The 57,671-nt window shown below is 71.3% G+C and carries 50 protein-coding genes, 1 pseudogene and 1 riboswitch (2 of these 52 only partly in view); of the genes and pseudogenes, 38 read left to right on the top strand and 13 right to left on the bottom strand.

Going from position 1 to position 57,671, the window contains the following annotated elements; all coding sequences use genetic code 11:
- Positions 1–70 carry the 5' portion of a MerR family transcriptional regulator gene (locus ACZ7MG_RS22770; protein WP_471390856.1) on the bottom strand. Its footprint begins 629 nt before the window's first position, so 70 of the gene's 699 nt are visible here — the first part of the coding sequence; it begins with the start codon at positions 68–70; the stop codon falls past the left edge of the window.
- A gap of 81 nt (positions 71–151) precedes the next feature.
- Between ACZ7MG_RS22770 and ACZ7MG_RS22765 the strand changes: the two genes are divergently transcribed.
- The 5 genes from ACZ7MG_RS22765 (at position 152) to ACZ7MG_RS22745 (ending at position 6,639) form a co-directional block, all read left to right on the top strand.
- The gene (locus ACZ7MG_RS22765) at positions 152–631 is read left to right on the top strand and encodes a macro domain-containing protein (protein WP_471390859.1); all 480 of its coding nucleotides are present in this window, start codon (positions 152–154) and stop codon (positions 629–631) included.
- Positions 632–682: 51 nt separating this feature from the next.
- Positions 683–1,159, top strand: coding sequence for a F0F1 ATP synthase subunit B family protein (locus ACZ7MG_RS22760; protein WP_471390861.1), 477 nt, complete (start codon positions 683–685; stop codon positions 1,157–1,159).
- Between the two features lie 432 nt (positions 1,160–1,591).
- Positions 1,592–3,556, top strand: coding sequence for a Xaa-Pro dipeptidyl-peptidase (locus tag ACZ7MG_RS22755; protein ID WP_471390864.1), 1,965 nt, complete (start codon positions 1,592–1,594; stop codon positions 3,554–3,556).
- Positions 3,553–4,830, top strand: a complete 1,278-nt coding sequence (locus ACZ7MG_RS22750) for a M14 family metallopeptidase (RefSeq protein ID WP_471390866.1) — start codon at positions 3,553–3,555, stop codon at positions 4,828–4,830. Before ACZ7MG_RS22755 ends, ACZ7MG_RS22750 begins: the two co-directional genes overlap by 4 nt.
- 84 nt (positions 4,831–4,914) lie before the next feature.
- Positions 4,915–6,639 (top strand): BCCT family transporter, encoded by a 1,725-nt coding sequence (locus ACZ7MG_RS22745; RefSeq protein ID WP_471390867.1) that lies wholly within the window; start codon positions 4,915–4,917, stop codon positions 6,637–6,639.
- A gap of 91 nt (positions 6,640–6,730) precedes the next feature.
- Here the strand turns inward: ACZ7MG_RS22745 and ACZ7MG_RS22740 are convergent, their stop codons facing one another.
- A complete protein-coding gene (locus ACZ7MG_RS22740) occupies positions 6,731–7,666 on the bottom strand; it encodes an FAD-dependent oxidoreductase (protein WP_471391334.1) in 936 nt (311 codons plus the stop codon).
- Between the two features lie 90 nt (positions 7,667–7,756).
- On the opposite strand from ACZ7MG_RS22740, the gene ACZ7MG_RS22735 reads away from it, so the two are divergent.
- Entirely contained in the window at positions 7,757–8,785 is a 1,029-nt protein-coding gene (locus ACZ7MG_RS22735; RefSeq protein WP_471390870.1) for an oxidoreductase, read from the top strand.
- 287 nt (positions 8,786–9,072) lie between these two features.
- Entirely contained in the window at positions 9,073–10,713 is a 1,641-nt protein-coding gene (locus tag ACZ7MG_RS22730) for an ABC-F family ATP-binding cassette domain-containing protein (protein ID WP_471390873.1), read from the top strand.
- A 199-nt stretch (positions 10,714–10,912) separates the two neighbouring features.
- Here ACZ7MG_RS22730 and ACZ7MG_RS22725 read toward each other — a convergent pair whose 3' ends face one another.
- The 3 genes from ACZ7MG_RS22725 to ACZ7MG_RS22715 all read right to left on the bottom strand — a co-directional run bounded on the left by ACZ7MG_RS22725 (position 10,913) and on the right by ACZ7MG_RS22715 (position 14,576).
- Positions 10,913–13,291: a Tex family protein gene (locus ACZ7MG_RS22725; protein WP_471390876.1), complete on the bottom strand. Its 2,379-nt coding sequence runs from the start codon at positions 13,289–13,291 to the stop codon at positions 10,913–10,915.
- 155 nt (positions 13,292–13,446) lie between these two features.
- Positions 13,447–13,590, bottom strand: coding sequence for an LPFR motif small protein (locus ACZ7MG_RS22720; protein ID WP_471390879.1), 144 nt, complete (start codon positions 13,588–13,590; stop codon positions 13,447–13,449).
- A gap of 119 nt (positions 13,591–13,709) precedes the next feature.
- Entirely contained in the window at positions 13,710–14,576 is an 867-nt protein-coding gene (locus ACZ7MG_RS22715; RefSeq protein ID WP_471390882.1) for an SCO6745 family protein, read from the bottom strand.
- Between the two features lie 112 nt (positions 14,577–14,688).
- Between ACZ7MG_RS22715 and ACZ7MG_RS22710 the strand changes: the two genes are divergently transcribed.
- Together ACZ7MG_RS22710 and ACZ7MG_RS22705 are read left to right on the top strand one after the other, a co-directional pair.
- Entirely contained in the window at positions 14,689–15,642 is a 954-nt protein-coding gene (locus ACZ7MG_RS22710; protein WP_471390885.1) for a GlxA family transcriptional regulator, read from the top strand.
- 348 nt (positions 15,643–15,990) lie between these two features.
- Positions 15,991–16,626, top strand: a complete 636-nt coding sequence (locus ACZ7MG_RS22705) for a DJ-1/PfpI family protein (RefSeq protein WP_471390888.1) — start codon at positions 15,991–15,993, stop codon at positions 16,624–16,626.
- A gap of 15 nt (positions 16,627–16,641) precedes the next feature.
- On the opposite strand, the gene ACZ7MG_RS22700 is transcribed toward ACZ7MG_RS22705, so the two are convergent.
- Positions 16,642–17,385, bottom strand: coding sequence for an enoyl-CoA hydratase/isomerase family protein (locus tag ACZ7MG_RS22700; protein ID WP_471390890.1), 744 nt, complete (start codon positions 17,383–17,385; stop codon positions 16,642–16,644).
- A 70-nt stretch (positions 17,386–17,455) separates the two neighbouring features.
- Here ACZ7MG_RS22700 and ACZ7MG_RS22695 point away from each other — a divergent pair, with 70 nt between their 5' ends.
- Positions 17,456–18,166, top strand: coding sequence for an HdeD family acid-resistance protein (locus tag ACZ7MG_RS22695; RefSeq protein ID WP_471390892.1), 711 nt, complete (start codon positions 17,456–17,458; stop codon positions 18,164–18,166).
- Positions 18,167–18,339: 173 nt separating this feature from the next.
- Positions 18,340–18,855: an ATP-binding protein gene (locus tag ACZ7MG_RS22690; protein ID WP_471391336.1), complete on the top strand. Its 516-nt coding sequence runs from the start codon at positions 18,340–18,342 to the stop codon at positions 18,853–18,855.
- Between the two features lie 69 nt (positions 18,856–18,924).
- Here ACZ7MG_RS22690 and idi read toward each other — a convergent pair whose 3' ends face one another.
- The 4 genes from idi to galE all read right to left on the bottom strand — a co-directional run bounded on the left by idi (position 18,925) and on the right by galE (position 22,204).
- On the bottom strand, positions 18,925–19,518 hold the full coding sequence (idi, locus tag ACZ7MG_RS22685) for an isopentenyl-diphosphate Delta-isomerase (protein WP_471390893.1): 594 nt from the start codon (positions 19,516–19,518) through the stop codon (positions 18,925–18,927).
- 125 nt (positions 19,519–19,643) lie between these two features.
- The gene (locus ACZ7MG_RS22680) at positions 19,644–20,162 is read right to left on the bottom strand and encodes a GNAT family N-acetyltransferase (protein ID WP_471390895.1); all 519 of its coding nucleotides are present in this window, start codon (positions 20,160–20,162) and stop codon (positions 19,644–19,646) included.
- Positions 20,153–21,091 (bottom strand): cation diffusion facilitator family transporter, encoded by a 939-nt coding sequence (locus ACZ7MG_RS22675; protein ID WP_471390897.1) that lies wholly within the window; start codon positions 21,089–21,091, stop codon positions 20,153–20,155. The genes ACZ7MG_RS22680 and ACZ7MG_RS22675 overlap by 10 nt, the downstream gene beginning before the upstream one ends.
- A gap of 141 nt (positions 21,092–21,232) precedes the next feature.
- The gene (gene galE, locus ACZ7MG_RS22670) at positions 21,233–22,204 is read right to left on the bottom strand and encodes a UDP-glucose 4-epimerase GalE (RefSeq protein WP_471390900.1); all 972 of its coding nucleotides are present in this window, start codon (positions 22,202–22,204) and stop codon (positions 21,233–21,235) included.
- Between the two features lie 384 nt (positions 22,205–22,588).
- On the opposite strand from galE, the gene ACZ7MG_RS22665 reads away from it, so the two are divergent.
- From ACZ7MG_RS22665 to ACZ7MG_RS22570, 20 genes are all read left to right on the top strand, one after another.
- On the top strand, positions 22,589–24,406 hold the full coding sequence (locus ACZ7MG_RS22665; RefSeq protein WP_471391339.1) for a DUF5941 domain-containing protein: 1,818 nt from the start codon (positions 22,589–22,591) through the stop codon (positions 24,404–24,406).
- Positions 24,403–25,155, top strand: a complete 753-nt coding sequence (locus ACZ7MG_RS22660) for a phosphocholine cytidylyltransferase family protein (RefSeq protein ID WP_046913553.1) — start codon at positions 24,403–24,405, stop codon at positions 25,153–25,155. Before ACZ7MG_RS22665 ends, ACZ7MG_RS22660 begins: the two co-directional genes overlap by 4 nt.
- Positions 25,143–26,207, top strand: coding sequence for an iron-containing alcohol dehydrogenase family protein (locus ACZ7MG_RS22655; RefSeq protein ID WP_471390903.1), 1,065 nt, complete (start codon positions 25,143–25,145; stop codon positions 26,205–26,207). Before ACZ7MG_RS22660 ends, ACZ7MG_RS22655 begins: the two co-directional genes overlap by 13 nt.
- 28 nt (positions 26,208–26,235) lie before the next feature.
- Positions 26,236–26,964 carry a CDP-alcohol phosphatidyltransferase family protein gene (locus tag ACZ7MG_RS22650; RefSeq protein WP_471390906.1) on the top strand — a complete coding sequence of 243 codons (729 nt, stop codon included), beginning with the start codon at positions 26,236–26,238 and terminating at the stop codon, positions 26,962–26,964.
- An 8-nt stretch (positions 26,965–26,972) separates the two neighbouring features.
- Complete coding sequence (locus ACZ7MG_RS22645; protein WP_471391342.1) at positions 26,973–27,845, top strand: glycosyltransferase family 2 protein; 873 nt, start codon at positions 26,973–26,975, stop codon at positions 27,843–27,845.
- 95 nt (positions 27,846–27,940) lie between these two features.
- A complete protein-coding gene (locus tag ACZ7MG_RS22640; RefSeq protein ID WP_471390909.1) occupies positions 27,941–28,870 on the top strand; it encodes an ABC transporter permease in 930 nt (309 codons plus the stop codon).
- Positions 28,863–29,630 carry an ABC transporter ATP-binding protein gene (locus ACZ7MG_RS22635; protein WP_471390912.1) on the top strand — a complete coding sequence of 256 codons (768 nt, stop codon included), beginning with the start codon at positions 28,863–28,865 and terminating at the stop codon, positions 29,628–29,630. The genes ACZ7MG_RS22640 and ACZ7MG_RS22635 overlap by 8 nt, the downstream gene beginning before the upstream one ends.
- A 431-nt stretch (positions 29,631–30,061) precedes the next feature.
- A complete protein-coding gene (gene hpnC, locus ACZ7MG_RS22630) occupies positions 30,062–30,964 on the top strand; it encodes a squalene synthase HpnC (RefSeq protein WP_471390915.1) in 903 nt (300 codons plus the stop codon).
- Positions 30,961–31,911, top strand: a complete 951-nt coding sequence (hpnD, locus tag ACZ7MG_RS22625; RefSeq protein WP_471390918.1) for a presqualene diphosphate synthase HpnD — start codon at positions 30,961–30,963, stop codon at positions 31,909–31,911. The genes hpnC and hpnD overlap by 4 nt, the downstream gene beginning before the upstream one ends.
- Positions 31,911–32,051, top strand: a complete 141-nt coding sequence (locus tag ACZ7MG_RS22620; protein WP_471390921.1) for a DUF6380 family protein — start codon at positions 31,911–31,913, stop codon at positions 32,049–32,051. Before hpnD ends, ACZ7MG_RS22620 begins: the two co-directional genes overlap by 1 nt.
- Positions 32,048–33,475, top strand: coding sequence for a hydroxysqualene dehydroxylase HpnE (hpnE, locus tag ACZ7MG_RS22615; RefSeq protein WP_471390924.1), 1,428 nt, complete (start codon positions 32,048–32,050; stop codon positions 33,473–33,475). The genes ACZ7MG_RS22620 and hpnE overlap by 4 nt, the downstream gene beginning before the upstream one ends.
- A gap of 89 nt (positions 33,476–33,564) precedes the next feature.
- Positions 33,565–34,617: a polyprenyl synthetase family protein gene (locus tag ACZ7MG_RS22610; protein WP_471391345.1), complete on the top strand. Its 1,053-nt coding sequence runs from the start codon at positions 33,565–33,567 to the stop codon at positions 34,615–34,617.
- A gap of 137 nt (positions 34,618–34,754) precedes the next feature.
- Complete coding sequence (shc, locus tag ACZ7MG_RS22605; RefSeq protein WP_471390927.1) at positions 34,755–36,746, top strand: squalene--hopene cyclase; 1,992 nt, start codon at positions 34,755–34,757, stop codon at positions 36,744–36,746.
- Positions 36,746–37,390 carry a 5'-methylthioadenosine/S-adenosylhomocysteine nucleosidase family protein gene (locus tag ACZ7MG_RS22600; protein WP_471390928.1) on the top strand — a complete coding sequence of 215 codons (645 nt, stop codon included), beginning with the start codon at positions 36,746–36,748 and terminating at the stop codon, positions 37,388–37,390. The genes shc and ACZ7MG_RS22600 overlap by 1 nt, the downstream gene beginning before the upstream one ends.
- A 5-nt stretch (positions 37,391–37,395) precedes the next feature.
- On the top strand, positions 37,396–38,454 hold the full coding sequence (gene hpnH, locus ACZ7MG_RS22595) for an adenosyl-hopene transferase HpnH (protein WP_471390931.1): 1,059 nt from the start codon (positions 37,396–37,398) through the stop codon (positions 38,452–38,454).
- A 5-nt stretch (positions 38,455–38,459) separates the two neighbouring features.
- Positions 38,460–39,617, top strand: a complete 1,158-nt coding sequence (ispG, locus tag ACZ7MG_RS22590) for a flavodoxin-dependent (E)-4-hydroxy-3-methylbut-2-enyl-diphosphate synthase (protein ID WP_471390934.1) — start codon at positions 38,460–38,462, stop codon at positions 39,615–39,617.
- Between the two features lie 40 nt (positions 39,618–39,657).
- Positions 39,658–41,634, top strand: coding sequence for a 1-deoxy-D-xylulose-5-phosphate synthase (dxs, locus tag ACZ7MG_RS22585; protein ID WP_471390937.1), 1,977 nt, complete (start codon positions 39,658–39,660; stop codon positions 41,632–41,634).
- A complete protein-coding gene (locus ACZ7MG_RS22580) occupies positions 41,635–43,053 on the top strand; it encodes an aspartate aminotransferase family protein (protein ID WP_471390940.1) in 1,419 nt (472 codons plus the stop codon).
- 99 nt (positions 43,054–43,152) lie between these two features.
- Positions 43,153–43,851: a helix-turn-helix domain-containing protein gene (locus ACZ7MG_RS22575; RefSeq protein ID WP_471390943.1), complete on the top strand. Its 699-nt coding sequence runs from the start codon at positions 43,153–43,155 to the stop codon at positions 43,849–43,851.
- A complete protein-coding gene (locus ACZ7MG_RS22570; RefSeq protein ID WP_086753480.1) occupies positions 43,848–43,970 on the top strand; it encodes a DUF6126 family protein in 123 nt (40 codons plus the stop codon). Before ACZ7MG_RS22575 ends, ACZ7MG_RS22570 begins: the two co-directional genes overlap by 4 nt.
- 32 nt (positions 43,971–44,002) lie before the next feature.
- On the opposite strand, the gene ACZ7MG_RS22565 is transcribed toward ACZ7MG_RS22570, so the two are convergent.
- Positions 44,003–44,800, bottom strand: coding sequence for a tyrosine-protein phosphatase (locus ACZ7MG_RS22565; RefSeq protein WP_471390946.1), 798 nt, complete (start codon positions 44,798–44,800; stop codon positions 44,003–44,005).
- Positions 44,801–45,056: 256 nt separating this feature from the next.
- Here ACZ7MG_RS22565 and ACZ7MG_RS22560 point away from each other — a divergent pair, with 256 nt between their 5' ends.
- The 4 genes from ACZ7MG_RS22560 to ACZ7MG_RS22545 all read left to right on the top strand — a co-directional run bounded on the left by ACZ7MG_RS22560 (position 45,057) and on the right by ACZ7MG_RS22545 (position 50,450).
- Positions 45,057–47,132, top strand: coding sequence for an alpha-galactosidase (locus tag ACZ7MG_RS22560; protein WP_471390948.1), 2,076 nt, complete (start codon positions 45,057–45,059; stop codon positions 47,130–47,132).
- Between the two features lie 302 nt (positions 47,133–47,434).
- Positions 47,435–47,593, top strand: a riboswitch (cyclic di-AMP (ydaO/yuaA leader).
- Between the two features lie 4 nt (positions 47,594–47,597).
- Positions 47,598–48,611 carry a M23 family metallopeptidase gene (locus tag ACZ7MG_RS22555; RefSeq protein ID WP_471390950.1) on the top strand — a complete coding sequence of 338 codons (1,014 nt, stop codon included), beginning with the start codon at positions 47,598–47,600 and terminating at the stop codon, positions 48,609–48,611.
- A 194-nt stretch (positions 48,612–48,805) separates the two neighbouring features.
- Positions 48,806–49,522: a DUF6250 domain-containing protein gene (locus ACZ7MG_RS22550; protein WP_471390953.1), complete on the top strand. Its 717-nt coding sequence runs from the start codon at positions 48,806–48,808 to the stop codon at positions 49,520–49,522.
- 142 nt (positions 49,523–49,664) lie between these two features.
- Positions 49,665–50,450 carry an SGNH/GDSL hydrolase family protein gene (locus ACZ7MG_RS22545; protein WP_471390956.1) on the top strand — a complete coding sequence of 262 codons (786 nt, stop codon included), beginning with the start codon at positions 49,665–49,667 and terminating at the stop codon, positions 50,448–50,450.
- A 125-nt stretch (positions 50,451–50,575) separates the two neighbouring features.
- Here the strand turns inward: ACZ7MG_RS22545 and ACZ7MG_RS22540 are convergent, their stop codons facing one another.
- Together ACZ7MG_RS22540 and ACZ7MG_RS22535 are read right to left on the bottom strand one after the other, a co-directional pair.
- Complete coding sequence (locus ACZ7MG_RS22540) at positions 50,576–51,196, bottom strand: TetR/AcrR family transcriptional regulator (protein ID WP_471390959.1); 621 nt, start codon at positions 51,194–51,196, stop codon at positions 50,576–50,578.
- Between the two features lie 93 nt (positions 51,197–51,289).
- Positions 51,290–52,471 (bottom strand): Glu/Leu/Phe/Val dehydrogenase dimerization domain-containing protein, encoded by a 1,182-nt coding sequence (locus tag ACZ7MG_RS22535; protein ID WP_471390961.1) that lies wholly within the window; start codon positions 52,469–52,471, stop codon positions 51,290–51,292.
- Between the two features lie 214 nt (positions 52,472–52,685).
- Between ACZ7MG_RS22535 and ACZ7MG_RS22530 the strand changes: the two genes are divergently transcribed.
- From ACZ7MG_RS22530 to ACZ7MG_RS22520, 3 genes and pseudogenes are all read left to right on the top strand, one after another.
- Positions 52,686–53,903: an MBL fold metallo-hydrolase gene (locus ACZ7MG_RS22530; RefSeq protein WP_471390963.1), complete on the top strand. Its 1,218-nt coding sequence runs from the start codon at positions 52,686–52,688 to the stop codon at positions 53,901–53,903.
- Positions 53,904–54,259: 356 nt separating this feature from the next.
- A pseudogene (locus tag ACZ7MG_RS22525) lies at positions 54,260–56,080 on the top strand (sensor histidine kinase); the annotation flags it as partial.
- Between the two features lie 1,196 nt (positions 56,081–57,276).
- Positions 57,277–57,671, top strand: partial view of a roadblock/LC7 domain-containing protein gene (locus ACZ7MG_RS22520; protein WP_471390965.1) — the 5' portion only. It continues 37 nt past the right edge of the window; 395 of the gene's 432 nt are visible here — the first part of the coding sequence; it begins with the start codon at positions 57,277–57,279; the stop codon falls past the right edge of the window.

Raw genomic sequence — 57,671 nt, 5'->3', positions numbered from 1 at the left:
CGGTGACCCCCGCCCGCGCGGCCAACTCGTCGACGGTGAGCACGATCTCGCCGGTCTCGGTCGTCGTCATGCCCAGCAGTATCGCTGTCACACCAGCGCTGTGACACCTCGGGCACCACCGATTGTCAGTGCCGCCCCGTACGGTGGCGTCATGTCGGGGATCACGTACGTCCGGGGGGACGCCACCGTGCCGCTGGGCAAGGGCGTCAAGGTCATCGCCCATGTCTGCAACGACCTGGGCGGCTGGGGCAAGGGCTTCGTCCTCGCCCTGTCCCGCCGCTGGCCGGAGCCGGAGGCGGCCTACCGAGCCTGGCACCGAGGCCGCGCGCACAACGACTTCGGACTCGGCGCCGCCCAGTTCGTCCAGGTCGGCCCCTACCTCTGGGTCGCCAACCTGATAGGCCAGCGCGGCACCCGCACGGGCAGCAAGGGAGTACCCGTCCGCTACGAGGCCATCGACACCGCCCTCGGCCTGCTCGCCGACAAGGCCCTGGAGCTGGACGCCTCGGTCCACATGCCGCGCATCGGCTGCGGCCTGGCCGGTGGGAAGTGGTCCCGGGTGGAGCCACTGATCACCGGCCGACTGGTACGGCGCGGGATCGCGGTGACGGTGTACGACTACGGGGACTGATCCCGCACCGGAACGCGGTACCGCGCACGGGTGAGCGGGTAGGGCACCGGTATGGATCTTCTCCCGATGGACATCGGCCCGTTGAACCCGGTGGTCGAGGAACTCGCGGTCGCGGCGGTGCTGTTCGCCCTGGTGTTCCTGTTCTTCGTCCGGCTGGTCCCCCGGATCCAGCGCGTCCTGGACGAACGGGAGGCCGCGACCAAGGGAACCGAGGCGCAGGCCGAAGCCCTGCGGGAGCAGATCCAGATCAAGCGGACCGAGGTGGCGCAGGCCCTCGCCGACGCCCGCCACGAGGCCGCCCGCATCCGCCAGCACGCCTTCGAGGAGGGCACCGCCCTGATCACCGAAGCCCGCGCCGACGCCCTCCGCGAGTACACCACCCTCCTCACCGAGGGCCACGCCCACCTGGCCACCGATCGCGCCGCGGCCGAGGCCGAACTCCGCGCCCACGCGGCAGAACTGGCCTCGGCCCTGGCGAGCAAGATCCTCGGAGAACCGATCGAGGCAAGAGCCCACCCACACCGGTGAAAGGGGGCGCAGCCCACCTTTCAGGGGCGCGGGGAACTGCGCGACAAGCCACGACGATCCCGCACCCGACAACCGAACCGATCCCCCCGAGCCCTTAGGGGTCGCCGATTCCCGGCGGCGCGCCGGGCGCGTAGTCGGCCGCCGAGGCCGGGATCGCCAGCAGCAGGGAGGCCAGGAAAGCACCCGGGGCGATGAGTCTGCGGTGCACGAATCACTCCAAGTCGTGGGGGGAGCTCTTGCGTGTGACTGTCCGGACCTTATTCAGTCCCTGTGGGCCCGGCCGTGTCCATGGCCGCCGCTGTCACACGATCGCCATTCGGCCGACATGACCGACCCGGCCCGACGCTCCTTTCCGGCCACACCGTGGCCGAAGCCCCGCGAGCCCCAAAAGGGCCTCTTTTGCACGGGAGTTGACCGCAGTACCGTCCGCGCATGCCGATACCAGTGCGACGCACACGCTTCACGATCTGGAGATCGCTCGCGACGGCGGCCACGGCCGCCGCCCTCACGGCCACGTTCCTCACCCCCGCGGTCGCCGGCACCCCGGCCCCCAGGAAGAGCGAACCGGTCTACTCGTACGACAACGCCATCCGCGAGGCCGTCTGGGTGGACACCGGCCTCGACGGCGACCGCGACGGCCGGTCCGGCCGGGTCGCCGTCGACATCGTCCGCCCGAGTGAACCGGCTCAGCGGGGCCGCAAGATCCCCGTGATCATGGACGCCAGCCCGTACTACTCCTGCTGTGGACGAGGCAACGAGAGTCAGCGCAAGACGTACGACGCGAACGGGAACGTCGTCCAGATGCCGCTGTTCTACGACAACTACTTCGTGCCCCGCGGCTACGCCTTCGTCGCCGTCGACCTCGCCGGGACCAACCGTTCCGACGGCTGTGTGGACGTCGGCGGCCGCTCCGACATCCAGTCCGCCAAGGCGGTCGTCGACTGGCTCAACGGCCGGGGCAGGGCGTACACCACCCGCACGGGCACCACGCGGGCCAAGGCCGGCTGGAGCAACGGCAGGACCGGCATGATCGGCAAGAGCTACGACGGCACGATCGCCAACGGCGTGGCCGCCACCGGTGTCGAGGGCCTGGAGACGATCGTCCCGATCGGCGCGATCTCCTCCTGGTACGACTACTACTTCGCCGAGGGCGCCCCCCTCTACAACTCCGGCCCCGAATGGCTGTCGGACTACGTCGAGAGCCCCGACGCCCGCGCGAAGTGCGGAGCCGTCCAGCGGGAACTCGTCGACGGGGCACCCCGCACCGGCGACTGGACCCCCCTCTGGACCGAACGCGACTACGTCAAGGACGCCCGGAAGATCGACGCCAGCGTCTTCGTGATCCACGGACAGCAGGACCTGAACGTCCGCGCCAAGCACTTCGGCCAGTGGTGGGACGCCCTCGCGAAGCACGGCGTGGAGCGCAAGATCTGGCTCTCCCAGGTCGGCCATGTGGACCCCTTCGACTTCCGCCGCGCCGAGTGGGTCGACACCCTGCACCGCTGGTTCGACCATGAACTCCTCGGCTACGACAACGGCATCGACGACGAGCCGATGGCCGACATCGAACGCCACCCGGACCAGTGGGAGACCGCCAAGGTCTGGCCGCCGCGCACCACGAAGGCCACGACCCTCCGCCCGGCCCGGGGCGGCGAGCCAGGCGTCGGCACCCTCGGCCTGCGCAAGCGGCCCGGCACCGAGACCTTCACCGACAACCCCGCGCTGAACGAGACCGACTGGGCCGCCCACATCGACCGGTCCACCCCCGAGAAGGCGGGCTTCGTCACCCCGCCGCTCACCAGGGACCTGCGGCTGTCCGGCTCCTCCCAGGTGACCGTCACCGCCACGCCCACCACCTCCACCGCCCACCTCTCGGCGGTCCTCGTGGACCTCGGCCCGGACACCATCCGCGACTACTCCGGCGCGGGCGAGGGCATCACCACCCTCACCGAACGCAGCTGCTGGGGCCCGAGCACCACCGGCGACAGCTCCTGCTTCCGGGAAACCACCGCCAGGAACGCCGACGTCGAGTACACGATCTTCAGCCGCGGCTGGGCCGACCTCGGCAACCACTCCTCCACCACCGGAGCCCCGCTCACCCCCGGCACCCCGTACACGATCACCCTCGACCTGCACGCCAGCGACCACGTCGTACCGGCGGGCCACCGGCTCGCGCTGATCGTCGCGGGCACCGACGAGGACCTGATCGACCCGCCGTCGAGCACCCCCACCCTGACCCTCGACCTCGGGCGCACATCCGCCAAGGTCCCGCTGGTCGGCGGCGCCCCGGCCTTCGCGAAGGCCACCTCGGGCAGCACCGCCCGCCCGGAGTCCTCCGTCCTCGACGGCGTACGCGACCCGAACCGCGCCGCCCGCGTCCCGGGCGGTGGCGCATGAGGGCCCGGATCGCGACCCTGATCGCCACCGCGCTCGCCGCGCCCCTCCTCGCGACGCCCGCGCAGGCGACCACGGCCGACAGCACCCCGCCGCGCACCGGCTTCGAACAGTCGGACGGCGCACGGTGGACCAGCCAGCCGGAGGAGCAGGAGTTCCTGGCCGCCGTCGACCGGCGCAGCGACCGGGTGTCGATCACCCGCATCGGCACGACGAAGCAGGACCGGCCGCTGCGACTCGTCCGTATCGGCACCCGCCCCACCTCACGCACGGTCCTCCTCATCTGCAGCCAGCACGGCGACGAGCCCTCCGGCCGCGACGCCTGCCTGACCACGATCCGCGACCTCGCCTTCGCCAGGGACGCGCGGACCGAGCGGCTGCTGCGCTCCACCACCGTCCTCGTCGTGCCCACCGCCAACCCCGACGGCCGGGCCGCGAACACCCGGGGCAACAGCGACGGCGTCGACATCAACCGCGACCACCTCGCGCTCCAGACCGCCGAGGCACGGGCCCTCGCCGCCGTCATCCGCGACCGCAGACCCGACATCGTCTACGACCTGCACGAATACGGCGCCACACCGCAGTACTACGACAAGGACCTCTTCGACCTCTGGCCGCGCAACCTGAACACCGACCCGGCCGTCCACACCGAGGCCCGCACGCTCTCCCTCGGCCACGTCCGCTCGGCCGCCGGGACCGCCGGTTACTCGACCGGCACCTACGGCATCTGGACCGACCCGGTCACCGGTGACCCGATCCGCCAGGTCGCGGGCGACGGCCAGGAACGCATCCTGCGGAACATGTCCGGAATCAAGCACTCTGTCGGCCTGCTGATCGAGAGCCGGGTGGAACCGCCGACGGCCGACACCCCGGAACCCGTCAACAACCGGCGCCGGGTGCACTCCCAACTCGCCGCTCTCAAGGGCCTGTTCGGCTTCGCGGCGGAACGCGGCCGACAGGTCGACCGGGTCACCGGCGCGGCCCGGCTCGTGGGCCTCCGCGACACCGGCCCGGTCTACGTCGGCGGCGCCGACAACGACCCCGCCGAACCCTCCGAGGTGATCCAGGACCCGCCCTGCGGCTACCGGCTCACCGCACAGCAGTACGCGGAGTTCGCGGACGAGCTGGCCCTCCACGGAGTCCGCGTACGCCCAGGTGAGGACGGTGCCGGCGTCCTCGTACCGCTCCGCCAGCAGCTGCGCGCGCTGGTCCCGCTGCTGCTGGACGCGCGGGCGCCGTATCGCCTGACGGAGGGGGCTCCCGACACCACCTGTTGAACAAGTAGGGGTCGGCGTCACATGTGGTAGGGGTTCCTGGGCAGGAGAAGGTCAGTTCCAGCCACTCGCCGAAAGGTTCCACCTGTGACGCACGATCATCGCACCACCCACCACGGGGGAGGCGCGCTTCCGGGTTCGGAGGCGGGCCTCTCCGGCGGCGGGCGGCCCCGGACGGACCGTGTCGTGTTCGGAGTGACGGCGGCACTCACCCTGGCCTTCGTGCTCTGGGGCGCCATCTGGACCGACTCGCTCGAAACCGCCTCCGGCAAGCTGCTGAACGGCCTGATCCACAACGGTGGCTGGGCGTTCATGCTGGCCGCCTCCTGTTTCGTCGTCTTCGCCCTGTGGCTCGCGGTCAGCCGCTACGGCCGCATCCACCTCGGCGTCGAGGGCGAGAAACCCGAGTTCCGCACGGTCTCCTGGGTCGCCATGATGTTCAGCGCCGGCATGGGCATCGGCCTGATGTTCTACGGCGTCAGCGAGCCCCTCGCCCACTACACCTCGCCCCCGCCGGGCACGAACCCCGGCGGTTCCGGCGAACGCATGGAAACGGCGATGGCGACCACGCTGTTCCACTGGACGCTGCACCCCTGGGCGATCTACGCCGTCGTCGGCCTCGCCATCGCCTACAGCACCTTCCGCAAGCAGCGCCGCCAGACCATCAGCGCCGTCTTCACCCCGCTGATCGGCGAGAAGAACGCCAACGGCACCGCCGGCCGGGTCATCGACATCCTCGCGATCGTCGCCACGATCTTCGGCTCGGCGGCCTCCCTGGGCCTCGGCGCCCTCCAGATCGGCTCCGGCTTCACGGAGCTGAACTGGATGAACAAGGTCAGCACCGGCCTGCTCGTCGGCATCATCGCGGTCCTCACCCTGGCCTTCGTCGCCTCCGCCGTGTCCGGTGTGGAGAAGGGCATCCAGTGGCTGTCCAACACCAACATGGTGCTGGCCCTGGTGCTCGCGGTCTTCGTCTTCGTCGCCGGCCCGACCATCCTGATCCTCGACCTGCTGCCCACCTCGGTCTTCGCCTACCTCGGTGACCTGCCCCAGCTCGCCGGCCGCACCGAGGCCTCCGGTGGCGAGGGCGTCGCCGACTGGCTCGGCAGCTGGACCGTCTTCTACTGGGCGTGGTGGATCTCCTGGACGCCCTTCGTCGGCATGTTCATCGCCCGCATCAGCCGGGGCCGCACGATCCGCCAGTTCGTCGGCGGTGTCATCCTCGTCCCCAGCTCCGTCAGCCTCGTCTGGTTCGCGGTCTTCGGCGGTACGGCGATGAAGCTCCAGGAGCAGGGCCGGATCGGTGAGGAGGCCACCCCCGAGGGCCAACTCTTCGCCGTCCTCCACGAGTTCCCCATCGCCACGGTCTCCAGCCTGCTCGTGATGATCCTCGTCGGCATCTTCTTCGTCTCCGGCGCCGACGCCGCCTCCATCGTCATGGGCACGCTCTCCCAGCGCGGTGCGCTCGAACCCGGCCGCTTCGTCGTCGTCTTCTGGGGCGTCGTCACCGGAGCCGTCGCCGCGATCATGCTCCTCGTCGGCAGCGGCCAGGGCGACGCGCTCACGGGCCTCCAGAACCTCACGATCCTCGCCGCCGCGCCGTTCGTCCTGGTGATGATCGGCATGTGCGTGGCCCTCATGCGCGACCTGCGCCGCGACCATGTGATCGTCCGCGAGGAGATGGCCTCCGAAGCGGTCGAACTCGCCGTCATCGAGGGCCACAAGCGTTACGACGGCGACTTCGAGATCAGGGTCGGCCCCGGCCAGGGAACGGAGGTCGAGGGCGACCCGATCGGCACCCGCGAGGAGTGAGGCCGTTGCGGGGAGCGCCGTTGGGGCGCGGGAAGGGGGCGGCTGCGGGTCCGTCGTGGCTGGTCGCGCAGTTCCCCGCGCCCCTGGGGGGTCATCCGGTGGCTATATGAGCCGCCTCCCTTGCACAGCCCCACGCCACCGTCACCCCGGCCCCGCCGTGCCCGTAGTTGTGCACCAACACCCGCCCGCCCGGCAGGAGTTCACGCTCCAGACGCACCGCCGGGCGGGACGGCCGCAATCCCACCCGGTGCTCGATGATCCGCGCCCCCGAGATCTCGGGCCGCAGCACCGCACACCGCGCCACGATCTCCTCCGCGATCACCGGATCCGGCGTCAGCGACCAGGCGTCCTCCTCCGCCGTACCGCCGAGGATCAACCCACCCGGCTGCGGAATGAAGTACGTGCTCTTGGACGCGGAGTGATCCACCGACGTGAGCCAGGTCGTGACCCCCGGGTTCTCCACGACGACCAACTGCCCCCGCACCGGCCGTACGGAGGGATCCGGGACCAGCTCCCGCGCACCGATCCCCGTGCAGTTGACGACGACGGCCGCCTCCACCGCCGCGAGGTCGGTCACCGTCCGCTCCTCCACCACCCCGCCCGCCGCGACGAACCGCGCGCGCAGCCACCGCAGATGGACCGGCATGTCGATCAGCGGCAGCCGCGCCCACAGCCCGACCCCCGGGTACTCCCCGGCCGTCGCCACGCGCAGTCCCGCCACCCGCGAGGCCCACTCGCCGAGCCCGTCCAGCGCGGTCTCGCCGTGTACGCCCTCGACCATACGTACGCCCGTCTCGTCCGGGCGGGCCGCCAACTCCTCGTACACGGACAGGGTGTCGAGTGCCCACGCGCCGACGAGTTCCTCCGGTTCGATCCGGTAGGGCCACCACAGTCCGCCCGCGACGGCGGACGTCGTGCGCTCTTCGGGCTCCCGTGCCCAGATCTGAACCCGTCTGCCGCGCTCCGCCAGCACGACGGCCGTCGTCAGACCGACGACCCCGCCACCGACCACGATCACGTCGCTCATATCGCTGTTCGATTCATTGGCCACGCGGGGACGTTAACGGAATATGTCCTGCCGTGCTCACAAGTCTGCCTTTGTGGGGATACTCACACCATGTCCGCCGAATACGCGACCTTCGGCCTGGCACCGGCGATGCGAGCGGGTGGCGTCCTCGCCAACGGTGACTACCAGGCGCACCGGGACTTCGTGGACTTCATGGTCGACGGACGCCCGCTGCTGTTCCAGCTCTCCGACCTCGACGCCGTCTCCCCCCTCGCCTCCGACATCCCGCCCTCGATCTTCACGGCCCAGGTGCGCAGCCTGCTCCTGGAGGCCGAAGCACCCCTCACCCGCGGCCGTTACGTCATCTACGGCTGCCCCGAATGCGCCGACCTCGCCTGCGGAGCCGTGACCGCGGTGATAGAGCGCGACGGCGACGACTTCGTGTGGCGGGACTTCGCCTGGCAGACGGAGGAGGAGGCCGACCTCAAGCTCAACGGCTACACGGGCATCGGTCCCTTCCGGTTCCACGGCCCCGAGTACCGGAGCGCGCTGCAGTCTCTGTTGCGCGAGTCCGCCGCCGAGCCGTCGGGCCGGCGCCGGGTCCTCCTCATCGGTGCCCGGGTCGCCGTCCTCGCCAAACTCGCCGCGGCCCTGCGCGCGATCGGGATCGGCGCGGACATAGCGCACGACACGACCGGAGTGACCCCCGACGAACTGCGGACCTACGGTGTCGTGGCCTTCGGCGGGGCCGTCGGCGCGGCCGACCGCGACGCGGTACGGCTGGCCTTCGACCGGGCGGGAGTCCGGGTCGCGTACGTCGAGGGGCTCGCCCCGATCATTCCGCTCCTCGTCGCCCAGATCGAACACGCCCTCGACCGCAGCCCCACGGAACAGCGCCGCCTCACCCGCCTCGTCGCCGCCGGCGGCCAGGCCGGCATCGAGATCACCTCCACCTGCCGCGTAGAACTCACCGCCTACCGCCTGGACCGCCTCTACCGCCCCCACACCTACCGCTTCTTCGACGGCATCCTCCCCGCAGGCCAACACCGCATCGGCCTGCACCCCAGGGCAACGAAGGGAGACTCCTTCATCGTGGCCCGCACCTCAGGCACGGTCCTGGTGGAACCGATGACGTCATAAGGGCCCCGGGGTGCGCTGTCGTCCGCGGGCCCGGTGGGGGCTGGTCGCGCAGTTCCCCGCGCCCCTGAAAAGCAGGGGCTGCGCCCCGTGCTTTTCGCCCCTGAGTGGCCGTAGGCCCTCAAGGGGCGCGGGGAACTGCGCGAGAAGCCCCACCGGGCGGACGCTTGGGGGTCGAAGGGGCGCAGCCCCTTGAGGATGGGACGGGCAGGGGCGGCGGGGGCGAGAAAGAAGACGGAGCCCCCACCGCCGCTGGGAGCACCCACCCCCTGTCGTTAAAATCGCCCCTCGTGACCGCCACCCTCGTCGTCAAGAACCTCACCGCCGCCCACGGCGACCGCCCCCTCTTCTCCGCCCTCGACCTCGTCATCGCCCCCGGAGACGTCATCGGCCTGGTCGGCGCCAACGGCGCGGGCAAATCCACCCTCCTCCGCCTCCTCGCCGGCCTCCTCCCCCCGGAGGAGGGCGAGCTACGCCTCTCCCCACCGACGGCGACCATCGGCCACCTCCCGCAGGAGCCGGAGCGCCGCGAGGGCGAGACCGTACGCGAGTTCCTCGCCCGCCGCACCGGCGTGGCCGAGGCCCAGCGGGTGATGGACGAGGCCACCCAGGCGCTGGTGGACGGCGCGCCGGGCGCCGATGACGCGTACTCGGTGAGCCTGGAGCGCTGGCTAGACCTGGGCGGCGCCGACCTCGACGAGCGCGCGGCGGAGGTCGCCGACACCCTCGGCCTCGGCGTCGACCTGGACCAGCCGATGACCGGCCTTTCCGGCGGCGAGGCCGCCCGCGCCGGCCTCGCCTCCCTCCTCCTCTCCCGCTACGACGTCTTCCTCCTCGACGAGCCCACCAACGACCTCGACCTGGACGGCCTGGAACGCCTCGAACGCTTCGTCTCCGGTCTGCGCGCCGGCACGGTCGTCGTCAGCCACGACCGCGAGTTCCTCACCCGCACCGTCACCAAGGTCCTCGAACTCGACCTCGCCCAGAACCAGATCAACCTCTACGGCGGCGGCTACGAGGCCTACCTGGAGGAGCGCGAGACGGCCCGCCGGCACGCCCGGGACGACTTCGAGGAGTACGCCGACAAGAGGGCCGCCCTCCAGGACCGCGCCCAGATGCAGCGCTCCTGGATGGACAAGGGCGTCAAGAACGCGCGGCGCAAGGCGAACAACGACAACGACAAGATCGGCCGCAAGTTCCGCAGCGAGGCCAGCGAGAAGCAGGCCGCGAAGGCTCGGCAGACCCAGCGCATGATCGAACGGTTGGACGTCGTCGAGGAGCCGCGCAAGGAGTGGGAGCTGCGGATGGAGATCGCGTCGGCCCCGCGCTCCGGTGCCGTGGTCGCCACGATGCGCGACGCGGAGGTACGGCGGGGTGACTTCGCCTTCGGACCGGTGTCCCTGCAGATCGACTGGGCCGACCGGATCGCCATCACCGGCGCGAACGGCGCGGGCAAGTCGACGCTCCTGGGCGCGCTGCTCGGCCGCGTCCCCCTGGACTCGGGCCACGCCGCGCTCGGCTCGGGCGTCCTCGTCGGCGAGGTCGACCAGGCCCGGGGGCTCTTCCACGGCCCCGAGTCCCTGCTCGACGCGTTCTGCGCGGCGGTCCCCGACACGGAGCCCGCCGAGGTCCGCACCCTCCTGGCCAAGTTCGGCCTGAAGGCCCACCACGTCCTACGCCCCGCCGTCACCCTCTCCCCGGGCGAGCGCACCCGCGCGGCCCTCGCGCTCCTCCAGGGCCGAGGCGTCAACCTGCTCATCCTCGACGAGCCCACGAACCACCTCGACCTCCCGGCCATCGAGCAACTCGAATCCGCGCTCGACACGTACGAGGGCACGTTGCTTCTGGTGACCCATGACCGCCGGATGCTGGACGCGGTAAGGGTCACTCGGCGCTTCGTGGTGGCGGCGGGGAAGGTGACGGAGAGCTGAGGCCTTCGTCGTCGGCTGCGGGTGAGTGGGGGCTGGCCGCGCAGTTCCCCGCGCCCCTGAAAAGCAGGGGCTGCGCCCCGTGCTTTTCAGACCCGCCCCCGGTCGTCTTTCAGGGCCGCGGGGGCCTGGATCTTCAGGGGCGCGGGGAACTGCGCAAGAAGCCCCACCGGACCCGCACTCACCCACCCACCTAAAACGCTCACCCCCGCTTCTTGTCCACCAACCCCGCCCGCCGCAACGCATCAGCCATCGCACTGTTCGCCGGCGGCGCAGCCGCAGCCGCACCCCCCTGCCGCGACCCCCCACGCCCCTGCTGCCGAGGCGGCTGCCCGCCACGGGCCCCGCGCTGGGGCCGAGACCCACCAGACTGCCCGGCGGCTCCCTTCGGCGCCGCCTCGTCGTCCAACCGCAGCGTCAACGAGATCCGCTTCCGCGGAATGTCGACCTCGAGCACCTTCACCTTCACGATGTCCCCGGGTTTGACCACATCCCGCGGATCCTTCACGAAGGTCTTCGACAACGCCGAGACATGCGCGAGCCCGTCCTGGTGGACACCGACGTCGATGAACGCCCCGAACGCCGCCACGTTCGTCACGACACCCTCCAGCACCATCCCGGACACCAGGTCGGAGATCTTCTCGACGCCCTCCTTGAAGGTGGCCGTCTTGAACGCGGGCCGAGGATCCCGCCCCGGCTTCTCCAGCTCCTTGAGGATGTCCGACACGGTCGGCAGACCGAACGTCTCGTCCACGAAGTCCCCGGCCCTGAGCGACCGCAGCACCCCCGTGTTCCCGATGAGCGCCGCCACCTCCTGCCCGGAGGTCTTCACCATCCGCCGCACGACGGGGTACGCCTCCGGATGCACACTGGACGCGTCCAGCGGGTCGGAACCGCCCCGGATCCGCAGGAAGCCCGCGCACTGCTCGTACGCCTTGGGACCGAGCCTCGCCACACCCTTCAGCTCGGAACGCGAGGTGAAGGGGCCGTTGGCGTCACGGTGGGCCACGATGTTCTCCGCGAGCCCGGAGGAGATACCGGAGACCCGGGCCAGCAGCGGCGCGGAGGCGGTGTTCACGTCCACACCCACGCCGTTCACACAGTCCTCCACCACCGCGTCCAGCGAACGCGACAGCTTCACCTCGGACAGGTCGTGCTGGTACTGCCCGACACCGATCGACTTCGGGTCGATCTTCACCAGCTCGGCCAGCGGGTCCTGGAGGCGGCGCGCGATGGACACCGCGCCCCGCAGCGAGACGTCCATCCCGGGCAGCTCCTGCGAGGCGAACGCCGACGCCGAGTACACGGACGCGCCCGCCTCGGACACCATCACCTTGGTGAGCTTCAACTCCGGGTGCCTGGTGATCAGTTCACCGGCGAGCTTGTCGGTCTCGCGGGAGGCCGTGCCGTTGCCGATCGCGATCAGGTCGACCGCGTGCTCCTTGGCGAGCCGCGCCAGCTTGGCGAGGGCCTCGTCCCACTTGTTGGCCGGGACGTGCGGGTAGACGACGTCGGTGGCGACGACCTTGCCGGTGGCGTCCACCACGGCGACCTTCACGCCCGTACGGAAACCGGGGTCGAGGCCCAGCGTCGCGCGGGTGCCGGCGGGGGCGGCGAGCAGCAGATCGCGCAGGTTCGCCGCGAACACGTTCACCGCCTCGTCCTCGGCGGCCGTCCGCAGCCGCAGCCGCAGATCGATGCCGAGGTGGACGAGGATCCGGGTCCGCCAGGCCCAACGGACCGTGTCCTTCAGCCACTTGTCGGCGGGCCGACCGCGGTCGGTGATGTCGAAGCGATGGGCGACGATGCCCTCGTACGACGAAGGGCCGGGCTGCTCGGAGGGCTCCTCCGGCTCCAGGACGAGATCGAGGACGTCCTCCTTCTCGCCGCGCAGCATCGCCAGGATGCGGTGGGAGGGCAGTTCGGTGAAGGGCTCGGCGAAGTCGAAGTAGTCGGCGAACTTGGCGCCCGCCTCCTCCTTGCCGTCCTTGACCTTGGCGGCCAGCCGGCCCCGTACCCACATGCGCTCGCGCAGCTCGCCGATCAGGTCGGCGTCCTCCGAGAACCGCTCGGTGAGGATGGCCCGCGCGCCGTCCAGCGCGGCCTGCGGATCGGCGACGCCCTTCTCGGCGTCCACGAACGCCGCGGCGGCGGCCAGGGGATCCACGGTCGGGTCGCCGAGCAGGCCCTCGGCCAGCGGTTCGAGACCGGCCTCCCGGGCGATCTGCGCCTTCGTGCGGCGCTTCGGCTTGAACGGGAGGTAGATGTCCTCCAGCCGCGCCTTGGTCTCGGCGCCGCGGATCTGCGCCTCGATCTCGGGCGTCAACTTGCCCTGCTCGCGCACCGACTCCAGGATCGCCGTCCGCCGCTCCTCCAGCTCCCGCAGATAGCGCAGCCGCTCCTCCAGCGTGCGCAGCTGCGCGTCGTCGAGCATCTCGGTCGCTTCCTTGCGGTAGCGGGCGATGAAGGGCACGGTCGAACCGCCGTCGAGCAGCTCCACCGCGGCCCTGACCTGCCGCTCCCGTACGCCGAGCTCCTCGGCGATCCTGCCTTCGATGGACCCTACGAGGGGTGTCGTCACGTTGCCGTACCGCCTTCTCCACTGAGGTTGCGCGGCAATTGTGGCAGGTGGCACCGACAGCGGGGGATCAGGGAGCGAAACGCGCGCGTCCGGGACAGAGGAGGAGCCGGACACGTGGCCGTGTCCGGCTCCTCAGGTCTGCGGCCCTGCCGTCCTCAGGCCCGCCGGGCCCGCCCGCCGCGGCGCGTCGAACTCGACGCGCCCCCGAAGAGCCGGGCCAGCGCCCGGAACGGCAGCGTGACCACCGTGGCGATGGCCCCACCGATCTGCCGCAACACGTCTGCGATCGCACGGAACACGTACTTCCCCTTTCGTCTCCCGGCTGGCTGGGCCAGGAACGATCGGGTACCGCGCCCCGTCCGGTTCATGCCTGGACCGGCCCGCTCCGGTCTGCTCCGGTTTGCTCAGTGCCTGCCGCTCAGCGCTTGCCGATCATTCCCGCCGGGAAGGCCCCCGCGCCGAGCATCGTCGTCACCAGCCCCTGCATCAGCTCGGTGAGCCGCTCCACCCCGGCCGCGCCCAGATGCTCGTACGGCGCCAGGTCGAGGCGGTCCGTCGCGTTCTCGATCTCCCCGCGCAGTGCGACCCCCGCCTCCGTCAGCTCGCCCTCGGAGTCGAGCAGCCCGCGCTCGCGGAGCCGGGCGGTCGCGGCGTCCCACTCGTCCCTGGTCCAGCCACGCGTGCCCAGGACCCACTTCGGGGACATGCCCTTCCCGGTCGCGCTGTGGCTGGCCAGGGCCTCCACCGGGTCGAGCCCCGCGTCGAGGAGCACCGCGAGATGCCCGTCGCCCCGGTGTTCCCGCAGCAGCGTGGTCGCGTGCCAGAGCGCGAGATGCGGGCGCTCGGGTACGGGCAGATCGGCGTGCGCGGCGTACAGAGGGCGCGCGGTCCTCGTGCACGCCTCGGTGGCGCGCAGGGCCAGTTCCGCGGCCTCGGCGACCTCCGCGGAAGCGATCAGTTCCTCGCCGAGGAGCCGCCGCAGCGTCACGTCGGCGGTGCGCTCACGGGCCGCCAGCACCACGGCCGGCGACGCCGTCTCCCATACGGCCGGGACGTGCTCCGCCACCAGCTCGTGCCGGAAGTTGAAGAACGTGGCCGTCACCGCGCCCGCGCCGACGCGGCCCATGGGCGCCGCCCGGACCGCGAAGTACGCCGCCCGCGGGTCCTCCACCCCGACGGCGGCCAGTTCTCGCCCCAGGTCCGGCGAGAAGTAGTGCGCGGAGTGGAACGGGTTGAGGAGGCTGTGGCAGCGCCGCCCGGCGCGCTCCGGCAGAGAGGAAGTCATGACCGGAAGGTTACCGACCGGTTGGTTCGTGGCCCACCCGAGGGGAAGCATGGCAGGAAAGGTGGGGTGCTCGTCATTGCGGACATGGACCGCCCGCCCAAGAATCGAAGGCATGCGAACCGTCCTGGTCGTCCTCTTCGACGACGTGCAGAGCCTCGACGTCACCGGTCCGCTGGAGGTCTTCGCCGGCGCCGAACAGCACACCCCCGGGACCTACCGCATCGCCACGGCCTCGCTGGACGGCGCGCCCGTCCGTACCTCCAGCGGTCTCACCCTCGTCCCGGACCACGCCCTGGCCGACGCGCCCGCCCCGCACACCCTGGTCGTCCCGGGCGGCCGGGGCACCCGGAATCCCGCCCCCGAGGTCGTCGCCTGGCTGCGGGCGCACGGCCCGCGCGCGGAGCGCCTGGTCTCGGTCTGCACCGGCGCGATCCTGCTCGCCGAGGCGGGCTTCCTGGACGGCCGCAGGGCCACCACGCATTGGGCGTACTGCGACACCCTGGCCCGCAGGCACCCGGCGATCGAGGTAGACCCGGACCCCATCTTCATCCGCGACGGACGGATCGCCACCTCCGCCGGTGTCACCTCCGGCATCGACCTCGCCCTCGCCCTCGTCGAGGAGGACATCGGCCGCGAAGCCGCCCTCGCCCTTGCCCGCCATCTGGTCGTCTTCCTCCGCAGACCGGGCAACCAGGCCCAGTTCAGCGCCCAGCTCGCCGCCCAGACCGCCCGGCGGGAACCGCTGCGCGAGGTCCAGCAGTGGATCACCGAGCACCCGGGCGACGATCTGGGCGTCGAGCGGCTGGCCGCCCGCGCCCGGCTCTCGCCCCGCCACTTCGCCCGCGCCTTTCAGGCAGAGACCGGGATGACCCCGGGTCGGTACGTCGACCGCGTCCGCCTCGAACACGCCCGCCGCCTCCTGGAGGACACCTCCGACGGCGTCGAGGAGATCTCCCGCACCTGCGGCTACGGCACCTCCGAGGCCATGCGCCGCGCCTTCGTGAAGACCCTCGCCACACCCCCGGCGGAATACCGCCGCCGCTTCCGCCCGGCCCCGGCCGACTGAGCGATTGCGGCCGACTGAGCCGCCGCGGACCGGCAGCCGCGGACCGGCAGCCCCGGACGGGCAGCCGCAGACCGGCAGAAGCGGACCAGTCAATTCCGGCCGAGCCGCCCCGCACCGAACCACCCTGCACCCAGCCGCCCCGCACCCGGCCGACTCTCACCGACCCGACCCGACCCGACCCGCACCGACCCGCGCCCGGCCGATTCTCACCGACCCGACCCGACCCGACCTGACCTGACCCGACCCGACCCGCGCCGCCCCGCACCCGGCTGAGTCTCACCGACCCGCCCCTCACCGCCCCGCACCGACCCGCCCCTCACCGCCCCGACCGCCACCGAAAGGCCCCCGATGCAGATCGCCATCGTCCTCTTCGACCGCTTCACCGCCCTCGACGCGGTGGGCCCCTACGAGATGCTCGTGCGGCTCCCCGACGCCGACCTCGTCTTCGTCGCCGAGGAGGCCGGCCCCGTCCGCTCCGACACCGGCTCACTCGCGATCACGGCCGACAGGACGCTCGCGGAGGTCCCGGCCCCGGACATCGTCGTCGTCCCGGGCGGTCCCGGCCAGCTCGACCAGATGGAGAACGAGACCCTCCTCGACTGGCTGCGCACGGCCGACCGTACGAGCGCCTGGACGACCTCCGTGTGCACCGGCTCGCTGCTGCTGGCCGCGGCGGGGCTCCTCGAAGGCCGACGGGCCACCACGCACTGGCTCGGACTGGACTACCTCAAGCGGTTCGGCGCCGAGCCGACGGGGGAGCGGGTCGTGATCGACGGCAAGTACGTCACCGCGGCCGGGGTGTCCTCCGGCATCGACATGGGCCTGACCCTGGTCGGCCGGGTCGCGGGCGACGAACACGCCCAGGCCGTACAGCTGTTGACCGAGTACGACCCGCAGCCGCCGTACGACGCGGGCGCCCCGCACAAGGCGCCCGCCCACCTCGTGGAGGAGTTCCGCACCAAGAACCGCTTCGCCCCGAAGTGAGGCGCCGGGGCCGCCTCACACCGTCCAGGTGAACCGGGGCGGCCTGCGCTCCAGGAACGCGGTGACGCCCTCCGCGGTGTCGCCGCTGCCACGCGCCTGCCCGGCCCAGTGGTCGTCGCGGTCGGTCCGGCCGTTCGCGAACTCCTTGGCCGCCGCCTGCGTCAGCTGGGAGCGTGAGACCAGCACCCGGGTGAACTCCGCGACGCGCACGCCCAGTTCACCGGTCGGCAGCACCTCGTCCACCAGCCCCGTGCGCAGCGCCCGCTCCGCGTCGATCAACTCGCCGGAGAACAGCAGGTACTTGGCGGTGCCCGGCCCGACCAGCGACACCAGCCGCCGGGTGGAGGAGGACGCGTAGACGATCCCCAGCTTCGCGGGCGTGATCCCGAACAGCGCCCCCTCCTCCGCGAACCGCAGATCGCAGGCCGCCGCCAACTGGGCGCCGCCGCCCACACAGTGCCCGCGGATCGCCGCCAGGGTCGGCTTGGGGAAGGCGGCGAGCGCCTCCTCGGCGAGGCACGCCAACCCCTGGGCCTCGCCCGGGGACTCCCGTAGCGTGGAGATGTCGGCCCCCGCACAGAACGTCCCGCCCTCCCCGGTGAGCACCAGGACCCGTACGCCGGGGTCGGCGGCCAGCCGGTCGAGCAGCGGCGGCAGCGCCCGCCACATCCCGGCCGTCATGGCGTTGCGCTTGGCCGGGTGGTGGACGACGACGGTCGCGGCCCCGTCGGCGACGGTGTCCAGCAGCTGAGGCTCCATGCACCGGATGCTAGCCACCCCTCCCGCCCATACGATCAAGAAGGGGCCCGGAACCGCGAGGAGGCCCCCCATGCTCGGATCCAGGAAGGCCAAGGCGAAGCCCACCGCGAAGGACCCCACGTCCGCGCCGGCCGGGACGGGTGTGTACACCGCCGAGGACGTGGACGCCGAGACCGCCCGGCTCAGCCGGGGCTTCGGCCGGCTCGCCGTGCTCGGTGTGGTCCTGGTGATCGCGGGGATCGTCGGACTCTGCTACGTGGGCTTCGCCACCCTGACCACGATGATTCTCTTCGGCTGGCTGCTGCTGGTCGGCGGCGCGATCGGACTGCTGCACGCGGTCGAGGCGCGCGGCACCCACTTCTTCTGGCTCGGCGTCGTGGTCGCCGCGCTGAACATCGCGGCCGGTGTGGTCGTCATCAAGAGCCCGGAGGTCGCGGCCGAGGCGCTCACCATGTTCGCCGCGCTGCTCTTCCTGACCGGCGGGGTGTTCCGGCTGGTCGGCAGCCTCGTGGTGCGCGGCCCCCAGTTCGGCTGGACCCTCGTGCAGGGCGCCTTCGGACTCCTCCTGGGCATCCTGGTCCTCGCCTCCTGGCCGAGCAGCAGCAAGTACGTCATCGGTACCTTCTTCTCGCTCGCCCTGCTCTTCGACGGCCTCGGTCTGATCGCCACCGGCTACGGCGGCCGGCGCGTCGTCGGCCTGGTCTCCGAGCGGCTCACGGAGAGTGAGCGGCCGCGGGAGGAGGCGAACGGGTCCGGCGCCAAACCCGTACAACCCGAATAGTTCCGAATGCGGCACACCTCGAACAGGAGCGGTCATGCGCCTGGCTGACTCGCTCGCGAGTGGTCCGAAAGTCGTCGATACGCGCTGACTTCTGTTCAGTTCTCCGTGCGCGGCGCTGGGTTACCAACACTCGACATGTGGTGACAATCGAGCGCAAGGGTGGCGACCGGACAATGGACGACCAAGGGCGCGGGAGCGACCCACGCCCTGACGGCGGCGGGCACGGCCCCGACGCCCCTCGGCCGCCGGAGCCACTGCCCTACGAAGGGGTCTGGCGGTTCACCGCTGCCGCCGTCGACGCCTCGGTGCCGCAGGCGCGGCGCGCCGTCCGGGACCTGCTCGCCCGACAGGGCGTACCGATCTCGGACGACCTCGTCCAAGGACTTCTGCTGATCGTCTCCGAGCTGGTGACGAACGCCGTGAAACACGCGGCGCTCCTGTCGCCCACCCTCGCCGTCGAGGTCGCCGTCGGAGCGGAGTGGGTGCGTGTCTCGGTGGAGGACAACCACCCCTACCGCCCGACCGCCCTGGAGACCGACCACGGCCGGCTCGGCGGCCGTGGTCTGCTCCTGGTGCGTGAGATCACGCTGGAGGCGGGCGGGGTCTGCGACGTCGAGCACACCGCGAGCGGCGGCAAGGTGATCTGGGTCGCCCTGCCGCTCGAACCCGCACGCCTGATCCAGGGGTGACCATCCAGGGGTGGTCGTAGGAGTGGTGGGATCACCGGCCCCGGACCGGGACCGGTGACCCCGGCGCCGTCACCAGCCCGCGGCCGGTCCCGTCAGCTCCCTGATCGCCGGCCGGGCCATGTCCAGGACCGTCATGAACCAGGCCGAGAAGGTGTCCTTGGCATGCCGCTCCGCCAGCTCGGCGGGGGTGACGAACGCGGTGTCCCCGACCTCCTCCGGATCCGGCCGGAGCGGGGTCTGCAGCAGCCCGACGAACAGATGGTTGAACTCCTGCTCCACCAGGCCCGAGGCCGGGTCCGGGTGGTTGTAGCGGACCGTGCCCGCCTCGCCGAGCAGCGCCGGGGAGACCCCCAGCTCCTCGTACGTCCGCCGCGCCGCCGCCGCGAAGGGGGACTCGCCCGGGTAGGGGTGGCCGCAGCAGGTGTTCGACCAGACGCCGGGGGAGTGGTACTTGCCGAGGGCCCGCTGCTGGAGCAGCAGCCGCCCGCGCTCGTCGAAGAGGAAGACGGAGAAGGCCCGGTGCAACTGTCCGGGCGGTTGATGAGCGGACAGCTTCTCCGCGGTGCCGATCGTGGTGCCGTCCTCGTCGACCAGCTCCAGCAGGATCGCTTCCGTGGTGCCGCTCGGGGGACTGTGCATCGCGGTGGCAGGTGTGATCGGCATGCCCATCCTTCGCCTCGTTCTTCGAGCCTCAAGTTTGCCGCACGAAAACCGGCACACCCGGCACTTCGCGCCAACCTGCATGTCCTACCCGCGCACCCCGCCCGAAGACACATGCGGAACGCGCGTCAGACCCCGAAGGCGGCCGGATACCTGATGGTGCCGGGTGCCACGGAAGCGGAACCGTCCAGTACCAGCGCCATCATCGCCGCGTCCGGCACATCGAAATCAGGCCGGATGCCGTACTCGGAAGCACGTACGAATCCAAAGCACGGGTAGTACTCCGGGTGCCCCAGGACGAGGACGAGCCGCTCCCCGCGCGCGCGTGCCGCCTCCAGCGCCGCCCGTACGACGGCCGCTCCCGCCCCCTGCCGCTGACGGTCCGGCAGCACCGCGACGGGGGCCAGCGCCAGCGCGGGCGTCTCGTCCACATGACAGCGCGTGATCAGCGCGTACGCCGCGATCGTGCCGTCCGGCGCCTCGGCCACGAACGACAGCTCCGGCAGCCAGGCCCCCGGGTCCTCGCGCAGCGCGTCGACCAGCCTCGCCTCCGCGTCGGTCTCGAAGGCGGCGGCGTTGACGCCGAACACCTCCTCCCGGTCGGCGGGCGTCTCCGGCCGCGTGGTCCAGACGGTCGTCAGTGGCACAGCTTCGCCTCGTGTTCCGCGTGGCCGCTCGGCTCCAGCTGGAAGGTGCAGTGCTCGACGTCGAAGTGGTCGCCGATGCAGCCCTGGAGCTCGTGCAGCATCTTCTCGTGGCCGATGGAGTCCAGCGTGTCGGAGCCGACCACCACATGGGCGGAGAGCACCGGCATCCCGGAGGTGATCGTCCAGGCGTGCAGATCGTGGACGTCCGCCACACCCGGCAGCGCCAGTATGTGGGCCCGGACCTCGGCCATGTCGACGTTCTTCGGTGCCGCCTCCAGCAGGACGTCGAGGGTCTCGCGCAGCAGCTTCACCGTGCGCGGGACGATCATCAGACCGATGACCAGCGAGGCGATCGGGTCGGCGGCCTGCCAGCCGGTGAGCAGGATGACCGCCGCCGAGATGATCACCGCCAGCGAGCCGAGCGCATCCGCGGCCACCTCCAGGAAGGCGCCCCGGACGTTCAGACTGTCCTTCTGGCCGCGCATCAGCAGCGTCAGCGAGATCATGTTGGCGACCAGACCGATCGCGCCGAACACGACGGTCAGCCCGCCCTGGGTCCCCACCGGTGTGATGAACCGCTGGATCGCCTCGTACAGCACATAGCCGCCGACGCCGAGCAGCAGCAGACAGTTGGCGAGCGCCGCGAGTATCTCGGCGCGGGCGTAGCCGAAGGTGCGGTTGCCGCTGGGCGGGCGGTTCGCGAAGTGGATCGCGAGGAGGGCCATGCCGAGGCCCACCGCGTCCGTCGCCATGTGGGCCGCGTCCGCGATGAGCGCCAGCGAATCGGCGAGCACACCGCCGACGATCTCGACCACCATGACGGTGAGCGTGATCGCCAGCGCGATCCGCAGCCGCCCGCGGTACGCCGCTGCCGCCGTACCGGTGGTCGGCGCGTGATGCGCGTGCCCGTGGTCGTGACCGGCCCCCATGGGAATCCGCCTCTCGAATGCGTCCGTGATACGTCCGTGTGTTCGGCTCCGGATCACAGTGAACTACGGGCGGGGGGTATCCGGCAACGCGGCACTGAACACCGTTGTCATGTGCTCTGACCTGCGGAAACGATATGCAGGTCAGAGGCCGCGGTGCAGTCGCCAGCCTGCCCAGGCCGACTCGACCATCTCGGGTACCCCGCGCCGGGCCGTCCAGCCGAGTTCCCGTGCGGCCAGCGCGGCCGAGGCGACCGCGCGCGGGGCGTCGCCGGGGCGGCGGGGCCCGACCAGCGCGGGACGCCGGTCGCCGGTCACCTCCCCGATGAGATCGACGAGTTCGCGGACCGAAACGCCTTCGCCGCGGCCGATGTTCACGGTCAGATCGCCCGAGGCGTCTCCGCCGGTCAGGCGCCGGGCCGCCGCGAGATGGGCGTCGGCGAGATCGGCGACATGGATGTAGTCCCGGACGCAGGTGCCGTCCGGGGTCGGGTAGTCGTCGCCGAAGATCCGCGGGGCCTCGTCGCGGGTGAGGCGGTCGAAGACCATCGGGATGACGTTGAACACGCCGGTGTCCGCGAGGGCCGGGTCGGCGGCGCCCGCCACGTTGAAGTAGCGCAGGCACACGGTCGCGATGCCGTGCGCCCGCCCGGCGGCCCGGACCAGCCACTCACCGGCGAGCTTGGTCTCGCCGTACGGGCTCATCGGGGCGCACGGGGTGTCCTCCGTGATGAGGTCCGCGTCCGGGTTGCCGTAGACGGCGGCGGAGGAGGAGAAGAGGAAACGCTCGACCCCGGCACCGGCCACGGCCTCCAGGAGGGTGGCGAGACCGCCGACGTTCTCCTGGTAGTAGCGGGTGGGCTGGGCCACGGACTCGCCCACCTGCTTACGGGCGGCGAGGTGGACCACGCCGGTCACGGCGTGCTCGGCGAGGACGCGCTTGAGGAGGTCGCCGTCGAGGGCGGAGCCGTGGATGAGGGGGATGTCCTCGGGGAGGCGACCGCGTACGCCCGCGGAGAGGTCGTCCAGTGCGACGACCCTCTCGCCCGCCCCGGTCATGACCTTCGCCACGTGTGCGCCGATGTAGCCCGCCCCGCCTGTGATCAGCCATGTCATGCGGTCAACCTTATGCGGGGTGGCTGTTGTGCCCATTCGCCGTGGGGGGTGTGGAGGGATGGCGGGTGCGGCCTTCGTCGAGGCTGGCCGCGCAGTTCCCCGCGCCCCTTGGCGGGGGCGAGGCTGGGCCACCGCTTTGAGTTGTTACCAACCGATATCCGCACCGGAGTTTGTGGCGCAACCCCCACATCCCCGATGATGATCGCGGCGGAGGGCCGACGAGCTGAGCAGGCGTAACTGATCGGGCCGTGAACGGGCGGTGAACGTCCGCTTCCCTTCATCCGATAACCTCTGCCGACACGCCGCCGGGCCCCAGGCCCTGTGCGCCTCCACCACGTTCACATGTCCGGCGCGGTCGCGTCGGCACCCAGGGAGTGAGTTCGTCTGTCGACCGCCATCCTCACCGGTCAGCCGGTGCCCGGGTCGTCGCTGGAGGGCGATCTGCGGTCGCTCGGCTTCGACGTGCGGGTCGCCTCCGACGCCGGTGACGCCCGGACGCTCCTGGCGACGGTCCCCGCCGGCCAGCGGGTCGCGATCGTCGACGCCCGCTTCGTGGGCCATGTGCACGCATTGCGCCTGGGACTCACCGACCCCCGCTTCGATGCCGCCGCCCTCCCGGGCGCGGTGACGGCGCGGCCCGCCGCCCGCCAGGCGCTCACCCGGGCCCTGGCCCGCGAGAACTCCGCGGCGAGCGGCGGCACGGCCGTCGCCCTCTCCGACAAGCTCGACAGCGTCGCCGACCGGGTCGTCGCCGCCCTCGACACCGACGGCGTCCCCCTGTACCGGCCCGAACTCGGCACCCTGGTCGCCGCCGTCCCCGCCGACCCGCAGGCCCGCAACGAGGCCCGCCAGGCGGTCGCCGCCGTCGACGACGAGGCCGTACGGCTGCGTACGGCGGTGAAGTCCCGCGACGGCTTCTTCACCACCCACTTCATCAGCCCGTACTCCCGCTACGTCGCCCGCTGGTGCGCCCGCCGGGGCCTGACCCCGAACCAGGTCACCACGGCCTCGCTGATCACCGCGCTGATCGCGGCCGGCTGCGCGGCCACCGGCACCCGCGGCGGCTTCGTCGCCGCCGGCGCGCTGCTGCTCCTCTCCTTCGTCCTCGACTGCGCCGACGGGCAGCTGGCCCGCTACTCGCTGCAGTACTCGACGCTCGGCGCCTGGCTCGACGCCACCTTCGACCGGGCCAAGGAGTACGCCTACTACGCGGGCCTCGCCCTCGGCGCGGCCCGGGGCGGCGACGACGTCTGGGCGCTCGCCCTCGGCGCGATGGTCCTGCAGACCTGCCGCCACGTCGTCGACTTCTCCTTCAACGAGGCGAACCACGACGCCACAGCCAACACCAGCCCCACCGCCGCCCTCTCCGGCAAACTCGACAGCGTCGGCTGGACGGTGTGGCTGCGCCGCATGATCGTCCTGCCGATCGGCGAGCGCTGGGCCATGATCGCCGTCCTCACGGCCGTCACCACGCCCCGCATCACCTTCTACGCGCTGCTCGTCGGCTGCGCCTTCGCCGCGACCTACACCACGGCGGGCCGTGTCCTGCGCTCGCTGACGCGCAAGGCGCGGCGGACCGACCGGGCCGCCCGGGCGCTGGCGGACCTCGCGGACACCGGCCCGCTCGCCGAGGCGCTGGCGCGGTTCCTGCCGGGCCCGCCGCGCAACACGGCACTCCTCGGCGCGGCCTTCGGAGCCGTGGCCGTGGTCACGGCCGCCTGGGTCTGGGGCGCGTCCTGGCAGGCCGTCCTCGCGGCCGGGCTGTACGTCCTGCTGTCGGCGGAAGCCGTCGAGCGCCCCCTCAAGGGCGCCCTCGACTGGCTGGTCCCCCCGCTCTTCCGCGCCGCCGAATACGGCACCGTTCTGCTCCTCGCGGCCAAAGCCGAGGTGAACGGAGCCCTTCCTGCGGCTTTCGGGCTGGTGGCGGCCGTCGCCTACCATCACTACGACACGGTGTACCGCATCCGCGGCGACGCCGGCGCGCCACCGCGGTGGCTGGTGCGGGCGATCGGTGGTCACGACGGCAGGACCCTGCTGGTCACCGTCCTCGCCGCGCTGCTCGCGCCCACAGAGTTCACAGTCGCGCTCACGGCTCTCGCCGTGGCCGTGGCCCTGCTGGTGCTTCTCGAGAGCATCCGCTTCTGGGTGACCGCTCACAAGACCGGCGCACCCGCCGTACACGATGAAGGAGAACCCGCATGATCGGCCTCGTGCTGGCGGCCGGCGCCGGACGGCGTCTTCGCCCCTACACCGACACCCTTCCCAAGGCACTCGTGCCGGTCGGTCCCGAGGGCAACGAGGACAGCCTCACCGTTCTCGACCTCACCCTCGGCAACTTCGCCGAGATCGGCCTGACCGAGGTCGCGATCATCGTCGGGTACCGCAAGGAGGCCGTCTACGAGCGCCGCGAGGCGCTGGAGCAGAAGTACGGCGTCAAGATCACCCTCATCGACAACGACAAGGCCGAGGAGTGGAACAACGCCTACTCCCTGTGGTGCGGCCGTGACGCCATCAAGCACTCGGTGATCCTCGCCAACGGCGACACCGTGCACCCGGTCTCCGTCGAGAAGACGCTGCTCGCCGCCCGCGGTGACGGCAAGAAGATCATCCTCGCCCTCGACACGGTGAAGTCCCTCGCCGACGAGGAGATGAAGGTCGTCGTCGGCCCCGAGGGTGGCATGACGAAGATCACTAAGCTGATGGACCCGGCCGAGGCGACCGGTGAGTACATCGGCGTCACCCTCATCGAGGGCGAGGCCGCCGACGAGCTGGCCGACGCCCTGAAGACGGTCTTCGAGACGGACCCGCAGCAGTTCTACGAGCACGGCTACCAGGAGCTGGTGAACCGCGGCTTCCGTATCGACGTCGCGCCGATCGGTGACGTCAAGTGGGTCGAGATCGACAACCACGACGACCTCGCCAAGGGACGTGAGATCGCGTGCCAGTACTGACGAGGCTCATCCCCTCGCCGGTCGTCGTGGACATCCGTCCCGGCGCGCTCGATGATCTGGCGACGATCCTGTCGGACCAGCGCATCGCGCCGTCGGGCCGGCTGGCCTTCGCGATCAGCTCGCGCTCCGGCGCGGCGCTGCGCGACCGGTTCGCCCCGGCGCTGCCGGAGGCGGACTGGTTCTGCGACGCCGACGGCACCATCGACGGTGCGGTCCGGCTCGCCGACTCGATCAAGAAGGGCGGTCACTACGACGCCGTGGTCGGGCTCGGCGGCGGCAAGGTCATCGACTGCGCCAAGTACGCGGCGGCCCGGGTCGGCCTGCCGCTGGTCGCCGTGGCCACGAACCTCGCCAACGACGGTCTGTGCTCACCGGTCGCCACCCTCGACAACGACGCGGGCCGCGGCTCCTACGGTGTGCCGAACCCGATCGGCATCGTCATCGACCTGGACGTCATCCGTGAGGCCCCGGTGCGCTTCGTGCGGGCCGGTATCGGCGATGTGATCTGCAAGATCTCCGCCGTCGCCGACTGGGAGCTGTCCAGCCGCGAGACCGGCGAGAAGGTCGACGGACTGGCCGCCGCCATGGCCCGCCAGGCCGCCGAGGCCGTGCTGCGCCACCCCGGCGGAGTCGGCGACGACGACTTCCTGACCACGCTCTCCGAGTCCCTCGTACTGTGCGGGATCTCCATGTCCGTGGCCGGCGACAGCCGTCCCGCCTCGGGCGCCTGCCACGAGATCAGCCACGCGTTCGACCTCAGCTTCCCCAAGCGCAACGCCCTGCACGGCGAACAGTGCGGTCTCGGCGGCGCGTTCGCCACGTTCCTGCGCGGCCACCACGAGGTCGCGGGCCAGATGGTCGAGGTGCTGCGCCACCACGGTCTGCCCGTCCTGCCGGACGAGATCGGCTTCACCGTGGACGAGTTCGTCCAGGTCGTGGAGTTCGCCCCGCAGACCCGGCCGGGCCGCTACACCATCCTGGAACACCTCGAACTGAGCACCGACCAGATCAAGGACGCCTACGCCGACTATGCCAAAGCCATCAGTAGCTGAACTCCGTCCGGTCGTTCACCCCCCGGGTGTGAAGGACCGGCGGAGCGGTGAGCACTGGGCCGGCCGGCTCTACATGCGCGAGATCTCGCTGCGGATAGACCGGCACCTGGTGAACACCCGGGTCACGCCCAACCAGCTGACCTACCTGATGACCGTGTTCGGCGTCCTCGCCGCCCCGGCCCTGCTGGTGCCGGGCATCTGGGGCGCCGTCCTCGGTGTGCTGATGGTCCAGCTGTATCTGCTGTTCGACTGCGTCGACGGCGAGATCGCCCGCTGGCGCAAGCAGTACTCGATGGCCGGTATCTACGTGGACCGGGTCGGCGCCTACCTGTGCGACGCCGCCGTGCTCGTCGGCTTCGGGCTGCGCGCCGCCGACCTGTGGGGCACCGGCCGGATCGACTGGCTGTGGGCCTTCCTCGGCACCCTCGCCGCCCTCGGCGCCATCCTGATCAAGGCCGAGACGGACCTCGTCGGCGTCGCCCGGCACCAGCAGGGCAAGCCGCCGGTCCAGGAGTCGGCCGCCGAGCCGCGCACCTCCGGCATGGCCCTGGCCCGCAAGGCCGCCGCCGCCCTGAAGTTCCACCGGCTGATCCTCGGTGTCGAGGCCTCCCTGCTGATCCTGGTCCTCGCGATCGTGGACCAGGCCCGGGGCGACCTCTTCTTCTCCCGGCTCGGCGTCGCCGTACTCGCCGGAATCGCGCTGCTCCAGACACTGCTGCACCTGGTGTCCATCCTCGCCTCCAGCAGGCTGAAGTGAGCGGCGGCATGAAGGTCGGCGCGGTGATCATCACCATGGGCAACCGCCCGGACGAACTCCGCGCCCTCCTCGACTCGGTCGCCAAGCAGGAGGGCGACCGGGTCGAGGCGGTCGTCGTCGGCAACGGCTCGCCCGTCCCGGACGTCCCCGAGGGCGTACGGACGGTCGAGCTGCCCGAGAACCTGGGCATCCCCGGCGGCCGCAACATAGGCATCGAGGCGTTCGGACCCAGCGGCCGGGACGTCGACGTCCTGCTCTTCCTCGACGACGACGGCCTGCTCGCGCACCACGACACCGCCGAACTCTGCCGCCGGGCCTTCGACGCCGACCCGAAGCTCGGCATCGTCAGCTTCCGGATCGCCGACCCGGAGACCGGGGAGACCCAGCGGCGCCATGTGCCCCGGCTGCGGGCCGCCGACCCGATGCGCTCCTCCCGGGTCACCACGTTCCTCGGCGGTGCCAACGCCGTACGCACCCAGGTCTTCGCCGAAGTCGGCGGCCTCCCGGACGAGTTCTTCTACGCGCACGAGGAGACCGACCTGGCCTGGCGGGCCCTCGACGCGGGCTGGATGATCGACTACCGGTCCGACATGGTGCTGTACCACCCGACGACCGCGCCGTCCCGGCACGCGGTCTACCACCGCATGGTCGCCCGCAACCGCGTCTGGCTCGCGCGCCGCAATCTGCCGACCCCGCTGGTCCCGGTCTACCTGGGCGTCTGGCTGCTGCTGACCCTGCTCCGCAAGCCCTCGGGCCCGGCCCTCAGAGCCTGGTTCGGCGGCTTCAAGGAGGGCTGGACCAGCTCCTGCGGCCCCCGCCGGCCCATGAAGTGGCGTACGGTGTGGCGGCTGACCCGACTGGGACGGCCTCCCGTCATCTGACAAGCTCGAAATCTGAGAGCATTCGGCCGTACCCGGTCCAGGTTTCCGCCTCGGCCCGACCAGGCTGCGCACTTTGAGGACGAAAGTTTCCATTTGTGAGTGAGACAACGCATGACGGCAGGGTTGTGGTGAGCGACCGTCCGTCGCCCGACGACGGGCTCTCCGCGACGGAACTGGCCGCCAAGTACGGGCTCGCCGTGAGCGGCGCCCGGCCCGGACTCGCCGAGTACGTCCGCCAGATGTGGGGGCGGCGGCACTTCATCCTCGCCTTCTCCCAGGCGAAGCTCACCGCGCAGTACAGCCAGGCCAAGCTCGGCCAGCTGTGGCAGGTGGCCACCCCGCTGCTCAACGCGCTCGTGTACTTCCTGATCTTCGGTCTGATCCTGGGCGCCGACCGCGGCATGCCCCGCGAGGTGTACATCCCGTTCCTGGTCACGGGTGTGTTCGTGTTCACCTTCACCCAGAGCTCGGTGATGGCGGGCGTCCGCGCGATCTCCGGCAACCTCGGCCTGGTGCGCGCCCTGCACTTCCCCCGCGCCTCGCTGCCGATCTCCTTCGCGCTCCAGCAGCTCCAGCAGCTGCTGTTCTCGATGATCGTGCTGTTCTGCGTGGCGGTCGGCTTCGGCAGCTACCCGAAGCTGTCCTGGCTGCTGATCGTCCCCGTGCTGGTGCTGCAGTTCCTCTTCAACACCGGCCTCGCGCTGATCATGGCCCGGATGGGGTCCAAGACCCCGGACCTCGCGCAGCTGATGCCGTTCGTGATGCGGACCTGGATGTACGCCTCCGGCGTCATGTTCTCCATCCCGGTGATGCTGGAGGACCACCCCAAGTGGATCGCCGACATCCTCCAGTGGAACCCGGCCGCGATCTACATGGACCTGATGCGCTTCGCGCTGATCGACGGCTACGGCTCGGAGAACCTGCCCCCGCACGTGTGGGCGGTCGCCGGCGGCTGGGCCGCGCTGATCGCGCTCGGCGGCTTCGTGTACTTCTGGAAGGCGGAGGAGAGGTACGGCCGTGGCTGAGTCACTCATCCCCACCGTCATCGCGGACGAACTGCACATCGTCTACCGCGTCAACGGCGCCAAGACCGGCAAGGGCAGCGCCACCGCCGCCCTCAGCCGCATCCTCAAGCGCGGCGAGGAGCGCGGGGTGCGCAAGGTGCACGCCGTCAAGGGCGTCTCCTTCACCGCCTACCGCGGCGAGGCCATCGGTCTGATCGGCTCCAACGGCTCCGGCAAGTCGACCCTGCTGCGCGCCATCGCCGGGCTGCTCCCGGCGGAGAAGGGCAAGGTCTTCACCGACGGCCAGCCCTCGCTGCTCGGTGTCAACGCGGCCCTGATGAACGACCTCACGGGCGAGCGGAACGTCATATTGGGCGGTCTCGCGATGGGCATGTCCCGCGAGCAGATCAGGGAGCGCTACCAGGGGATCGTCGACTTCTCCGGCATCAACGAGAAGGGCGACTTCATCACCCTGCCGATGCGCACCTACTCCTCCGGTATGGCGGCCCGCCTGCGGTTCTCCATCGCGGCGGCCAAGGACCACGACGTGCTGATGATCGACGAGGCCCTCGCCACCGGGGACCGCTCCTTCCAGAAGCGCTCCGAGGCCCGCATCCGCGAGCTGCGCAAGGAGGCCGGTACGGTCTTCCTGGTCAGCCACAACAACAAGTCCATCCGCGACACCTGCGACCGCGTCCTGTGGCTCGAACGCGGCGAACTGCGCATGGACGGCCCGACGGACGAGGTCCTCAAGGAATACGAGAAGTTCACGGGGAAGTAGTCCCGAGCGACCCGGGCCCCGTCGGAACTGATCCGGCGGGGCTCGGCGTCTGCAAGGGATACCGGGATCCCGGTGCGTGTACGGGGGCCGGGGGGCGGCGTCCGCAAAGGAAACGCCAACTTCGGCAAGGATGCGTCAACTCCGGCCGCCCATAGGAATCTTGGGGGCAATCGGTGCGTTCTTGTGATGTGCAGGACACCCCTACGGAGCATGGTGCGTTGTACAACGTAAGCTGTACCGGTGCCGAATCGCGGCAAGTGGGTCCATAATGCGCGACACCCGGCATCAGCCGCAGACGCCGCCCACTGGGCGGCGTGTCCGAAATAGTGCGTATTGGGTCGGCAGTGTAGAACGGGAGATGTGACGGCCATGGCTACGGAGACTCCCCTGCTCAAGCACGCTTCTGCCGTTCCCGCGCCGGGTGACGAGCGGTGACCGAAGCCGGGACGGCGCGCACCGGGGACCCGGAGCGCGACACCCTCGACAAGGCCGGGGCCGAGAACTTTCCCGTCGCCCCGTTCTTCCTGCCCAGGGCCTGGCGCGACGATCTCCTCGCGGTCTACGGATTCGCCCGCCTCGTCGACGACATCGGCGACGGCGACCTCGCCCCCGGCGGCGCCGACGCCCGCCTCCTGGGCGTCTCCCCGCAGGACGCCGACGACCGGCTCCTCCTCCTCGACGCCTTCGAGGCCGACCTCGGCAGGGTCTTCGACGGCACCCCGGACCACCCGCTGCTGCGCCGCCTCCAGCGCACCGTCCGCGCCCACTCCCTCACCCCCGGGCCGTTCCTCGCCCTGATCGCCGCCAACCGCCAGGACCAGCTGGTCAAGCGGTACGAGACCTACGACGACCTGCTCGCCTACTGCGCGCTGTCCGCCAACCCGGTCGGTCACCTGGTCCTCGCCGTCACCGGCACCACCACCCCCGAGCGGATCCGGCACTCCGACGCGATCTGCACCGCGCTGCAGATCGTCGAACACCTCCAGGACGTCGCCGAGGACCTGCGCCGCGACCGGATTTATCTGCCCGCCGCCGACATGAAGCGCTTCCACGTCCAGGAGGCCGATCTCGCCGCCCCCACCGCGGGTGCCTCGGTGCGGGCGCTGATCGCGTACGAGGCGGACCGCGCCCGGAATCTCCTGGACGACGGCACCCCGCTCGTGAGCAGCGTCCACGGCAGGCTCCGGCTGCTCCTCGCGGGGTTCGTGGCGGGCGGCCGGGCGGCCGTCCACGCGATCACCGCCGCCGCATTCGACGTACTTCCCGGCCCGCCCAAGCCCGGCAAGCTCCGGCTGCTGCGCGAGGTGGGCGCGACCCTGCGAGGAGAGGGGTGATCCGGACCGTGGAGTCGGAACCACACACGTCCGCGCCGGTACTCGCCGCCTACAGCTACTGCGAGGCCGTCACCGGACAGCAGGCCCGTAACTTCGCCTACGGCATCAGGCTGCTGCCGACGCCCAAGCGCCGCGCCATGTCCGCGCTGTACGCCCTCTCCCGGCGCGTCGACGACATCGGGGACGGCGCGCTCGCGGTCGGCGTCAAGGCGGCCCGGCTGGAGGAGACCAGAGCACTGCTCACCCGGGTCCGGGACCGCTCCGTCGACGAGGACGACACCGACCCCGTCGCCGTCGCCCTCGCCCATGCCGCGACGGTCTTCCCGATCCCGCTCGACGCCCTCGACGAACTCATCGACGGCGTCCTCATGGACGTACGCGGCGAGCACTACGAGACCTGGGACGACCTCAAGGTCTACTGCCGCTGTGTCGCCGGTGCCATCGGCCGGCTCTCGCTCGGCGTCTTCGGCACGGAACCGGGGGCGCGCGGCGCGGAGCGCGCGCCGGAGTACGCCGACACCCTCGGGCTCGCGCTCCAACTGACCAACATCCTCAGGGACGTTCGGGAGGACGCGGAGGGCGGGCGTACCTATCTGCCCGCCGACGACCTCGCCAAGTTCGGCTGCTCCGCGGGGTTCGCCGGACCGCTCCCACCCGCCGACTCCGACTTCGCGGGTCTGGTGCACTTCGAAGTGCGCCGGGCCCGCGCCCTCTTCGCCGAGGGCTATGGTCTGCTGCCCATGCTCGACCGCCGCAGCGGCGCCTGTGTCGCCGCCATGGCCGGCATCTACCGGCGCCTCCTCGACCGTATCGAGCGCGAGCCGGAGGCCGTGCTGCGCGGCCGGGTCTCGCTGCCCGGCCGCGAGAAGGCCTACGTCGCCGTACGCGGACTGTCCGGTCTGGACGCCCGCCATGTGTCGCGCCGTACCGTCAGGAGGCGCGTCTGATGGACAATCCGGTCCAAGGTGAATCCATCGGGGAAAAGTGGTACGCAACCCTCCGCGCCCGGCGGGCGTCCCTGACTTCGACGGTCTGCCGCGAGCCGATCCGGTACCCCGGCGGACCGGCAGGGGAGGGTGCACGATGACCGACGGCGCACAGTCCGAGGGACTGCTCGACACGGACCGTACGGGCCGGCCCCGGAGCACGGCCGTGGTGGTCGGCGGGGGACTGGCCGGCATCACCGCCGCGCTCTCGCTCGCCGACGCGGGCGTGGACGTCACCCTCGTCGAAGGCCGGCCCCGGCTCGGCGGACTCGCCTTCTCCTTCCAGCGCGGCGACCTGACCGTCGACAACGGACAGCACGTCTATATGCGGTGCTGCACCGCCTACCGCTGGTTCCTCGACCGTGTCGACGGGGCCGCGCTCGCGCCGCTGCAGGATCGTCTCGACGTGCCGGTTCTCGACGCCGACGGCCCTACCGGACGACGGCTCGGCAGACTCCGGCGCGACGCGCTGCCCGTCCCCCTGCACCTGGGGCGCAGCCTCGCCACCTACACCCATCTCTCGCTCGCCGAACGCGCCAAGGTCGGCCGGGCCGCACTGGCCCTCAAGGCGCTCGACCTCGCCGATCCCGCGCTGGACGAACGGGACTTCGGCGGCTGGCTCGCCGCGCACGGTCAGTCGGCGCGGGCGATCGAGGCACTGTGGGACCTCGTCGGGGTCGCCACCCTCAACGCGGTGGCCGGCGACGCCTCGCTCGGGCTCGCCGCGATGGTGTTCAAGACGGGTCTGCTGTCCGACCCGGGCGCCGCCGACATCGGCTGGGCCCATGTCCCGCTGGGCGACCTGCACGACCGGCTCGCCCGCAAGGCGCTCGACTCGGCGGGCGTCCGCACCGAACTCCGTACCCGGGTCACCTCCATCGCCCGTAAGGAGAACGGGAGTTGGCGGGTCGAGGTGCCCGGTGAGAGCCTGGACGCCGACGCGGTCGTCCTCGCCGTACCGCAGCGCGAGACCCACGACCTGCTGCCCGAGGGCGCGCTCGACGAGCCCGGACGCCTGCTGGAGATCGGCACCGCGCCGATCCTCAACGTCCATGTGGTGTACGACCGGAAGGTGCTGAGCAAGCCGTTCTTCGCGGCGCTCGGCTCCCCGGTGCAGTGGGTCTTCGACCGGACCGAGGCGTCCGGGCTGCGCGCGGGCCAGTATCTGGCGCTGTCGCAGTCCGCCGCGCAGGACGAGATCGACACGCCCGTCGCCGAGCTGCGGACGCGGTATCTGCCCGAGCTGGAACGGCTGCTGCCCGGCACGCGCGGCGCCGAGGTGAAGGACTTCTTCGTGACCCGGGAGCGCACCGCCACGTTCGCTCCCACCCCCGGCGTCGGACGGCTCAGGCCCGGCGCCCGCACCAAGGCATCCGGCCTGTACCTGGCCGGAGCGTGGACCGCCACCGGGTGGCCCGCGACCATGGAGAGTGCGGTCCGCAGCGGCATCGGCGCGGCGGACGCCGCCCTCGCCGCGCTGGGCCGCCCCCGCGAACACCTCTTCGGCTTTGAGGAGGCGGCGTGACGCTCGAAGCGCACCGGAACGGGTCCCGCACTCTCGGTACCACGAACACATCGACATCTGGAGAGACTGTGCCCACTGTGCCCCCGGCCGTGACGGCCGCTGCGAGGACCGCGGTGGACGTCACCGCGCTCCTGGAGCGCGGGCGGACCCTGGCCACGCCCGTGCTGCGGGCGGCCGTCGAGCGGCTGGCGCCCCCCATGGACACCGTCGCCGCCTACCACTTCGGCTGGATCGACGCCCATGGCAAGCCCGCGGACGGCGACGGCGGCAAGGCCGTCCGTCCCGCGCTCGCCGTCATGTCCGCCGAGGTCACCGGCGCCGCACCCGAGGTCGGCATCCCCGGCGCCGTCGCCGTGGAGCTGGTGCACAACTTCTCGCTGCTGCACGACGACCTGATGGACGGCGACGAACAGCGCCGCCACCGCGACACCGTCTGGAAGGTCCACGGCCCCGCCCAGGCCATCCTCGTCGGCGACGCCCTGATGGTCCTCGCCAACGAGGTCCTCCTCGAACTGGGCACCGCCGAGGCGGCCCGCGCCACCCGCCGCGTCACCACGGCCACCCGCGCGCTCATCGACGGCCAGGCCCAGGACATCTCCTACGAGCACCGCGAGCGGGTCGCCGTCGAGGAGTGCCTGGAGATGGAGGGCAACAAGACCGGCGCCCTGCTCGCCTGCGCCTGCTCCATCGGCGCCGTCCTCGGCGGCGCGGACGACCACACCGCCGACACCCTGGAGAAGTACGGCTACCACCTGGGCCTCGCTTTCCAGGCCGTCGACGACCTGCTGGGCATCTGGGGCGACCCGGTCTCCACCGGCAAGCAGACCTGGAGCGATCTGCGGCAGCGCAAGAAGTCCCTGCCGGTCGTGGCCGCGCTCGCGGCGGGCGGTGCCGCCTCCGAGGAACTCGGTGAGCTGCTCGCCGCCGACGCCAAGAGCAACGACTTCGAGAACTTCTCCGAGGAGGAGTTCGCCGCCCGTGCCGCCCTCATCGAGCGGGCCGGCGGCCGGGAGTGGACCGCCGAGGAGGCCCGCCGCCAGCACACCATCGCCATCGAGGCACTGGACTCGATCCGGATGCCCGAGCGGGTGCGCGAGGAGTTCGCGGCGCTCGCCGACTTCGTCGTCGTACGCAAGAGATGACCGCCATCCCCCAGGAGTCGACCGTCATCGGTCGAATAGCCCTCGCGTAGTCGCCGGCCGGTGCTCGTCACCGGACACGCACCGGCCGACGGCTGACCCACCGCAGAGAGATCCGTCCACTGCACGAAGGGGAAGCCATGACAGCGACGACCGACGGAAGCACCGGGGCCCTGCCGCCCCGCGCCCCCTCGGCCAGCGACACCGACCACGACACCCCGCCGGCGGGCGTCCGGGGCGCCGCCGCGGACGCCGTGCGGCGTGCCACCGACTTCCTCCTCTCCCGGCAGGACGCCCAGGGCTGGTGGAAGGGCGACCTGGAGACCAACGTCACCATGGACGCCGAGGACCTGCTGCTCCGTCAGTTCCTGGGCATCCGCGACGAGAAGACCACCCGGGCCGCCGCCCTGTTCATCAGGGGCGAGCAGCGCCCGGACGGCACCTGGGCCACCTTCTACGGCGGCCCGCCCGACCTCTCCGCCACCGTCGAGGCGTATGTCGCGCTGCGGCTGGCCGGGGACGGACCCGAAGAGCCGCACATGGCGCGGGCGTCGGCGTGGATCCGGGAGCGCGGCGGGATCGCCGCCGCCCGGGTCTTCACCCGGATCTGGCTGGCGCTGTTCGGCTGGTGGAAGTGGGACGACCTGCCGGAGATGCCACCGGAGATCGTCTGGTTCCCCCGGTGGATGCCGCTGAACATCTACGACTTCGGCTGCTGGGCCCGCCAGACGATCGTGCCGCTGACCGTCGTCTCCGCGAAGCGTCCGGTGCGGCCCGCGCCGTTCCCGCTGGACGAGCTGCACACCGACCCCGGGCGGCCCAACCCGCCCAGACCCCTTGATCCACTGGGCAGTTGGGAGGGTGCCTTCCAACGGCTCGACAAGCTGCTGCACGGCTACCACAAGGTGGCGCTGAAGCGGCTGCGCAAAGCCGCCATGAACAGCGCGGCGCGCTGGATCGTCGAGCGGCAGGAGAACGACGGCTGCTGGGGCGGCATCCAGCCTCCCGCCGTGTACTCGATCATCGCGCTGCATCTGCTCGGCTACGACCTCCAGCACCCGGTGATGCGGGCCGGGTTGGAGTCCCTGGACCGGTTCGCCGTGTGGCGCGAGGACGGGGCCCGGATGATCGAGGCCTGCCAGTCCCCGGTGTGGGACACCTGCCTCGCCGTCATCGCGCTCGCCGACGCGGGAGTGCCCGCCGGTCATCCCCAACTCGTCAAGGCCGCCGACTGGATGCTCGGCGAGGAGATCGTGCGCCCCGGCGACTGGTCGGTGAAGCGGCCCCAACTACCGCCCGGTGGCTGGGCGTTCGAGTTCCACAACGACAACTACCCCGACATCGACGACACCGCCGAGGTCGTCCTCGCGCTGCGCCGCGTCGAACACCCCGACCCGCAGCGGGTGGAGAGAGCCGTACGGCGCGGGGTGCGGTGGACCGTGGGCATGCAGTCGAGGAACGGGGCGTGGGCCGCCTTCGACGTCGACAACACCAGCCCGTTCCCCAATCGGCTGCCGTTCTGCGACTTCGGCGAGGTCATCGACCCGCCGTCCGCCGATGTCACCGCGCACGTGGTGGAGATGCTCGCCGTCGAGGGCCTGTCCCACGATCCGCGCACCCGGCGCGGCATCGAGTGGCTGCTCGCCGAACAGGAGCCGAACGGCGCGTGGTTCGGCCGCTGGGGCGTCAACTACGTCTACGGCACCGGCTCGGTGGTGCCCGCGCTGGTGACCGCCGGGCTGCCCGCCGCCCATCCCGCGATCCGCCGGGCCGTGGCCTGGCTGGAGACCGTACAGAACGACGACGGCGGCTGGGGCGAGGATCTGCGCTCCTACCCCGACCCCGCCGAATGGGGCGGCAAGGGCGCCTCCACCGCTTCCCAGACCGCGTGGGCGCTGCTCGCGCTGCTGGCGGCGGGCGAGCGGGACGCCAAGGCCACCGAACGCGGTGTCGAGTGGCTGGCCCGGACCCAGCGGGAGGACGGCTCCTGGGACGAGCCGTACTTCACCGGCACCGGCTTCCCCTGGGACTTCTCGATCAACTACCACCTTTACCGGCAGGTCTTCCCGCTCACCGCTCTCGGCCGGTACGTCCACGGCGAGCCGCCCGTGCTGACGGCACGGGGACGCTGATGAACCCGCCCGCCGCCCCGGCCCCGCTGCTGATCGCCTGCGCGCTCGGCATCGAGCAGCTGGCCCTGCGCAGCGGTGACCGGGGCGGCGCCGGGGGCCCGGTCACCGTCCTGCGCACCGGTATGGGGCCGCGGGCCGCCGAACGGTCCGTCACCCGGCTGCTGGCCGACCCGGAACTGCGGGACGCGGCTGTCCTGGCCACCGGGTTCTGCGCCGGACTCGCCCCCGGGATGCACCCCGGTGACGTGGTGGTCGCCGAGGAGACGCGGGGGCCGGGGGGTGCCGTGACGCCTTGTGCATCCACCAGACGTCTGGTCAAAGAGCTGGAGCGCGTGCTGCCCGGGCGCACGGTCCACACCGGCCCGCTCACCGGATCCGACCACGTCGTCCGTGGCCAGGAACGGTCCGATCTGTTCGCGACCGGCGCGATCGCGGTCGACATGGAGTCCGCCGTCACGCTCCACTGCGCCGTGAGATCCGGCGCACGCCCTGTTGCGGCCGTCCGGGTGGTCGTGGACGCTCCTGAACATGAACTGGTCCGGATCGGCACGGTACGCGGTGGAATATCAGCCTTCCGCGTCCTTCGTGCCGTCCTTCCCGCTTACTACGAATGGCACCGTTCCTTGCTGCTCCCCAGGAGGTGAGCCAGATGGCCATGCCGCTCCGCCAGTCCATCAAGGTGGCGACCTATCTCGCCGAACAGAAGCTCCGCAAGCGGGACAAGTTCCCGCTGATCGTCGAGCTGGAACCGCTCTACGCCTGCAATCTGAAGTGCGAGGGCTGCGGCAAGATCCAGCACCCGGCCGGCGTGCTCAAACAGCGCATGCCGGTGGCGCAGGCCGTGGGCGCCGTCCTGGAGTCCGGTGCGCCGATGGTGTCCATCGCCGGCGGTGAACCCCTGATGCACCCTCAGATCGACGAGATCGTGCGGCAGTTGGTGGCCAGGCGGAAGTACGTCTTCCTGTGCACCAACGCCCTGCTCATGCGCAAGAAGATGGAGAAGTTCAAGCCCTCGCCGTACTTCGCGTTCGCCGTGCACATCGACGGGCTGCGGGAGCGGCACGACGAGTCGGTGGCGAAGGAGGGGGTGTTCGACGAGGCCGTGGCCGCCATCAAGGAGGCCAAGAAGCGCGGCTTCCGAGTCACCACCAACTCGACCTTCTTCAACACCGACACCCCGCAGACCATCATCGAGGTCCTCAACTTCCTCAATGACGACCTCCAGGTCGACGAGATGATGATCTCGCCCGCCTACGCCTACGAGAAGGCACCCGACCAAGAGCACTTCCTCGGCGTCGAGCAGACCCGCGAACTGTTCAAGAAGGCCTTCTCCGGCGGCAACCGGCGGCGCTGGCGCCTCAACCACTCGCCCCTCTTCCTCGACTTCCTCGAAGGCAAGGTCGACTTCCCGTGCACGGCGTGGGCGATCCCCAACTACTCGCTCTTCGGCTGGCAGCGGCCCTGCTACCTGATGAGCGACGGGTACGTCACCACGTACCGCGAACTGATCGAGGACACTGACTGGAACGCCTACGGCCGGGGCAAGGACCCGCGTTGTGCCAATTGCATGGCGCACTGCGGCTATGAGCCGACGGCCGTGCTCGCCACCATGGGATCGTTGAAGGAGTCCCTGCGCGCCCTGCGCGAGACCGTCTCCGGGAACCAGGCGAACCACGGCAGCCAGGCGAACCACGGGAACCAGGGGTGATGTGAATGACCGCCGTGTCGCTGGGCGTCCCCGAGCTGCCCGCCCGACCGATCGCGGAGCGCCGCCTCTCGCGGCGTATCCAGGTCGGCGCGGTGGCCGTGGGGGGCGGGGCCCCGGTGTCGGTGCAGTCGATGACGACGACCCGTACCTCGGACGTCGGCGCCACCCTGCAGCAGATCGCCGAACTCACCGCCTCCGGCTGTCAGATCGTCCGGGTCGCCTGCCCCACGCAGGACGACGCGGACGCGCTGGCCACCATCGCCCGCAAGTCACAGATCCCCGTGATCGCGGACATCCACTTCCAGCCGAAGTACGTGTTCGCGGCGATCGAGGCCGGCTGCGCGGCGGTGCGGGTGAACCCCGGCAACATCAAGCAGTTCGACGACAAGGTCAAGGAGATCGCACGGGCGGCGAAGGACCATGGGACCCCGATCCGGATCGGGGTCAACGCCGGCTCGCTCGACCGGCGGCTGCTCCAGAAGTACGGGAAGGCGACGCCCGAGGCGCTGGTGGAGTCCGCGCTGTGGGAGTCCTCGCTGTTCGAGGAGCACGACTTCCGGGACATCAAGATCTCGGTCAAGCACAACGACCCGGTCGTGATGATCGAGGCGTACCGGCAGCTGGCCGCCCAGTGCGACTACCCGTTGCATCTGGGTGTGACGGAGGCCGGTCCGGCGTTCCAGGGCACGATCAAGTCCGCCGTGGCCTTCGGGGCGCTGCTCGGCGAGGGGATCGGCGACACCATCCGGGTCTCGTTGAGCGCCCCGCCGGTCGAGGAGATCAAGGTCGGCATCCAGATCCTCGAGTCGCTGAACCTGCGGCAGCGACGCCTGGAGATCGTCTCGTGCCCCTCGTGCGGGCGGGCGCAGGTCGATGTGTACCGGCTCGCGGACGAGGTCAGCGCCGGACTCGAAGGCATGGAGGTGCCGTTGCGGGTCGCGGTCATGGGCTGCGTCGTCAACGGGCCCGGGGAGGCGCGGGAGGCGGACCTGGGGGTCGCCTCCGGCAACGGCAAGGGGCAGATCTTCGTGAAGGGCGAGGTCATCAGGACCGTGCCCGAGTCGAAGATCGTGGAGACCCTCATCGACGAGGCGATGAAGATCGCCGAGCGGATGGAGAAGGACGGCGTCGCGTCGGGGGAGCCGGCGGTCACCGTGAGCTGACAACACGGGCTGAGAAGCACGGATCGAGAGGGGGCCCGACGTGACGATTCTGGAGAGCATCCGGCAACCGCGCGACCTGAAGGCGCTGACCGAGGCGGAACTCGGTGAACTGGCCGAAGAAATCCGGGAGTTCCTGGTGCACGCGGTCGCCAGGACCGGTGGTCACCTGGGGCCCAACCTGGGGGTGGTGGAACTCACCGTCGCCCTGCACCGGGTCTTCGAGTCACCCGTCGACCGCATCGTCTGGGACACCGGGCACCAGAGCTATGTGCACAAGCTGCTGACCGGGCGTCAGGACTTCTCCAAGCTGCGTGGCAAGGGCGGCCTGTCCGGCTACCCCTCGCGCGAGGAGTCCGAGCACGACATCGTCGAGAACAGTCACGCCTCCACCGCCCTCGGCTGGGCGGACGGCCTCGCCAAGGCCCGCCAGGTGCGGGGGGAGAAGGGCCATGTCGTCGCGGTCATCGGCGACGGCGCCCTGACCGGCGGCATGGCCTGGGAGGCCCTCAACAACATCGCGGCCGCCAAGGACCGGCCGCTCATCATCGTCGTCAACGACAACGAACGCTCCTACTCACCCACCATAGGCGGCCTCGCCAACCACCTCGCGACCCTGCGCACCACCGACGGCTACGAGCAGTTCCTCGCCTGGGGCAAGGACGTCCTGCTGCGCACCCCGATCGTCGGCAAGGAGGTCTACGAGGCGCTGCACGGGGCGAAGAAGGGCTTCAAGGACGCCTTCGCACCCCAGGGCATGTTCGAAGACCTGGGCCTGAAGTACGTCGGCCCGATCGACGGACACGACACCAAGGCCGTCGAGTCCGCGCTGCGCCGCGCCAAGCGCTTCCACGGGCCCGTCCTGGTGCACTGCCTGACGCAGAAAGGCCGGGGGTACGAGCCGGCGCTCGCCAACGAGGAGGACCACTTCCACACCGTCGGTGTGATGGACCCGCTGACCTGCGAGCCGCTCACCCCGTCCGGTGGCCCGTCCTGGACGTCGGTCTTCGGCGACGAGATCGTACGCATCGGCGACGAGCGCGAGGACGTCGTGGCGATCACGGCGGCCATGCTGCACCCGGTGGGGCTCGGCAGGTTCGCGGAGAAGTTCCCCGACCGGGTGTGGGACGTCGGTATCGCCGAGCAGCACGCGGCCGTCTCTGCGGCGGGGCTCGCCACGGGTGGGCTGCATCCGGTCGTGGCGGTCTACGCGACCTTCCTCAACCGGGCCTTCGACCAGCTGCTGATGGATGTGGCGCTGCACCGGTGCGGGGTCACCTTCGTCCTGGACCGGGCCGGGGTGACCGGCGTCGACGGTGCCTCGCACAACGGCATGTGGGACCTGTCCGTCCTCCAGGTCGTGCCGGGGCTGCGGATCGCCGCGCCGCGCGACGCCGAGCAGTTGCGGACGCAGCTGCGGGAGGCGGTCGCCGTGGACGACGCGCCGACGCTGATCCGGTTCCCGAAGGAGTCGGTCGGACCCGAGATCCCGGCCGTGGACCGGGTGGGCGGTATGGACGTCCTGCACCGTTCCCCGGCCGCGGGGGCCTCGGGCGGCCCGGCGGTGCTGCTGGTCGCCGTCGGGGTGATGGCGTCGGTGTGCCTCCAGGCCGCCGAGCTGCTGGAGAGCCGGGGCATCGGCTGCACCGTCGTCGACCCGCGCTGGGTCAAGCCGGTCGACCCGGCGCTGCCGTGGCTCGCCGCCGACCACCGGCTGGTGGCCGTCGTGGAGGACAACAGCCGTGCGGCCGGGGTCGGTTCGGCCGTCGCCCTCGCCCTGGGGGACGCCGAGGTCGACGTGCCCGTACGGCGGTTCGGGATCCCGGAGCAGTTCCTCGCGCACGCCAAGCGTGGGGAGGTGCTGGCGGACATAGGTCTGACGCCGGTCGAGATCGCCGGGCGGATCAGCGCCTCGCTGGCCGCCCGGGACGACTTCGCGACGGGGGACCCGAAGGGGGATCTGAAGAGGGATCTGAAGGGGGATCTGTCAGAGGCCGAGCCCGCCGAGGAGAAACCGTAGATGACCACCGTGGAACCCGCCGTCGGCACCGGGGGGACCGGGGAGTTCGACCTCGGCAGACTCCTCGCCGAGCGCGGCGCCGAGCGCTACGAACTCCACGCCCGGCACCTCAACCACCAACTCCCGCGCATGCTGCACACCATCGGCTTCGACAAGGTGTACGAGCGGGCCGAGGGCGCGTACTTCTGGGACGCGGACGGCAACGACTACCTGGACATGCTCGCCGGGTTCGGGGTGATGGGGCTCGGCCGCCACCACCCCGTGGTCCGCAAGGCACTGCACGACGTCCTCGACGCGCAGCTCGCCGACCTGACCCGCTTCGACTGCCAGCCGCTGCCCGGACTGCTCGCCGAGAAGCTGCTCGCCCACAGTCCGCACCTGGACCGGGTGTTCTTCGGCAACAGCGGCACCGAGGCCGTCGAGACCGCGCTGAAGTTCGCCCGGTACGCCACCGGCAGACCCCGCGTCCTCTACTGCGACCACGCCTTCCACGGGCTCACCACCGGCTCGCTCTCGGTGAACGGCGAGGACGGCTTCCGGGACGGCTTCGCCCCGCTGCTGCCCGACACGGCCGTACCGCTCGGTGATCTCGACGCCCTGGCGAGGGAGTTGAAGAAGGGAGATGTCGCCGCACTGGTCGTCGAGCCCATCCAGGGCAAGGGGGTGCACGAGGCGCCGCCCGGCTATCTGCGCGCCGCCCAGGAGCTGCTGCACCGACACAAGGCGCTGCTGATCGTCGACGAGGTGCAGACCGGGCTCGGGCGGACCGGGGACTTCTACGCCTACCAGCACGAGGACGGCGTCGAACCCGACCTGGTGTGTGTGGCGAAGGCGCTCTCCGGCGGCTATGTCCCGGTCGGCGCGACCCTCGGCAAGGAGTGGATCTTCAAGAAGGTCTACTCGTCCATGGACCGCGTCCTCGTCCACTCGGCGAGCTTCGGCTCCAACGCCCAGGCCATGGCAGCCGGGCTCGCCGTCCTGTCGGTGATGGAGAACGAGCGGATCGTGGCGGGGGCGCGGGCCACGGGGGAGCTGCTGAAGAGCCGGCTCACGGCGCTGATCGACAAGTACGAGCTGCTCAGTGACGTGCGCGGCCGGGGGCTGATGATCGGCATCGAGTTCGGCCGCCCCACGTCGCTGAAACTGCGCGGCCGTTGGGCGATGCTCCAGGCGGCCCGCAAGGGGCTCTTCGCGCAGATGGTCGTCGTCCCGCTGCTGCAACGGCACCGCATCCTCACCCAGGTCTCCGGCGACCATCTGGAGGTGATCAAGCTGATTCCGCCGCTGGTCGTCGGGGAGCGGGAGGTGGACCGCTTCGTGACGGCCTTCACGGAGGTGATGGACGACGCGCACAGCGGGGGCGGGCTGATGTGGGACTTCGGGAAGACGCTGGTGAAGCAGGCGGTGGCCAACCGGTAGAGGGGCCCACCGGGCCCACGGCTGGGCGGGGGCACGGGCGGTTTTGCCTCTGAGGCAAGGAATTTGCCGCAGAGGCAAAGCTGCGGCTGAATGGAGGGCATGAGCCCCTCCGAGGGTACGCACCCTCCCGAGCCCGCCGAACCCTCCCAGTCCTCTCAGCCCTCCCCGACCTCTCAGTCCTCCCAGTCCGCCGAGCCTTCGGCGGATCAGGCGGCGCTGCCCGCCGTCGCCCCGCAACTGCGGGCCCTGCGCCAGCGGGCCTCCCTCACCCTGGAGGCCGCGGCCCGCGCCGCCTCGCTGTCGCCCGCCCATCTCTCCCGGCTGGAGACCGGGCAGCGGCAGCCCTCGCTGCCGATGCTGCTCGCGCTGGCCCGCGTCTACGGTACGACCGTCTCGGAGCTGCTCGGTGAGACCGTCGCCGAGCGGGACGCCGTGCTGCGCGCGCCCGACATGGAACCCACGCGGGCCGGTGGCTGGACGTACTGGCAGGCGGGCGCGTCCGGGCGCGGGATGCAGGCGCTGCGCGTCCATGTGCCGCACGGTTCGCAGGGCGACATCGTGCGGGTGCACCCCGGTGAGGAGTGGCTCTACGTCCTCAAGGGGCGGCTGCGGCTGCGCCTCGGGGACGCCGCGCATCTGCTGGCGCCCGGGGACAGCGCGCACTTTGACTCGCTGACCCCGCACCGCATCGCGGCCGCCGACCACGACGGCGCCGATCTCCTGTTCGTCCACACCCTGCTGCAGAGCCCGACCGCGGCGCTGTGCCTCGGGCCGATCACCCCCGGAGAGACCCCATGACCGACCTGGAAGAGAAGTTCCCCCGCGCCCTGTGGGTGCGGCTCATCATCTACATCGCGGTCGGCCATGTCTTCGCGGCCTTCATCTATCTGCTGTTCGAGCTGGGAGCCAAGCAGTAGCGGTGGGCCGGTCGTCGGTCGTCGGCCGCGGGCTAGTCGAGGAGGCGCTCGCGCAGGCGCTCCCGGGTTTCCGGGGTGAGCTTCAGGCCCTGCTCCAGGTAGGTGTCCACATCGCCCCAGGTCTCGTCGATGGTGTCGAAGGCCGCCTGGAGGTACTCGGCGCGGGCGTCGAAGAGGGGGCTGAGCAGCTCCATGACCTCCGGGGAGTAGGCGCTCGCGGCGCTGCTGCTGCGGTGCACCTTGTAGCGGCGGTGCTTGGCGTTCGACTCCAGATAGTCGGCGATGATGGCCTCGCGCTCCACGCCCAGGGCGAGGAGGGTGATCGCGACGGAGAGGCCCGCGCGGTCCTTGCCCGCCGCACAGTGCATCAGCGCCGGCACGCTGTCCTCGGCCAGCGCGTGCAGCACCCGGGAGTGCTCGGCCGTGCGGTCCTTGATGATCCGCCGGTAGGAGGCGATCATCCGGCCGGCTCCCTTGCCGTCGTCCAACAGCGCCCGCAGCTGGTCCAGGTCGCCGTCGCGGACCATCTTCCAGAACTCGGCGCCGTCCGCCGGGTCGCTCAGCGGCAGGTTCACATTGAGCACGCCGGGCAGCTCGACGTCCGGGCCCTCCAGCTTCTGGTCGGCCGCGTTGCGGAAGTCGAAGACCGTGTGCAGGCCCAGGGAGTCCAGGAACGCGGCGTCCTCGTCGGTCGCGTGCGCCAGGTGGCCACTGCGGAACAGCACTCCGTGACGCACCCGGCGGCCGTCCACGGTCGGCAGACCGCCCACGTCCCGGAAATTGCGCACTCCGGTCAGCTCCGGCTCGGTCGACGGGATCTGCTGCGTCACGGGGGCTCCCTCCCATCCGGCCGCCGGCGCCGAGCGCAGACGGGCACGCACTCGACATCGAGGCGCGCACTCGACGATACGACATGGGTGCGTACGCCAATGAGTTGTCCACAGGCGGGTGCGAGAGGTCCGCAGAAGTTGTCCACAGGCGCTCGGCCGACGCGGCGGCGGTTGTCCACAGGCGCCGCCGAGCGTCCGTGACGACCTGCGATGATGTCGAAGCCCGATCGCACCTGTTCGAATCTGTGGGGTCTTGATGTTGGAAATCGGCGCAGACGGCCGGACCTGGCTTCTCACCGGGCCCAGGAGCAGTTATGCCCTGCGGCTCACGGAGAACGACGAACTGCTGCACCTGCACTGGGGTCCCCGGATCGCCCTCGCCGACGCCGAGGAGCTGGCCGCCCGGCAGCAGTTGCCGTACTGGCCGTTCGAGGCCCCGGTCGACGGTCACGAGGAGTACCCCGTCGAGGGCGGCCCCCGCTTCACCCGTCCCGCGCTCTCCGTGCGCACGGACGAGCGGCGCGGCACCGAGTGGACCTTCCAGGGGCACGAGGCCGAGGGCGACGAGCTGCGGCTGCGGTTCGGCGACGACGGACTCGGGATCACCCTGCACTACCGGATGCGCGACGACGTGGTCGAGCGCTGGGTGACCCTCGCCAACGAAGGGCCGGCGGTGGAGCTGCTGCGGGCCGACTCGGCGACCTGGACGCTGCCGCCGCTCTCGGAGGAGTCCTGGCGCCTCTCCCAGCTGCACGGGCGGTGGGCGGCGGAGTCCCGGCTCGTGCGCGGCGACCTGACCTACGGCGAGAAGGTCATCGGCAGCCGGCGCGGCCACACCGGGCACCAGCACCTGCCCTGGGTCGCCCTGGACACCGACGCCACCGAGGAGCGCGGCGAGGTGTACGGCTGCGCCCTGGGCTGGTCGGGGTCCTGGCGGATCGCGGTCGCCCAACTCCCGGACGCGCGCGTGCAGATCACCGGCGGCGCCGGATACGACGAGTCCGGACTGCTGCGGCTGGACACGGGGGAGACGTTCACCACGCCCGTCTTCGCCGGCCTGTGGAGCGACGGCGGCTTCGGCGGGGCCAGCCGCGCCTGGCACGCCTACCAGCGGACGTACGTCATCCCGGACGCGGACCAGGACCGGCCGGTGCTCTTCAACTCCTGGGAGGCCACCGAGTTCGACATCTCCGAGGACCAGCAGGGGACGCTGGCGCGGGCGGCGGCGGCCATCGGGGTCGAGCTGTTCGTGGTGGACGACGGCTGGTTCGGGAACCGTACGAGCGACCGCGCCGGGCTCGGCGACTGGGCGCCCAATCCGGACCGCTTCCCCAAGGGGCTCAAGCCGCTCGCCGACTATGTGCACGCCCTCGGGATGCAGTTCGGTATCTGGGTCGAGCCGGAAATGGTCAATCCGGACAGCGAGCTGTACCGGGCGCACCCCGAATGGGCACAGTTCCAACCGGGACGAAAGCGGACGGAGCTGCGCAATCAGCTCGTTCTCAATCTCGCCCGCGAGGACGTCCAGGAATACCTCTGGGAGCGGCTGGACGCACTGCTCTCCAGCGCGCCGATCGACTATGTGAAGTGGGACTTCAACCGCTGCTTCACCGATGCCGGCTGGCCCGGTGAGCCGTATCCGCAGAAGCTGTGGGTCGAGCATGTGCGTGCCTTCTACGCCCTGCTGGACCGGCTGCGGGCCGCGCACCCGGGGGTGGCCTTCGAGTCGTGCTCGGGCGGCGGCGGCCGGATCGACCTCGGGGTGATGGCGCGGACGGACCAGGTGTGGACCTCCGACAACACCGACCCGCTGGACCGGCTCGCCATCCAGCACGGCTTCAGCCAGATCCACCCGGCCCGGGCCATGGCCGCCTGGGTCACCGACAGCCCGAACAACCAGCTCAACGGCCGGGTCAGCTCGCTGCGGTTCCGGTTCGTCAGCGCCATGGCCGGGGTGCTCGGCGTCGGCGGTGACCTCACCGAGTGGACCGAGGAGGAGCTGGCCGAGGCGCGCGGCTGGGTCGAGCTGTACAAGGAGATCCGGCCGGTCGTGCAGCGTGGTGATCTCTACCGGCTGCGGCCCCCGGCGGGCGGGCTGAGCGCCGTGCAGTACGTCCACGGGGACGAGGTCGTGGTCCTCGCCTGGCTCCAGGCCCAGCACTACGGCGAGCCGCTCGGCCCGCTCCGGCTGCGCGGACTCGACCCGGAAGGCAGGTATGAATGCCGCGAAACGGGCGAAGTGTACCGAGGGGCGGTGCTGTTGCATCACGGGGTGCGGACGGGGCTGCGTGGTGACTTTGATGCGGCAGTTATCCGCCTGCGTCGCACTTGAGTGAACTGTCCGAAATGCAGCCGTAATTCCAACAAGCCCTGGAATAAAGCCTACTGGTCCGTAGGGGCGTGAGCAGCGTCATATTCGTGACGTTCCGCTGTCGTCATGTGCACGTAATTCGTGGGCTTTTCCAGGGCGGTTGATAAATGTCCAAGACCGGTCTTTTACGGAGCGTGATCGTGGATTGATGTAAGGATCAGGGAGGAAGACGCACAGGAAGTCCCAATGGTTGTCTCTGTGGGCACAAGTCGCTTACGTTCGGCGTCAATCCGGACGGACGCCCAATCCTGCCGCCGACCGGAGCCGCGTACCGACCCGATCCACGGCAGGAGCGGGGGACCCACAGGAATCACCGCCTGTTCCGGTTCCCGGAACGGCTAGGGGTAAAGCCGTGCGCAAGCACGGCCGGACATCTCCAGTCCGCACCCGACAGCTCACCTCGCAGGCGCCGGAGAGGAATTCGCCATGCCCGCGAAGGGTAAGCACCGCCGTCCGAAGTCCCAGCGTTTCACCCGCTCGATCGCCGCCGCCGGGACCGGTGGCGCGGCGCTCGCGCTGCCCCTGATCGGAGCCGCCGGCGCCCACGCCGCGACCCCGGCTGCCGCCGTGTCCGGGGTGTCCGAGAAGACGGCCACCCTCACCGCCGAGAAGGCCGCGGCTGAGGCGGGCGCGCGGATCGAGCAGGCCGAGAAGGCCGCGCAGGCGGAGAAGAGCACCACCAAGAAGGCGGCGACCAAGACCTACTCGGTCAAGGTCGGCGACTACCTCGCGAAGATCGCGGACGAGCAGGACGTCGAGGGCGGCTGGAAGCAGCTGTACTCGGACAACCGCACCGCGATCGGCTCCGACCCGTCGCTCATCCACCCGGGACTCAAGCTCAGCATCGGCGGCCAGGCCGCCTCGGGCGGTTCGTCGCAGTCGTCGAAGCCGCAGCTGTCGCAGTCCTCGAAGGCCGCCGAGTCCTCCGAGTCCTCGAAGTCGTCCACGTCCTCCGGCTCGGCGAAGCAGGAGTCGAAGGACACCCAGGCGTCGACCTCCACGTCGAGCAACCAGTCCTCGTCGTCCAGCGGCGCCGGCTTCAGCGTGCCGATCCAGGGCGCCACCGTCGGCACCGCGTACAAGACCGCCGGCAGCATGTGGTCCAGCGGCTACCACACGGGCGTCGACTTCGTGGCCCCGACCGGGACCAGCCTCAAGGCCGTCGGCGCGGGCACCGTCGTCTCCGCCGGCTGGGGCGGCGCGTACGGCAACCAGGTCGTCATCAAGCTCGCCGACGGCTACTACGCCCAGTACGCCCACCTGTCCTCGCTCTCGGTCTCCGCGGGCCAGTCCGTGACCGGCGGCCAGCAGATCGGCCTCTCCGGCGCCACCGGCAACGTCACCGGGCCGCACCTCCACTTCGAGATCCGGACCAGCCCGAACTACGGCTCGGACATCGACCCGCTGGCCTACCTCCGCTCGAAGGGCGTCAGCGTCTGACGGCATCTCCGTCCGCCGTACACGCCGCAGGCCGGTTCCCGTAATCGGGGGCCGGCTTTCGGCGTTTTCCGACCGCCGTGGTCCTTGTCGTCGTGTTGCGGTCCCGTGGCACGGCCGAGAGGGGTCTCGACAGTGCCGCCCGACACGGGAAGAGTGATCCTTGTAAGCGCTTTCTGCCCGTGCGAAGGAGCGTCATGACCACCCGTAGAGCTTTCGGAGTCCTCGCGGCCGGTGCCGCTCTCGCGGCGCTCGCCCCGGCGGGCACCGCGTCCGCGCACACGCCCCGGCGGCGCGGCCGGCTGATCGCCGCCGACGACTTCCGGCACGGGCTCGGGCAGTGGGCCGTGGAGTTGGAGCGGGGCGGCGCCGTCACGGCCGCGCGCGGTGTGCTGGAGGTCGATGTGCCGGCCGGGGCCACGGTCTGGTTCAGGCGGAGGCTGGAGGGGCCGTACGCCGTCGAGTACACGGCCACACCCGTCTCGGCGGGCGGGGCCAACGACCGGGTCTCCGACCTCAACAACTTCTGGAACGCCGTCGATGTGCGCTCGCCCGGTGATCTCTTCGCCACTCCGCGCGGCGGCGCACTCGCCGAGTACGACTATCTGAAGACGTATTACGTCGGATACGGGGCCAACACCAATACGACGACGCGGTTGCGCCGGTATGTGGGTGAGGCGGGTGTGCGGCCGTTGATCTACGACTACACCGAGCCGTTGCTCGTCGCGAACGAGCCGAACCGCGTGCGGATCGTCTCCGACGGGTCGACGGTGCGGTGGTGGAACAACGGGCGGCTCGTGTTCGACTACGTCGACCCGGCGCCGTACACGGGTGGGCACTTCGGGTTCCGGACCACGTGGAGCCACTTCCGGATCGAGGACTTCCGGGTGTGGAGGACGGGCGGGCGACACTGATGGCCTGGTGTATTCCGGCTTGACCAACACTTGACGCGTGGTCTATCTCACCGACCGTCAAGCCCTTATTACGGTCGCGTAGGTCACATCGGAAGGTGAATCATGGGCCGATGTGGCAGACGATTCGAATGACAGCAGAGCGATGATCGGGTCGTACGTGGCGCTGGGGGACAGCTTCTCCGAGGGCGTCGGCGACCCCGGGCCCGATGGGCGGTTCGTCGGCTGGGCCGACCGGTTCGCGGTGCTTCTCGCGGACCGGGTGCCCGAGGGCGACTTCGACTACACCAACCTGGCCGTGCGGGGGAAGCTCCTCGACCAGATCGTGGAGGACCAGGTGCCCCGGGCCCTGGAACTCGCGCCGGACCTCGTCTCCTTCTGTGCGGGCGGCAACGACATCATCCGTCCCGGCACCGATCCCGACGAGGTCGCCGAGCGGTTCGAGCGGGCCGTGGTCCGGCTCACCTCGGCCGTCGGCACGGTCATGGTGACCACCGGGTTCGACACCCGTGACGTGCCGGTGCTGAGGCATCTGCGGGGCAAGATCGCCACGTACAACCTGCATGTACGGGCCATCGCCGACCGGTACGGGTGTCCCGTGCTGGACCTGTGGTCGCTCAAGACCGTGCAGGACCGCCGGGCCTGGGATCTGGACCGGCTGCATCTGTCGCCGGAGGGGCACACGCGGGTCGCGCTGCGGGCCGGGCAGGTGCTGGGTGTCGACATTCCGGCGGATCCCGACCAGCCGTGGCCGCCGTTGCCGCCGCGCGGGACGCTGGAGATGCGGCGGGACAACATCCAGTGGGCGCGGGAGTATCTGGTTCCGTGGATCGGGCGGAGGCTGCGCGGGGAGTCGTCCGGGGACCATGTGTCGGCGAAGGGGCATCTGTCGCCGGACGACATCAAGATGCGGATCAGGTCTGTGGCCTGAGGGCGCCTCACTCCGGTGTCGGCGCCTGATCGCCGTGGGGCGGCTGCTTCGTGGGCGGCGTTCTGTGCGTCGTGGTTGACCGCGCAGTTCCCCGCGCCCCGGACGGGGCGCGGCCTCGGCTTCGTTCAGCGTGTCGACGCCGTCAAGGTCTCGCGGGTCAGGCCCAGTTCGTGGGCCAGGGCCTCGTCGGCCCAGTGCTGGGCACGGGTTCGGGAGACGGCTCCGTCGTAGGCGGTCAGCTGGACGGCCAGGCCGTCCAGGAGGGCGGTGAGGCGGAGGGCCGTGGCCGCGGGGTCGGGGCAGTGGAACTCCTCGGCGGCCACACCGGCTTCGATGACCTCGGTGAGGGCGGCCTTCCACTGCCGGTCCAGGTCGCGGGTGACCTCGCGCAGGGCCGGTTCGCGCAGGGAGGCCGCCCAGCCCTCGATCCACAGGCGCCACCCCTTGGCCTGGCCGGTCGGGGCGTACCAGCGGACCGCCGTCCGCAGCCGGCGCAGCGCCGTGGTGCGGCGGCCCAGGAGCTTGCGGAGATGGGCGAGATCGTCCTCGGCGGCGTACCGGAAGGCCTCGGCCACCAGCCTCTCCTTGGTCGAGAAGTGGTAGAGCACCAAGGCGTTGCTCACCCCGAGGACCGCGGCCACGTCGGCGATCCGTACCGCCGCCACGCCCCGCGCCTCGATCTGCTCGATGGCGGCCCGGAGCAGCTCCGTACGCCGCTCGGCCACACTCAACCGCACCCTGCCCACGCGGCAACCCTACCCAGGCCCACGGACGGTCGCCGCCGCGTTCCGGCCACCTCGGGGCGGGGCGATGACCGGAGGTGGCCGTGGCGGACGTGGTCAGCGGTGGCGGCCGAAACGGTCCGTGATCGCCGGGAGGCGGTCCGCGGCGATCGCGTGGGCGGCGGCCCGGGGCGTCGTGCCGTCGTGCGCGGCCCGGGTGAGCATCAGGTCGACGAGGGCGCGCATGGAGCGGCGGGTGTGGGCGAACGCCTCCTCCGCGGTGGGGCCGATGTCGCCGAACAGGGTCCACCACCACCAGGCGTTCGTCCCGGAGTTGACCACCACGTCCGGCAGGACGGTGACCCCGCGCGCGGTGAGCGACTCCTCGGCCGCCGGGAGCACGGGCATGTTGGCCGCCTCGACGATCAGCCGGGCGGTGACCCGGTGGTGGTTGGTGCTGTCGATGGCGTAGGAGACGGCCGCGGGGACCAGGACCTCGGCCTCGGTGGTCAGCCAGGCCTCGGCCGGGGCCTCACGGTCGGCCGGGCGGAGCACGCCGCGGTCGATCGTGCCGTGCGGGTCACGGGCGGCGAGCAGAGTCTCGACGTCCAGACCGGCCGGGTTGGTGATCGTGCCCTTGATGTCGGCGACGGCGACGACCGTGAGGCCGGCCCGGGCGAGGAAACGCGCGGTCGCCCCGCCCATGGTGCCCAGGCCCTGCACGGCGACCCGCGTCCCGGCGTACGGCGTACCGGCCCGGTCCAGGGCCGTGAGGACCGACTCGGCGACGCCGCAGCCGCCGACCAGCTCGTCCAGACCGATGCCGTCCACCTGGACCGCGAAGGCGTCCGCGAGGCGGCGCCGGGCCGTCTCCTCGTCGTCGAGCAGGGGGTACACCGCCTGGATCGTCGACACGAGCCCCGCCTCCGCCGCCGCGCGGTCGATCAGGTCCTGGGTGAGGCCGAGGTCCTCGCCGGTGGTCCAGAAGGCCTCGATGTACGGGCGCACCGCGCGCAGATAGCGGACGAGCACGCCGTACGCCTCCGGGTCCCGGGGGTCGCAGTCGATCCCGCCCTTGGCGCCGCCGAGCGGGACGTACCGGCCCTCGGGGTCGTAGTGCAGCGCCTCCTTCATGGTCATGCCACGGGCGAGCCCGGCGACCTCGTCCAGCGTGCAGCCCGGGCGCATCCGCAGTCCGCCGCTGGCGACCCCGCGCACCAGCCGGTCCACCACGAGGAAGCCCCGCCGGCCCGTGACGTGGTCGGTCCAGGTGAGCGAGAGGAAGGGGGGCGTGGTCATGGGGCTCCTCGGGACGGCGTGGAGGGGCGGTCGACGGTCGGCGGGAATGGGGATGGGGGGAACCGTGGGGCGTGGATCCGGGTGCGGGCGGCGGGAACAAAGGCGGCTACTGAATAGTTGGTCAGTATTGCATCGCGTGGGGACGGGTCGGGCCCGGCGCTGTCACAGGGGCGGCCCATAATGGGATGCCTGAGCGAATTCACCTGGAGGTGCCGTGTCCGGTTCCGGATCCCGTTCTCTCAGCTCGGGGCTGCGCGCCGCGCGGCCGGCCGCGTTCGGCGCGGACCCGAGCGGTGCCCGGCTGGAGCGGATCCGTAGATCCCCGCATTTCGCGAACGGGGTCTTCGTGAATCCCGAGGGGGCCAGTATCCGCCCCTCCGGCAGTGCCGCGATGGAGATGGCGAAGAGCTACTTCCGCAAGGACGAGCGGGTGCGGCGGGCCCCGGCGGGCCTGATCCCCGTCCACTCCACGACCCTTGCCGACCTGGCCAGACCCCCGGCGAGCGGGCTGCGGATCACATGGATGGGCCATTCCAGTGTGCTCGCCGAGATCGACGGGCACCGGGTGCTCTTCGATCCGGTCTGGGGCGAGCGCTGCTCCCCGTTCGCCTTCGCCGGTCCCAAGCGGCTGCACCCCGTGCCGGTGCCGCTGGCCGCGCTCGGCCCGGTCGACGTCGTCGTCATCTCGCACGACCACTACGACCATCTGGACATGCCGTCGATCAAGGAACTGGCCGGTACGGACACGGTCTTCGCCGTGCCGCTCGGCGTGGGCGCGCATCTGGAGCACTGGGGCGTCTCCGCGGACCGGATCCGCGAACTGGACTGGCACGAGGCGACGAAGGTCGGCGGCCTCACCCTGACCGCGACCCCCGCCCGGCACTTCTGCGGCCGGGGCCTGCGCAACACCCAGCACACGCTGTGGGCCTCCTGGGTCGTCGCCGGTGACGAGCACCGGATCTACCACAGCGGCGACACCGGGTACTTCGACGGCTTCAAGGACATCGGCGCCGAGCACGGCCCGTTCGACATCACCATGATCCAGGTCGGCGCCTATTCGGAGTTCTGGCCTGACATCCACATGACGCCCGACGAGGGCTTGCAGACCCATCTCGACCTCCAGGGCGGCGAGCCCGGCGGCGTGATGATGCCGATCCACTGGGCGACGTTCAACCTGGCGATGCACGCCTGGGCCGAGCCCGGCGAGCGCATGATGTGGGCCACGCACGGCGCGGGGGTCACCATGGCCGCACCGCGGCCGGGGGCGCCGTTCGAGCCGAAGAGCACACCGCCGGTCGACCCGTGGTGGCGCGCTGTCGCCCAGCAGCCGGTGGGCGGCTGGGCCGCGTGGCCGCCCGTGGAGGAGCGGCTGGACCTGGTGGCCGAGGGCGGAGAAGCCGGAAGTCAGTCGGGAATTCTCCCGACAGGGTGATTTTTCGATTGACGTCGAGGGCCGGGGAGCAATGCGCTCCCCGGCCCTCGACGTATGTTCTCGACCTTTTCTGACCGTCTCTGATCGGAATTCAGGCATAGAGGGAATCCGGCAGGAACAGGCGTCCGAAGAATTATCGGACTGTCGCACGAGCCCTCATACCAGAGCGGGACGCATTGCGGAGCTATTTGTCAACTGCGCATCGCACATGACGCGTTGGCGACTACTGTGAGTTGCCGTCGGACGACGCTGTGCCGAATTCTTCGACTCTCGCGACCGACACGCGAGGGCGCATGCCCAAGTCGCCCGGACGCGGCACCCCCCCCACGCCCAGACGGACCAGTACGAGGACGCTGATGTCTCACCTTCGCGCACCGGCCGCCCGCGCAGACCGCCGTGAGGGCGGGCGGCACGGGCGATCGGCCCCCCGCGCCGTCCCCTCACTGCCCGAGTCACCGCCCGAGATCCACATACGGCCACAACTGGTGCGCCTCGCGGTCCTGCCCCCCACCGCGGTCGCCCTCAGCGCCTGCGCCGCCGTCCTCTTCACCGTCCGCGCCGGCGGCGCCCGCCCCAGCCTCACCCTGTGGGCGGTCCTCGCCGGAGCCGCCGCGGTCGCCCTCGCCGGCATCGCGATCGCCGCCCTGGCCGCCACCCGCACCGCCAAGTCCGTCCGCGAACGCCTGGGCGCCCTGCGGCAGGTCAGCACCAGGAGCGCGGACGAGCTGCGCGACCTCGTCGACGCGCTCCGGCGCGGTGACCAGCCGCCCGCGCGCGGGCCCCGCCTCAAACCCGCCGCGGGCGCCGACGACTTCGAACTGCTCACCGCCGACCTGACCCGCGCCCACGACAGCGCCGTCACCGCCGTCGTCCAGGCCTCCCAGCTCTCCAGCCAGGCCGGCAGCGAACAGAAGCTCGAAGTGTTCGTGAACCTGGCGCGGCGGCTGCAGTCCCTCGTCCAGCGCGAGATCTCCATCCTCGACGACCTGGAGAACGAGATCGAGGACCCCGATCTCCTCAAGGGCCTCTTCCACGTCGACCACCTCGCCACCCGCATCCGCCGCCACGCCGAGAACCTCGCCGTGCTCGGCGGCGCCGTCTCCCGCCGCCAGTGGAGCAACCCCGTCTCCATGACCGAGGTGCTGCGCTCCGCGATCGCCGAGGTCGAGCAGTACTCCCGGGTCAAGCTGGTGCCCCCGGTCGACGGCACCCTGCGCGGGCACGCCGTCGCCGACGTCATCCATCTCCTCGCCGAACTCGTCGAGAACGCCACGGTGTTCTCCGCCCCGCACACCCAGGTCCTGCTCCGCGCCAACCTCGTCACCTCCGGGCTGGCCGTCGAGGTGGAGGACCGCGGGCTCGGCATGCCCGTCACCGAGCAGAACAAGATGAACGCCCTGCTCGCCGACCCCGACCAGGTCAACGTGGCCAGCCTTCTCCAGGACGGCCGGATCGGTCTCTTCGTGGTCTCCCAGCTGGCCCGCCGCCATGGCATCCAGGTCCGGCTGCAGACCAACATCTACGGCGGGGTCCAGGCCGCGTTCGTCGTCCCGCAGGGTCTGCTCGGGGCCGAGCAGGGCGACCTGCCGCAGCACCAGCCGCACACCGAGCAGAGCACCGGCGTACGGCGCCCGGACGCGCCGCGGCACATGCATCCGGTCACTCCCCAGCGGGTCCCCGGCCCCGGGGACCGTGCGGCGACCGACCGGCCCGGCGGCACCGGCACCGGCCAGCCCCTGCGCTCGGTGTCCGCGCAGCCCTTGCGCTCCGCCCCGGGGCCGACCCGCGCCTCCGTGCCCCGGCAGCAGGGCCCCGGCCGGGGCGGCGACCGGCAGGGACCGGGCCGAGGCGGCTCCGGGCCGACGCCGCTGCCGGTGCGCGGTGCGCGGGACGAGCGGCCCAACCCGGCCGAGGCCGTGCCCGGCGTCCGCCCCGACGACCGGCGGACCGTGGACGACAACGCCGGCACGCCTCCGACCCCCCGGGCCGGCGGCGCCGTCCGCGGCACCATGGGCAAGCCCCAGCTGCCGCGCCGCCGCGCCCAGCAGCACATCGTCCCCCAGCTCCGCGGCGGGCCCGCGCCCACGCCCCGCCAGGACCCCGACCACTACATCGGCCACGACCCCGGCCTCATGGCCGCCTTCCAGCGCGGCATCGGGCTCGCCGAGGCCCGCCAGCTGGAGAACACCGACTGGGACACGTCGTCCCTGGACACGGCGTCCCTGGACACGACCTCCCTCGATACGACCTCCCTGGACACGACCTCGCTCGACACCCCGTCCCACGGCACGGCGCCCGCGGACCTGACACCCCCGGCCCCGGACGCCGCGTCCCGCATTGACACGGGCCAACTCGACACGGGCCGACTGAACATGGGTCGGCTTGACGCGGGCGGCTCCGACACCGGTCGGCTTGACTTGGGCGGCTGCGGCACAGGTCGGCCTGACTTGGGCGGGTCCGGCACGGGTCGGCTTGACGCGGGCGGCTCCGGCACCAGTGGGTCGAACTCCGGTGGTTTGGACGGCGGTTGGTCGGAGGTTGGTGGCCCGGACGGGGGTCGGTTGGACTCGGGCCGCCTGGAGGCCGGGCGCCGGGAGCAGGGCGGATCGGGCACGAGTCGCTCCGCTACGGGCGGCCTTGACGCCGGTGGGTTGAACTCGGGCCGCGCAGAAGCCGGTTGGTTGGACGCTGGTACCTCGGCCGGGGGGCGGATGGACATGGGCCGCCTGGAGGCCGGGCGCCGGGAGCAGGGCGGATCGGGTACGGGCGGCCTCGACACTGGTCGGCTGAACTCGGTCGGCGCGGACGCCGGTTGGCCGGAGGCCGATGGCCCCGACGGGGGCCGGCTGGACATGGGTCGCCTGGAGGCCTTGCGTTCGGGGCCGGGCCCATCGGACACCGGGCTACGGGACATGGGCCAGCCGGGCACTGGCGGCCCAGGCACCGTGGGCCCAGGAACCGTCCGGCCAGGCGCCGGCGGTGCGGACGCTGGGCGTTCAGGTTCGGTGGCGTATCGCGGTGTCATGCACGTGGACGCGTTCCGTAGGGAGTCGGCTCACAGGGACGCCACCCACGGTGACGTGACCCACAGGGAGCCGGCGCACAGAGACGCCACCCACGCGGACGCCGGCCACGACGATGGCGGTCGGGCTCTGGGTGGGCAGGCCAGGGGCGTCGCCCCCATAGCCGTACCGCCGTCGGTGCTCGACGCGGCGCGGGATCTCACGTCCCGGCAGGACGGGAGCACACCGGCCGGATGACCATCTCCAACGGCACAACCCCCCGCAGGACCGCGACCCCACGGACCACCCCCGTCACGGTCCCCACCCCCTCCGCTCCCGCAGACCAACGCACCCCTAGGAGTCGATCCACCATGGCGAGCGATGCGCCGACCGGCCAGGTATCCGATCTCGACTGGCTGATGAGCGGCCTCGTCCAGCGTGTACCGCACACCACCAGTGCCGTGCTGCTCTCCTGCGACGGGCTGGTGAAGTCGGTCCACGGCCTCGATCCGGACAGCGCCGACCACATGGCGGCGCTGGCCTCCGGCCTGTACTCCCTCGGACGCAGCGCGGGCGTCCGGTTCGGCGACGGCGGCGACGTCCGCCAGGTCGTCGTCGAACTCGCCTCGACCCTGCTGTTCGTCTCCACCGCCGGCTCCGGCACCTGCCTCGCCGTGCTCGCCGGCCGCGAGGCCGACGCCGCCGTCCTCGGCTACGAGATGGCCATGCTGGTCAAGAGCGTCCGCCCCTACCTGGTCACCCAGCC

The organism is Streptomyces sp. NPDC107538 (assembly GCF_055657445.1).
The sequence above is the reverse complement of the archived record's forward strand: the minus strand, read 5'-3'. Positions and strand labels throughout refer to the sequence as shown.

What these genes read in the sequence shown, in the direction of transcription:
- ACZ7MG_RS22765 (WP_471390859.1), top strand. Translation starts at nt 152, where the DNA reads ATGTCGGGGATCACGTACGTCCGGGGGGACGCCACCGTGCCGCTGGGC.
- ACZ7MG_RS22760 (WP_471390861.1), top strand. Translation starts at nt 683, where the DNA reads ATGGATCTTCTCCCGATGGACATCGGCCCGTTGAACCCGGTGGTCGAG.
- ACZ7MG_RS22755 (WP_471390864.1), top strand. Translation starts at nt 1,592, where the DNA reads ATGCCGATACCAGTGCGACGCACACGCTTCACGATCTGGAGATCGCTC.
- ACZ7MG_RS22750 (WP_471390866.1), top strand. Translation starts at nt 3,553, where the DNA reads ATGAGGGCCCGGATCGCGACCCTGATCGCCACCGCGCTCGCCGCGCCC.
- ACZ7MG_RS22740 (WP_471391334.1), bottom strand. Translation starts at nt 7,666, where the DNA reads ATGAGCGACGTGATCGTGGTCGGTGGCGGGGTCGTCGGTCTGACGACG.
- ACZ7MG_RS22735 (WP_471390870.1), top strand. Translation starts at nt 7,757, where the DNA reads ATGTCCGCCGAATACGCGACCTTCGGCCTGGCACCGGCGATGCGAGCG.
- ACZ7MG_RS22715 (WP_471390882.1), bottom strand. Translation starts at nt 14,576, where the DNA reads ATGACTTCCTCTCTGCCGGAGCGCGCCGGGCGGCGCTGCCACAGCCTC.
- ACZ7MG_RS22710 (WP_471390885.1), top strand. Translation starts at nt 14,689, where the DNA reads ATGCGAACCGTCCTGGTCGTCCTCTTCGACGACGTGCAGAGCCTCGAC.
- ACZ7MG_RS22705 (WP_471390888.1), top strand. Translation starts at nt 15,991, where the DNA reads ATGCAGATCGCCATCGTCCTCTTCGACCGCTTCACCGCCCTCGACGCG.
- ACZ7MG_RS22700 (WP_471390890.1), bottom strand. Translation starts at nt 17,385, where the DNA reads ATGGAGCCTCAGCTGCTGGACACCGTCGCCGACGGGGCCGCGACCGTC.
- ACZ7MG_RS22695 (WP_471390892.1), top strand. Translation starts at nt 17,456, where the DNA reads ATGCTCGGATCCAGGAAGGCCAAGGCGAAGCCCACCGCGAAGGACCCC.
- ACZ7MG_RS22690 (WP_471391336.1), top strand. Translation starts at nt 18,340, where the DNA reads ATGGACGACCAAGGGCGCGGGAGCGACCCACGCCCTGACGGCGGCGGG.
- idi (WP_471390893.1), bottom strand. Translation starts at nt 19,518, where the DNA reads ATGCCGATCACACCTGCCACCGCGATGCACAGTCCCCCGAGCGGCACC.
- ACZ7MG_RS22675 (WP_471390897.1), bottom strand. Translation starts at nt 21,091, where the DNA reads ATGGGGGCCGGTCACGACCACGGGCACGCGCATCACGCGCCGACCACC.
- galE (WP_471390900.1), bottom strand. Translation starts at nt 22,204, where the DNA reads ATGACATGGCTGATCACAGGCGGGGCGGGCTACATCGGCGCACACGTG.
- ACZ7MG_RS22660 (WP_046913553.1), top strand. Translation starts at nt 24,403, where the DNA reads ATGATCGGCCTCGTGCTGGCGGCCGGCGCCGGACGGCGTCTTCGCCCC.
- ACZ7MG_RS22645 (WP_471391342.1), top strand. Translation starts at nt 26,973, where the DNA reads ATGAAGGTCGGCGCGGTGATCATCACCATGGGCAACCGCCCGGACGAA.
- ACZ7MG_RS22620 (WP_471390921.1), top strand. Translation starts at nt 31,911, where the DNA reads ATGGACAATCCGGTCCAAGGTGAATCCATCGGGGAAAAGTGGTACGCA.
- hpnE (WP_471390924.1), top strand. Translation starts at nt 32,048, where the DNA reads ATGACCGACGGCGCACAGTCCGAGGGACTGCTCGACACGGACCGTACG.
- shc (WP_471390927.1), top strand. Translation starts at nt 34,755, where the DNA reads ATGACAGCGACGACCGACGGAAGCACCGGGGCCCTGCCGCCCCGCGCC.
- ACZ7MG_RS22600 (WP_471390928.1), top strand. Translation starts at nt 36,746, where the DNA reads ATGAACCCGCCCGCCGCCCCGGCCCCGCTGCTGATCGCCTGCGCGCTC.
- hpnH (WP_471390931.1), top strand. Translation starts at nt 37,396, where the DNA reads ATGGCCATGCCGCTCCGCCAGTCCATCAAGGTGGCGACCTATCTCGCC.
- ispG (WP_471390934.1), top strand. Translation starts at nt 38,460, where the DNA reads ATGACCGCCGTGTCGCTGGGCGTCCCCGAGCTGCCCGCCCGACCGATC.
- ACZ7MG_RS22580 (WP_471390940.1), top strand. Translation starts at nt 41,635, where the DNA reads ATGACCACCGTGGAACCCGCCGTCGGCACCGGGGGGACCGGGGAGTTC.
- ACZ7MG_RS22575 (WP_471390943.1), top strand. Translation starts at nt 43,153, where the DNA reads ATGAGCCCCTCCGAGGGTACGCACCCTCCCGAGCCCGCCGAACCCTCC.
- ACZ7MG_RS22570 (WP_086753480.1), top strand. Translation starts at nt 43,848, where the DNA reads ATGACCGACCTGGAAGAGAAGTTCCCCCGCGCCCTGTGGGTGCGGCTC.
- ACZ7MG_RS22560 (WP_471390948.1), top strand. Translation starts at nt 45,057, where the DNA reads ATGTTGGAAATCGGCGCAGACGGCCGGACCTGGCTTCTCACCGGGCCC.
- ACZ7MG_RS22555 (WP_471390950.1), top strand. Translation starts at nt 47,598, where the DNA reads ATGCCCGCGAAGGGTAAGCACCGCCGTCCGAAGTCCCAGCGTTTCACC.
- ACZ7MG_RS22550 (WP_471390953.1), top strand. Translation starts at nt 48,806, where the DNA reads ATGACCACCCGTAGAGCTTTCGGAGTCCTCGCGGCCGGTGCCGCTCTC.
- ACZ7MG_RS22545 (WP_471390956.1), top strand. Translation starts at nt 49,665, where the DNA reads ATGATCGGGTCGTACGTGGCGCTGGGGGACAGCTTCTCCGAGGGCGTC.
- ACZ7MG_RS22535 (WP_471390961.1), bottom strand. Translation starts at nt 52,471, where the DNA reads ATGACCACGCCCCCCTTCCTCTCGCTCACCTGGACCGACCACGTCACG.